Below are 57460 nucleotides of genomic sequence, written 5' to 3' on the forward strand. Positions count from 1 at the left end.
CGGCGCGATCGTCGGCGAGTACATCGGCGCGACCAAGGGCATCGGCCTGCTCGTCGCCCAGTCGCAGGGCACGTTCAACGCGGCCGGTGTGTACGCCGCGATGGTCATCCTCGCCGTCGTCGCACTCCTTGCCGAAGGGCTGCTCACCTTCGCCGAGCGCCGCATCTTCCGCTGGAAGCCGGCGAACTCCGACAGCTGAGGGCCTGCTCGACAGCTGAGGGCCTGCTCGGAAGTAGATGGCCTACTCGGCAGTCGGCGGCCGATCGGTACCTCGCGGCCTTCTCGGCAGCCGACAGCTGCTCGGCACCTTCGTGACTGCCGACAGCTTCTCCGCGCCCGGGTCCTTTCGACCGTCGGCAGCTTCTTCGCGCCCCGGCCCTTTCGACCGTCGACAGCTTCTTCGCGCCCCCGCCCTCTCGACCGCCGACAGCCCCTCGGCGACCTCTCCCCCTCTCACAAGGACGTGAACCCCATGCGCAAGACCGCCAGATACGCCTCCCTGGCCGCCGCCGGCCTGCTCGCCCTCTCCTCGCTCACCGCCTGTGCCAATGACGCCTCCAGTACGGCCTCGGCCGGCTCCGGCAGCAACGGTGACGGCAAGGGGACCAAGGTCAAGATCATGGTCGGTGGGCTCGACAAGGTCATCTACCTGCCCGCGATGCTGACCCAGCGGCTCGGCTACTTCGACTCCGAGGGGCTCGAAGTGGAGCTGCTGAGCGAGCCCGCCGGCGTCCAGGCCGAGACCGCGCTCGTCTCCGGTCAGGTCCAGGGGGCCGTCGGCTTCTACGACCACACCCTCGACCTCCAGGTGAAGGGCAAGGACGTGGAGTCGGTCGTGCAGTTCTCGCACGCGCCCGGCGAAGTGGAGATCGTGTCGACCAAGGCGGCCGGCGACATCACCTCGCCCAAGGACTTCAAGGGCAAGAAGCTCGGCGTCACGGGCCTCGGCTCCTCGACCGACTTCCTCACCAAGTACCTCGCCGTCAAGAACGGTGTGAAGGTCAGCGACTTCACGCCGGTCGCCGTGGGTGCGGGGCCGACGTTCGTCTCGGCGCTCCAGCAGGGCTCGATCGACGGCGGCATGACGACCGACCCGACCGTGGCGACCGTCCTGGACAAGAAGGCCGGCAAGATCCTCCTGGACATGCGCACGCCTCAGGGCTCCGACGAGGCGCTCGGTGGGCCGTATCCCTCGTCAAGCCTGTACATGCAGACGGACTGGGTCAACGGTCACAAGGAGACCGTCCAGAAGTTGGCCAATGCATTCGTCAAGACGCTCAAGTGGATGTCCACCCACAGCGCGACCCAGATCGCCGACAAGATGCCCGCCGACTACTCGCAGGGCAACAAGCTGCTCTACGCGGTGGCCATCAAGAACACGCTGCCTATGTTCACCAAGGACGGCGTGATGCCCGAGAACGGCCCCGAGACCGTCGAGAAGGTCCTCAAGGCGTTCAACCCCACCATCCAGAACGCCGACGTCGACCTGGACAAGACGTACACCACGGAGTTCGTCGAGAAGGCCGGGCAGAACGCCGGCTGAGCGCTAGGCACCTCCTCACGCGCGGGTCGCCCACACATAACGGTGTTCCGGGCGGCCCGCGTCGCCGTACTTGAGGGTCAGCCTGGCCCGCCCCGTGCGCTCCAGGAGCTTCAGATAGCGCTGGGCGGTCTGCCGGCTCACCCCCGTCCGGTCGGCGATCTCCTGGGCCGACAGAGGCCCTTCGGCGTTCATCAAGGACCTGCGGACGAGTTCCGCCGTGGTGGGGGAGTGCCCCTTGGGCAGGTCGGGCTCGGCGGGCGAGGACAGCGCGCCGAAGATGCGGTCGACCTCCGCCTGTTCCGCCTCACCGCCGCCGTCCAGGGTGCGGCGCAGCTCGGCGTATGCCTCCAGTCTGTCCCTGAGGCCCGCGAAGGCGAACGGTTTGACCAGGTACTGCAACGCCCCGTGCCGCATGGCCGCCTGTACGGTCGTCACGTCCCGCGCGGCCGTCACCATGATCACGTCGGTCTGGTGGCCGCGCCGACGCATCTCCTGGACGACCGCCAGGCCCGTCTCGTCGGGCAGGTAGTGGTCCATGAGGACCAGGTCGACGTGGGGCAGGGCCTCCAGCTGGCGCAGCGCGTCGGCGGCGCTGTGCGCCTCGCCGGCCACGCGGAAGCCGGGCACCTTCGCGACGTAGGCGGCGTTGACGCGCGCCACGCGGGTGTCGTCGTCCACGACCAGGACCTCGATCATCACGACTCCTCCTCGCCGGCGGTCCGCCGGACGTGCGGTGCGGTGAGAGCCGGCTGCGGCTCGGCCGGGTCGGTCGGTGCGTCGGGCAGGTCGGCCAGGGCGTCGGGCAGGACGACGGTGAACTCCGCGCCTCCGCCACCCGCCTCGCCTACGGTCGCGCTGCCGCCCTGGCGTTCGGCGAGCTTGCGCACCAGGGAGAGCCCGAGACCGCGGCCCCGGTGTGCCGGGGGCTCCTTGGTCGACCAGCCCTCGGTGAAGACCAGCTCCCGTTGCTCCTCCGGGATGCCGGGCCCGGTGTCGCGCACCGTGAGGACGGCCGTACGTCCTTCGGTGCGCAGCTCGACCTCCACGCGCGCGTGCGGTGCGCCGGCCGCGGCGTCCAGGGCGTTGTCCACGAGGTTGCCGACGATCGTGACCAGCCCGCTGGGATCGACCAGCCGGTCCGGCAGCCGGGTTCGGTCGGAGACCCACAGGGCGACCCCGCGCTCGGCCGCCACGGTCGCCTTGCCCACCAGCAGCGCGGCCAGCCGCGGGTCCTCGATCTTCTCGGTGACCTGTTCCGCGGTGGCCCGGTGGTCGCCGACGACCTCTCCGACGAACTCCACGGCGTCGTCGTACATCTCCAGCTCCAGCAGCCCCAGGAGCGTGTGCATCCGGTTGGCGTGCTCGTGGTCCTGGGCGCGCAGGGCGTCGATCAGACCGTGCGTGGAGTCCAGCTCCCGGCCGAGCTGCTCCAGCTCGGTGCGGTCGCGCAGGGTGGCCACCGCGCCGCCGTCGTCGGTGGGCATGCGATTGGCGACCAGGACCCGCTGGCCGCGCACGGTGACGAGGTCGGTGCCCGTCACCCGGCCGGCCAGTACGTCGGCGGTACGGCCGTCCCCGAGCGCCTCGTCGGGGGAGCGGCCGACGGCCTCGTCGCCGATGCCCAGCAGGCGCCGCGCCTCGTCGTTGAGCAGGCGGACCCGTCCCGCGCGGTCCAGGGCGACCACGCCCTCCCGGATGCCGTGCAGCATCGCCTCCCGTTCCGCGAGGAGCGCCGAGATATCGGAGAAGGCCAGGTCACGGGTCTGCCGCTGGACCCGGCGGGAGATCAGCCAGGCGGCCAGGGCGCCGAGGGCGAGGGCTCCGCCGGCGTACGCGAACAGTCCCGGGATCGCGTGGATCAGACGGGCCCGCACGCTGTCGTAGGCGATACCGACGGAGACCGCGCCGACGATCCTGTGCCGGCTGTCGTACAGCGGCACCTTCCCGCGCGCGGTGCGGCCCAGGGTGCCGCTGTCGATCTGCATGACCTCCTTGCCGGCCAGGGCCAGGCCGGGGTCGGTCGAGACGGTCCTGCCGACCTCGGTGCGGGTCGGGTGCGACCAGCGCACGCCCCGCCAGTCCATCACCACGACGTACTCGGCCCCGGTCGCCCTGCGGACCCGCTCCGCCTCCTGCTGGACGGGGCCACTGGGCAGCGGAGGGGTGTTCTTGACCTGGTCGGCGATCTGCGGACGGGCGGCGACGGTCTCGGCGATGGCGAGCGCCCGGCGCATGGCCTGGTCGTCCAGCTGGTTGCTCAGGGGGGCGAGGAACAGGCCGGTCGCGAGCACCACGACTCCCGCGGCGATCGCCAGCTGCATCAGGAGCACCTGCGAGAACGCCCGTCTGGGCAGTCCGAGGCGCAGACGGCGGGCGGGGGGAGTGCGGCTCATACCCATGACGGTACGTGGACGTGCCTGATCCGCCGCAGGGGGTGTGGCATGGATCTCTTGATCAACAAGTTGATCGGCTTGCCGGACCGGTCAACTCGCGAGCGCCGTCGTGGTCGTCAACTCGTGCACCGCCACCACATCCATGCGTGCGGGCGAGCCCAGCACCGACGCCCCGCAGCTCTCCGGGCGCGGCGGCAGGGACGCGGTCTGGGCCACGAGGACGCGCCAGCGGCGGCCGTCGGTGTGCGCGACGGTCACCTCCCAGTGCGGGGCCGCGCCCTCCGTGCGAACCACGGTCAGGGCCTCGGCCGCGTACTCGCCCGTCCCGGTCCGCACGGCGAGCTCCGCCGCCTGGCCGGGACGCTCCCAGGCGGAGTTCCCCCGGCACCCCTCGACCACGATCCGGCCCTCCTGGACGCTGTGCAGGACCTGCTTGACGGTGTGGGCCTCGGCGCGGCCGTAGGCGTAGCCGTACGGCAGCACGAGCAGCGTGGGGGAGAAGCGGTGACCACCCAGATGGGTGACCTCCCAGACGCCCTCGACCCCCGAGGCGGCCAATTCCGCGGCGAGCGGGCGCCCCAGGAGCGCGCAGCAGCGGTCCCGCTTGCCGTTGGTGCACACGAGCGCCAGCGGATCGCCGGTGTGGGGCCGTCCCCCGAGCACCGAGCCGAAGGAGGCGTGCTCACCCCTGCCGAGCGCGGTGAAGTCCAGGCCGAGCAGGTCCCGAGGGTCGCGGGTGGTCGCGCCGTGCAGCCAGACGTTCCCGGGCACGGTGTGGGCGACGTACACGCGGCGGGCGGTGGGCGTTCCGCTGTCGGCGTGCCGGCCGGGACGGCGGATGAGCGCGACGCGCACGCCCGTGTCCTTCGTGGCGGCTTCCAGGGCGCGGCCCAGGGCGGGGTCCAGGTGGCTCGAAGTGAGCGCCTTGGCGCCCCAGGGACCGGGCTGTTCCAGCAGCAGCCAGGTCCGCGCGGTGGCCGCGGTTCCGGAAACGGGCTCGTCGAGGTCGTGCGAGACCGTTGTACAGGTACTCACAGAGGTGAGCCTAACCTGACTCCGTGCGCGGCGACTTCCGGCCGCGCCCGTGTCAGGGCTCCGGCAGCGGCTGGGGCGGTTTGGGGCCCACGTAGATGCCGCTGGGGCGCATGCGCAGGGGGCGTTCGCCGTACTCCTCCAGGGCGTGGGCGATCCAGCCCGCCGTACGGGCGACGGCGAAGACCGTCTCGCCCGCTGTGGCCGGCATCCCGGAGGAGGCGGTGAGCACGGCGAGGGCCAGGTCCACGTTGGCGTGCAGGGGGGTGTGGCGGGCGGTGGTGGCCACGATGTCGCGGGCCGCGAGGAGGGCGGGCTCGGCGCGCGGGATGTCCTCCAGGAGCGTGAACAGGGCACGCGCGCGTGGGTCCTCGCCGGGGTAGAGCCGGTGTCCGAGGCCTGGGATGCGGCGGCCGGCCCGCAGTTCCTCCGCGATCACGGGGGCCGCGTCGCCCCGGTCGAGCACGTCGAGCAGCAGCTTGTGGGCGAGTCCGCTGGCCGCGCCGTGCAGGGGGCCCTCCAGGACGCCGAGCCCCGCGGAGACGGCCGCGTACGCGTGCGCGCGGGCCGACGCGGCGACACGGACCGCGAGCGTCGAGGCGGCGAGGTCGTGGTCGACGAGCAGGCCGAGCGCGGTGTCCAGGACGCGCAGGGACGTCTCGTCGGGCTTGCGGCCGGTGAGGCGGGTCCACAGCCGGTGGGCCAGGGGGCCGTCGTCGCGGCGGCGGTCGGGCAGCACGGGCGGCAGGGCGGCGACGAGCGTGGGGATGAGGGTGCGCGCGGTGCCGAGCACGGCCTCCTCGGAGAGGTCGAAGCGGAGCGGGTCCGCGGCCGCGGCGGCGATCGCGGCGACCCTCAACCGGTCGGTGGGGCCGGTGTGTTCGGGCAGCGAGTCCACCGCGCGGCGGGCGACGTCCACGGCGGCGTCGGGCGCGGTGAAGGTGACGCCGGGCCGCAGCCGGCCGGTCCAGAGCCACTCCGCGATCTCCTCGTAGGAGTGGCGCGCGGCGAGCTCGGTCGCGTCGACGCCCCGGAAGAAGTAGCGGTCCCGGTCGATGAACGTGACGCGGGTCCGTACGGACAGCTCGCCGCCCGATCCCGGACTCCCGCCGCTCTCGCGCCGGTTGCGCCGGGCGAGGGTCTCCACCTCCTTGGCGTCGAAGGTGCTGCCCCGGCCGCCGGGGACCCGCCTGCTGCTGAGCTGACCGCGGCTCACATAGGCGTAGACGGTCTCGGGCTTCACGCCCAGCAGCTCGGCGGCTTCCTTGGTGCTGAGCCGGTGGTCGGCGGGGCCGGGGAGGGGGGCTTGATCGCGCATAAGACGTCACCGTATCCGCAGTCGGATGGGTTGATCGGTCTATGTTGATTCAATCAATATTGACAGAAAGCGAGTCAACCATGGACAGTCAAATCAAGTCCAGGGAGGAATCATGTCGGTCAACAGGTCCGCAACCACACTCGTCGAGGTACCGCGAGGTCTCGCCGGGGTCGTCGTCACCGACACCGAGATCGGGGACGTCCGGGGGCGCGAGGGGTTCTACCACTACCGTCAGTACTCGGCCGTCGAACTCGCGCAGACCCGCGGCTTCGAGGACGTCTGGCATCTCCTGGTCCACGGTGAACTGCCCGACGCCCGGCGGTCCGTGAGCTTCCGGGCCGAGACAGCGGCGCTGCGGCGACTGCCGGACGAGGTGCGGGCGGCGCTGCCCGCGATAGCGGTGGCGAGCGGACGGTCGGGACCGCTGGCCGGCATGCGCACCGCGCTCTCGCTGCTGGGCGCGGCGCGGGGTTTCCGCCCGGTCTACGACATCGACCCGGACCAGCGCCGACGGGACACCCTCGTGGCGGCCGCGGCCGTACCGACACTGCTCATCGCACTGCACCGGCTGGGGCGCGGGCTGGAGCCGGTGGAGCCGCGCGAGGACCTCTCGTACGCGGCGAACTACCTCTACATGCTGACCGGTTCGGAGCCGGAGCCGCGGCGGGCGCGGGCGGTCGAGCGGTACTTGATCTCAACCATTGATCACGGATTCAATGCATCAACCTTCACAGCCCGGGTCATCGCGTCGACGGGGGCGGACGTGGCGGCGGCTCTCGTGGGGGCCGTGGGCGCGCTGTCCGGACCGCTGCACGGAGGTGCGCCGAGCAGGGCGCTGGACACGCTCGACGCGATCGGCACCCCCGACCGCATCGACGCCTGGATCCGTGAGCGGGTGCTCGCCGGTGAGCGCATCATGGGCTTCGGCCACGCGATCTACCGCACCGAGGACCCGCGTTCCCGGATGCTCCGTGAGGTCGCCCAGAGCTTCGGTGGACCGCGGGTCGACTTCGCCGTCGAGGTCGAGCGACAGGTCGAGACGATCCTCGCCGAACTGAAGCCCGGCCGTGAGCTGCACACCAACGTCGAGTTTTACGCGGGTGTGGTCATGGAACTCTGTGGCCTGCCCCGTGAGATGTTCACCCCGACGTTCGCGGCGGGGCGTGCGGTGGGCTGGAGCGCCAACATCCTTGAACAGGCGGCCGATTCGAAGATCATCAGGCCGGTGGCGCGGTATGTGGGACCGGGGGCGCCGGTGGCGGTGCCGCGGGTGGCCTAAGGCGGGTGGTCTAGGGCCTGTCTCCGGAAGCCCCGGCCCCCGGCCGCCGAAAGGGCCCCGGACACGCATGAGGCCCGGTGCCGTTCTGGCGCCGGGCTCGTGGAGGGCTGAGCAGGGGGCGGGGTCTCGGGCTGCTCGGAGTGGGCCCCGGTGTCGCTCTTCGTGAAGTGCGGTGGGGCGGGTGGGACGGGAAACGGATCGGGGTGGTGCGTCGCCCGTGCGGGAACTCATGCGTCGGGGATGTCGGCCTTCGCGCGGATCAGCGTCTCCCGGCTCACGATGACGATGCGCTCGTAGTCGGCACGAGCCGCGTCGGCGGGCAGTTCGGCGTCCAGCGTCGCTGTGGCCTCGGTGCCGATGACCGCGAAGTTGCCGTCACTGAGCTCGAAGATGTCGGGGCAGGTGTCGCCGGACAGACTGCCACGCTCGCGTGGAGACGCACCGATGCGGCGCACGATTTTCAAGTGGATCCCGGTCCTTGGGGCGTTGGGTGGTAGGAGGGGAGCCAGATTAGCCCCTTGTTGTGGCCGGGATCTGCCGGGTCGGCAGAGACGTGGGATGCCCGTCCGCCGCCGGGCTCGGTTCAACTAGGCGTCCTCCGCGGGCGGTTCACCGACGACCCACCACTCGTCGATATCCGCGTCGTCCAGATCCTGGATGATGCCGTCCACCATTCGGCCCACGCGCGCCTCCTCCGAATCGTCCCGCAGGCTCGCGCGGTGCTCGGTGTGGGCCTTCCAGTAGTCGCGGAAGATGGAGTTCGTGCAGATCACCCGAAGGTGGCCGTGCAGCTCCTCCCAGTTGACCACGCCGGTTCGGTAGGCGAGCAGCGCGTTGGTGTACATCGCGTGGGCGAACAGATACTGGCGGCGCTGGATCGGCGACTCGATCTGGACGGTGCTGTACACGGCCGCGAGGTCGGCGTCGTCCATGGCCTTGCACAGCAGCGAGAACTGGAGCCGCTGCTGCTCGGTCAGGACCGCCTGGCGGTCATCGCGTTCCACCGCGGCGATGCGCAGGAGCAACTCGTCGTAACGGCGCTGCTGGGCGGCGAGTGCCACGAGGGCCCCGGCCGCGAAGGCGAGTCCCGCGACGGCTGCGCGACCGAGCCCGCGCGTTCCATCATTCTGTGTGGCCATGTCAACCCCCGGATCAGGCGGCCGTCCGCCGGTCGTCGGGGTGCGGGTCGGCTTGACGGGGACCGGCGAGCGGTGGGCGGCGCTTGCCGTCTCCCAGGGTGCCGAGCGGCTCTGATCGGCGGGGGAGGCGGAGAGGAGGCGCACGGAGGGAAGCGAGGGTCGCACGAACCGGCGCCTTGCCCAACGTCTGCCCAACGAGCGCTGCTAACAATCGTTCACTTCGCGGAGATTATTCCGGCTCGTATCCTGGTCCGGCATTCAAACCTCCTAGGTGCGCCGGGGCCGCGATCCGGCGCACACGGCAGCGTGAAAGAGGTCGCACGTTGAGTCAGCCGAGCGGGCGCTCCCGGCAGATCCCGGTCGTCGTCCTCGCCGGATTCCTGGGTTCCGGCAAGACCACCCTCCTCAACCATCTCCTCCACCGCAGCGGAGGCAGCCGTATCGGCGCCATCGTCAACGACTTCGGCGCCATCGAGATCGACGCGATGGCCGTCGCCGGTGCCCTCGGCGACTCCACCGTCTCCCTCGGCAACGGCTGCCTGTGCTGCGCCGTCGACGTCACCGAACTGGACGGCTATCTGGCCAGGCTGGCCCAGCCGGACGCCGGAATCGACGTCATCGTCATCGAGGCCAGCGGGCTCGCCGAGCCGCAGGAACTCGTGCGCATGGTGCTCGCCAGCGAGCAGCCGGAGATCGTCTACGGCGGTCTCGTCGAGGTCGTGGACGCCGCCGAGTTCGACGACACCCGCGCCAGGCATCCCGAGCTCGACCGGCATCTCGCCCTCGCCGATCTCGTCGTGGTCAACAAGCTGGACCGGGCCCCCGACGCCGACCGGGTCCAGAAGACCGTCCGGTCCCTCGTCGACGACGCCGCCGTGGTCTCCGCGACCTACGGCCGTGTCGACCCCGAGTTCCTCTTCGACTGCCGCCCCGGCACGGAGCGCATCGGACAGCTCTCCTTCGACGACCTGCACGACCACACCGACGACCACGAGCACACCTACGACCCCGACCACACCCACGGCGACGGCGAGCACGCAGGTCATCTGCACTCCGGCTACGACAGCCTCTCGTACGTCTCCGAAGTCCCCCTCGACCCCCGCCGGTTGATGCGGTTCCTCGACAGCAGGCCCGGGGGCCTGTACCGGATCAAGGGGTACGTCGACTTCGGGCCGTACGACGCCCGCAACCGCTACGCCGTACACGCCGTGGGGCGGTTCCTGCGCTTCTACCCGGAGGCCTGGCCGGCCGGCGCCCCCCGTCTCACCCAGCTCGTCCTCATCGGCTCCGGCATCGACACCGCCGCCCTCGGCAAGGAATTGGAGGAGTGCAGGCTAGAGACGCAGGACGCCCCGCACGCCGACGAGACCGGCATGTGGGGCGTCCTGCGCTACGTACAGGGAACCGAGGAGGAACCGGAGGATCCGGCTTAGACCGGACCCGCCACCACCGACACCGTCCGCGCCAGCGACACGCCCGAACCGTCCCGGCGCGGGTCGATCTCCGGGAGGTCGGCCGGGGTGCCGTTCTTCTGCGCGGCGCGCGCCGGGACGGCACCCGCCCAGGCCAGCGACAGGCAGTCCTCGCCCTTCAGGAACCGCTGGCAGCGGACGCCGCCCGTGGCGCGGCCCTTGCGCGGGTACTGGTCGAACGGGGTCAGCTTGGCCGTCGTCTGGACCGAGTCGTCGAGCGTGCCGCGCGAGCCCGCGACCGTGAAGACGACCGCGTCCACCGCCGGGTCCACCGCGGTGAAGGAGATGACCTTCGCGCCGTCGACGAGCTTGATGCCCGCCATACCGCCCGCCGGACGGCCCTGCGGACGGACCTGCGAGGCCTGGTAGCGCAGCAGTTGCGCGTCGTCCGTAATGAAGACGAGGTCCTCCTCGCCGGTGCGCAGCTCGACCGCGCCGACGATCCGGTCGCCGTCCTTGAGCGTGATGACCTCCAACTCGTCCTTGTTGGACGGGTAGTCGGGCACTACACGCTTCACCACGCCCTGCTCGGTGCCGAGCGCCAGACCGGGGGAGGACTCGTCGAGCGTGGTCAGGCAGACCAGCGTCTCGCCGTCCTCCAGGGACAGGAACTCCGCCAGCGGGGCGCCGCCCGCCAGGTTCGCGGCCGACTCCGGGAGCTGCGGCAGGTCGATGACGTTGATCCGCAGCAGCCGGCCGGAGGACGTGACCGCGCCGATCTCGCCGCGCGCGGTGGCCGGCACCGCCGAGAGGATCACGTCGTGCTTGGCACGCTTGCCGCCGGCCTCCTCCGGGAACGGCTCGCCGTTCGCCGTACGGGCCAGCAGACCCGTCGAGGACAGCAGCACCCGGCACGGGTCGTCCGCCACCTGGAGCGGCACGGCGGCCACCGGGGCGGTCTCACCGACCTCCAGCAGGACCGTACGCCGCTCGATGCCGTACTTCTTGGCCACGGCGGCCAGTTCGGCGGAGACCAGCTTGCGCAGCTCGGTGTCGGACTCGAGGATGCGGGTCAGCTCCGCGATCTCCGCGTTGAGGCGGTCCTTCTCCGACTCCAGCTCGATGCGGTCGAACCGGGTCAGCCGCCGCAGGGGCGTGTCCAGGATGTACTGCGTCTGGATCTCGCTCAGCGAGAAGCGCTCGATCAGGCGTTCCTTCGCCTGCGCGGAGTTGTCGCTGGAGCGGATGATCCGGATGACCTCGTCGATGTCGACCAGGGCGGTGAGCAGACCCTCGACCAGGTGCAGCCGGTCGCGCCGCTTGGTGCGGCGGAACTCGCTGCGTCGGCGCACCACTTCGAAGCGGTGGTCGAGGTAGACCTCCAGGAGCTCCTTGAGGCCGAGCGTGAGGGGCTGTCCGTCCACCAGCGCGACGTTGTTGACGCCGAAGGACTCCTCCATGGGCGTCAGCTTGTAGAGCTGCTCCAGGACGGCCTCCGGCACGAAGCCGTTCTTGATCTCGATGACCAGGCGCAGGCCGTGCGCGCGGTCGGTGAGGTCCTTGACGTCGGCGATGCCCTGGAGCTTCTTCGAGCCGACCAGGTCCTTGATCTTGGCGATCACCTTCTCCGGACCGACCGTGAACGGCAGTTCGGTGACGACGAGGCCCTTGCGGCGCGCCGTCACCGTCTCGACGGCGACCGTGGCGCGGATCTTGAAGGTGCCGCGGCCCGTCTCGTAGGCGTCCCGGATGCCGGAGAGGCCGACGATCCGGCCGCCGGTGGGCAGGTCGGGGCCCGGGATGTGCTTCATCAGGGCGTCCAGATCCGCGTTCGGGTAGCGGATCAGGTGGCGGGCGGCCGAGATGACCTCGTTGAGATTGTGCGGCGCCATGTTGGTGGCCATGCCGACCGCGATGCCCGACGAGCCGTTCACCAGGAGGTTGGGGAAGGCGGCGGGCAGCGCGCCCGGCTCCTGCTCCTGGCCGTCGTAGTTGGGCGCGAAGTCGACGGTGTCCTCGTCGATGGACTCCGTCATCAGGCTCGCGGCCTCGGCGGCGCGGCACTCGGTGTACCGCATGGCGGCCGGCGGGTCGTCGTTGCCCAACGAGCCGAAGTTTCCGTGGCCGTCGACCAGCGGGACGCTCATGGAGAAGGGCTGCGCCATGCGGACCAGGGCGTCGTAGATCGACGCGTCGCCGTGCGGGTGCAGCTTGCCCATGACCTCGCCGACCACGCGCGCGCACTTCACATAGCCGCGGTCGGGGCGCAGGCCCATCTCGTTCATCTGGTAGACGATGCGCCGGTGCACCGGCTTGAGTCCGTCGCGGGCGTCGGGGAGCGCGCGGGAGTAGATGACCGAGTACGCGTACTCGAGGTACGAGCCCTTCATCTCGTCCACGACGTCGATGTCGAGGATCCGCTCCTCGTACGAGTCGTCGGGCGGCGGGGTCTTCGTGCTGCGGCGGGCCATCGCTGCCGGCTCCTCTTTTCTGGTCGCTCGCCTATGGGTCGCTCACGTCGGCCCTTTGGCTCACTCTTGCTGAAGCGTGAACGGGATCTGACGCGGACCATTGTGGACCGCGGCACTGACAGTCCGGGCCAGGACCCGGCTGAGCCGCCCGGCCCGGCGACCACGAAAGCGCCTCCCTCACGGCTGCCCGCAGGCTACGCGATCCGCTGTGGGCGTACGCGCTCCGGGAACTTCGCCGAGGGTCCGCACGCTTGCATACAGTGGCAGGACCGGCAGGAAAACCGCGGTTTCCAGGACCGCGACCGCGATCGAAGGGACGTACATGCCCATGGGTCACACGGCCACAGACCAGGCAGGCACCGGGGGCCTGACAGCGACCGAGCACCGCCTGGCCAACGGGCTGCGGGTGGTGCTCTCCGAGGACCACCTGACCCCGGTCGCGGCGGTGTGCCTCTGGTACGACGTCGGCTCGCGCCACGAGGTCAAGGGACGTACCGGCCTTGCTCACCTCTTCGAGCACCTGATGTTCCAGGGCTCGAAGCAGGTGCACGGCAACGGGCACTTCGAGCTCGTCCAGGGCGCGGGCGGCTCACTCAACGGCACCACCAGCTTCGAGCGCACCAACTACTTCGAGACCATGCCGACCCATCAGCTGGAGCTCGCCCTCTGGCTGGAGGCCGACCGCATGGGCTCCCTGCTGGCCGCCCTCGACGACGAGTCGATGGAGAACCAGCGCGACGTCGTGAAGAACGAACGCCGGCAGCGCTACGACAACGTCCCCTACGGCACCGCGTTCGAGAAGCTGACCGCGCTCGCCTACCCCGAGGGCCACCCTTACCACCACACCCCGATCGGCTCGATGGCCGACCTGGACGCGGCCACCCTGGAGGACGCGCGCGCGTTCTTCCGCACCTACTACGCGCCCAACAACGCCGTCCTGTCGGTCGTCGGCGACATCGACCCGGAGCAGACGCTCGCCTGGATCGAGAAGTACTTCGGCTCCATCCCGGCCCATGACGGCAAGCCCGTGCCCCGCGACGGCTCCCTGCCCGAGACCATGGGCGGGCAGCTGCGCGAGGTCGTCGAGGAGGAGGTCCCCGCGCGCGCGTTGATGGCCGCCTACCGGCTCCCGCACGACGGCACCCGCGAGGCCGACGCCGCCGACCTGGCGCTGACCGTCCTCGGCGGCGGCGAGTCCTCCCGCCTCTACAACCGCCTCGTACGGCGCGACCGTACGGCCGTCGCGGCCGGCTTCGGCCTGCTGCGCCTGGCCGGTGCGCCCTCCCTGGGCTGGCTGGACGTGAAGACCTCCGGTGACGTCGAGGTGCCGGTCATCGAGACCGCCATCGACGAGGAGCTCGCCCGGTTCGCCGAGGAGGGCCCCACGACCGAGGAAATGGAGCGCGCCCAGGCCCAGTTGGAGCGCGAGTGGCTGGACCGGCTCGGCACCGTCGCGGGCCGCGCCGACGAACTGTGCCGCTACGCCGTCCTGTTCGGTGACCCGCAGCTCGCCCTCACCGCCGTCCAGCGCGTCCTCGAGGTCACCGCCGAGGAGGTCCAGGAGGTCGCCAAGGCCACCCTGCGCCCCGACAACCGCGCGGTGCTCGTCTACGAACCCACCGCAGCCGAAGCCCCCGCCGACCAGGACGAGAACGAGGAGGCGGCCCAGTGAGCGAGCTCGCCGCGATGGAATTCCACCCCCAGCCCCAGGCGGGCGACGCCAGGCCCTGGGCCTTCCCGGCCCCCGCGCGCGGGGCGCTCGGCAACGGCCTGACGGTCCTGCGCTGCCACCGTCCGGGCCAGCAGGTCGTCGCCGTCGAGGTGCTCCTGGACGCGCCCCTGGACGCCGAGCCGGCCGGTCTGGACGGCGTCGCCACGATCATGGCGCGCGCCTTCTCCGAGGGCACCGACAAGCACTCCGCCGAGGAGTTCGCCGCCGAGCTGGAGCGCTGCGGCGCCACCCTCGACGCGCACGCCGACCACTCCGGCGTCCGTCTCAGCCTGGAGGTGCCGGCCTCCCGGCTCGCCAAGGCGCTCGGTCTGCTGGCCGACGCCCTCAGGGCACCCGCCTTCGCGGACAGCGAGGTCGAGCGGCTCGTCACCAACCGCCTGGACGAGATCCCGCACGAGCTGGCCAACCCCTCCCGGCGCGCCGCCAAGGAGCTCTCCCGGGAGCTGTTCCCGGCGGACTCGCGCATGTCGCGCCCGCGCCAGGGCACCGAGGAGACGGTCGAGAACATCGACTCCGCGGCCGTACGCGCCTTCTACGAGAAGCACGTCCGGCCCGCCACCGCGACCGCCGTGGTCGTCGGCGACCTCACCGGCATCGATCTGGACGCCCTCCTCGGCGACACCCTCGGCTCCTGGACCGGCTCCACCGCCGAGCCCCGCCCCGTGCCGCCGGTGACTGCCGACGACACCGGCCGGGTCGTCATCGTGGACCGTCCCGGCGCCGTCCAGACGCAGCTGCTGATCGGCCGCGTCGGCGCCGACCGGCACGCACGCGTGTGGCCCGCGCAGGTGCTCGGCACCTACTGCCTCGGCGGCACCCTCACCTCCCGCCTGGACCGCGTCCTGCGCGAGGAGAAGGGCTACACCTACGGCGTGCGTTCGTTCGGGCAGGTCCTCAGGTCCGCCCCGGACGGCTCGGGCGCCGCGATGCTCGCCATCAGCGGCTCCGTCGACACCCCGAACACCGGTCCCGCCCTCGACGACCTGTGGAAGGTGCTGCGCACGCTCGCCGAGGGCGGCCTCACCGACGCCGAGCGCGATGTGGCCGTGCAGAACCTCGTCGGTGTGGCGCCGCTCAAGTACGAGACCGCGGCGGCCGTGGCGAGCACGCTGGCCGACCAGGTCGAGCAGCACCTGCCGGACGACTTCCAGGCGACGCTGTACCAGCAGCTCGCCGCGACCGGCACCGTGGAGGCCACCGCGGCCGTCGTGAGCGCCTTCCCGGTGGACCGCCTGGTGACGATCCTGGTCGGCGACGCGGCCGCCATCAAGGAGCCCGTCGAGGCCCTCGGCATCGGCGAGGTGAAGGTCGTCCCGGCCGAGTAGGGACACGCACCGCGCAGGGGCCCTGGAGACGGAAGCGTCTCCAGGGCCCCTGCGATGCCCGGCTTCCTTAGATGTCCGAATTGGGCAGGAGGTTGCCTGTCTGCCCTGTGGGATGCGCTACAAAAACCGTGATCGGTTTGGGGATCGAAAGTCCGCCCGCATAGCGTCGCCCAGGCTGTCCGTCAGGCACCGCGCCGCGTCCGCGGCACCGGACAGTCATCGCCGAGTCCCCGTATGGCGCGAGCCAGGGGAGCCGGGGACCCAAACTCGTTGTCCCTGGGGTGAATCGGACGCCCGCGCGCTGCGCGAGGGGGTCCGTAGGAGACCTTCCTGCTCCGAACCCGTCAGCTAACCCGGTAGGCGAGAAGGAAGGAAAGGACCAGCCACCACATGGCGTTCACCTGCGCCACCGGGAAGCACCGCCGTCCCAGCCGCATGAAGCGCACCACCGCCCGCGCGGCCGGTGTCGCGGCCCTCGCCACCACCGGCGTCATCGGCGCCGTCGCCGCCCCCGCCATCGCCGCCGAGAACTCCGTCGAGCAGACCGGGCTCATGCCCGTGGTCAGCGCAGGCGACTCGCTCGCCGAACAGATCGACGCCCAGGCCGTCGCCCAGGAGCAGGCCGCCGCGCGCAAGAAGGCCGCCGCCGAGGCCAAGCGCAAGGCCGAGGCACGGGCCGAGGAGATACGCGAGGCCAAGGAGCACGCCGCCCGCGAGGCCGAGCGCAAGCGCCTCAACGCCTTCGTCGCCCCGATCTCCGGCTCCTACATCTCCACCGGCTACAAGTCCGGCGGCTCCCTGTGGTCCTCCGGCAGCCACACCGGTGTCGACTTCCATGCCGCCAGCGGCACCTCCGTGCACGCGGTCGGCCGCGGCACCGTCGTGGAGGCCGGCTGGGGCGGGTCGTATGGCAACAACGTCGTGATCAGGATGGCCGACGGCACGTACACGCAGTACGGCCACCTGTCGTCCATCGGCGTCTCGGTCGGCCAGTCCGTCACCCCGGGCCAGCAGATCGGCCTGTCCGGCGCGACCGGCAACGTCACCGGGCCGCACCTGCACTTCGAGGCCCGCACCACCGCCGAGTACGGCTCGGACATCGACCCCGTGTCCTACCTGCGCTCGCACGGCGTCAGCGTCTGACGGCCCACCGCGCGATCTCCGCGAGACCCCGGCTCCCCGCGAGCCGGGGTTTCGTCGTTTCCACCGCCCCGTTGTCCAAAAAATATCCCTGGATTCCGGTCCGCCGTCGGAAATTCCCGCTCATTGCAATAGAGTCACGGAACACACGTCAATCGGCGACGTTTCACGGGGATTAAGACGGAGGTCGGACATGCGTATTCCGGCGCACTCGGTATGCACGGCGATCCGGGACGACATCGTCGCCGGTGTCCACGAGCGCGGGAGCCGGCTCACCGAGGAACTGCTCGCCCGCCGCTACGGCGTCTCCCGCGTCCCCGTCCGGGAGGCCCTGCGCACCCTGGAGGCCGAGGGCTTCGTGGTGACCCGGCGGCACGCGGGCGCGTGCGTCGCGGAACCGACCGAGCAGGAGGGCGCCGACCTCCTGGAGATGCGGATGCTGCTGGAGCCGCTGGGGGCAGCCCGGGCCGCCCAGCGGCGCACCGAGGCCCACCTCAAGGTGCTGCGCGGCCTGGTCCGGCTGGGCCAGGAGCGGGCCAGGCGGGGCAACAGCGAGGATCTGCGCTCGCTCGGGGGCTGGTTCCACGAGACGCTCGCCCAGTCCTCCGGCAGCCCCGCGCTGTCCTCGATGCTGACCCAGCTGCGGCACAAGATCGCCTGGATGTACGTGGTGGAGGCGCCCGCCGACCCGGTGGAGTCCTGGGCGGAGCACGGCGCGATCGTGGACGCGGTGGCCCGCGGCGACGGCGAGCGCGCGCGGGCGGTGACCGCGCTGCACACCGAGCGCTCCGGCGCCCTGCACCGGCTGCGGCCCACCCCCGGGCCGGGCCGCGCGGACCGTGTGAGGACCTCGCAACATCCTGTAAACGTGACGGGTCCGCGGCATTAACACGGGCACCGTATACAAAGAGGTAAGAATTCGCTGGGGGCTATTTCCGATGCCCTCGAAAGTGAAATGAGAAGGGCCCGCCCGATAATTCGGACGAGCCCTTTCGGTGTGCTGTCACACCATTGCTCAGACGGTCTCGGGAAGTTCCTCGAGTCCCTCGGAAACGAGCTTCGCGAGCCGGTCGAGGGCCGCGTCCGCGCCCTCGGCGTCGGAGGCGAGGACGATCTCCTCGCCGCCCTGGGCGCCCAGGCCCAGTACGGCCAGCATGGAGGCCGCGTTGACGGGGTTGCCGTCGGCCTTGGCGATCGTCACCGGGATACCTGCGGCCGTGGTGGCCCGGACGAAGATGGAAGCGGGGCGGGCGTGGAGGCCCTCGGCCCAGCCGACGTTGACGCGGCGCTCAGCCATGTGATGCTGCCCTTCGGTGTTCAGGGTTGTCTAGACCAGTTTCCCACACGTGAAGCGTCTCCGGAGGGGACCCGAAGTCCCTTCCGGGGTGAGCGGTCGGACCGCGGCCTCGGTCCGACTGCCGTCCTGGCGAGTCCTCGTGCGCTCTCGCCCGTTCTCCACAGACTGCCTCGCGCCGTTGTCCTACGCGAGCCGTACTCTGGGGCCCATGCAGAGCGCGTCGGACCGGCACGAGTACCCCGCCCACTGGGAGGCCGACGTGGTGCTGCGCGACGGCGGCACCGCGCGCATCAGGCCCATCACCGTCGATGACGCCGATCGCCTGGTCAGCTACTACGAGCAGGTCTCGGACGAGTCGAAGTACTACCGCTTCTTCGCGCCCTACCCACGCCTGTCCGCCAAGGACGTCCACCGCTTCACGCACCACGACTTCGTGGACCGGGTGGGGCTCGCCGCCACGGTCGGCGGCGAGTTCATCGCCACCGTACGCTACGACCGCATCGGCGCCGACGGCATGCCCGCCTCCGCCCCCGCCGACGAGGCCGAGGTCGCCTTCCTGGTCCAGGACGCCCACCAGGGGCGCGGTGTCGCCTCCGCCCTCCTCGAACACATCGGGGCCGTCGCACGCGAGCGCGACATCCGGCGCTTCGCCGCCGAGGTGCTGCCCGCCAACGTCAAGATGATCAAGGTGTTCACCGACGCCGGGTACACCCAGAAGCGCAGCTTCGAGGACGGCGTCGTACGCCTGGAGTTCGACCTGGAGCCCACCGACCGCTCGCTCGCCGTGCAGTACGCGCGCGAACAGCGTGCCGAGGCGCGGTCCGTGCAGCGGCTGCTCACCCCCGGGTCCGTCGCCGTCGTCGGCGTCGGGCGCACCCCCGGCGGAGTGGGCCGCAGCGTGCTGGACAACATCCGGGACGCCGGGTTCACCGGCCGCCTGTACGCCGTGAACAAGGCGTTCCCCGAAGGCCGCAAGGAGCTCGACGGGATCCCCGCGCACCGCTCGGTGGGCGACATCGACGGCCCCGTCGACCTCGCCGTCGTCGCCGTACCGGCCGACGAGGTCCCCGAAGTCGTCGCCGAGTGCGGGGCGCACGGCGTGCAGGGACTCGTCGTGCTCTCCGCCGGGTACGCCGAGAGCGGGCCCGAGGGGCGCGAGCGCCAGCGGGAACTCGTACGGCACGCACGCGCGTACGGCATGCGGATCATCGGCCCGAACGCCTTCGGGATCATCAACACCTCCCCGGCCGTCCGGCTCAACGCCTCACTGGCCCCGGAGACCCCCCGCCCCGGCCGGATCGGCCTGTTCGCCCAGTCCGGCGCCATCGGCATCGCCCTGCTCTCCCGGCTGCACCGGCGCGGCGGTGGCGTCACCGGCGTGACCGGCGTCTCCACCTTCGTCTCCTGCGGCAACCGCGCGGACGTCTCCGGCAACGACGTCCTCCAGTACTGGTACGACGACCCGGACACCGACGTCGCCCTCATGTACCTGGAGTCCATCGGCAACCCGCGCAAGTTCACCCGCCTCGCCAGGCGTACGGCGGCGGCGAAGCCCCTGGTCGTCGTGCAGGGCGCGGGAACCCCGCAGGGCCACGCGGTCCGCGCCACGCGGCTGCCGCACGCCACGGTCTCCGCGCTGCTCCGGCAGGCCGGAGTGATCCGCGTCGACACCATCACCGAACTGGTCGACACCGGCCTGCTGCTCGCCCGCCAGCCGCTGCCCGCGGGCCCGAAGGTGGCGATCCTCGGCAACTCCGAGTCGCTCGGCCTGCTGACGTACGACGCCTGCGCGGCCGAGGGACTCCGGCCGACGCCCCCGCTGGACCTGACCACGGCGGCCACCCCCGAGGACTTCCACGTCGCCCTGTCGCGCGCGCTGGCGGACGACGCCTACGACGCGGTGGTCGTGACGGCGATACCGGCGGTCGGCGAGGGATCGGCGGGCGACGCCGCGCTCGCCGAGGCGCTCAGGTCCGCCGCCCAGCAGGTCCCCGGCAAGCCGGTCCTCGTGGTGCACGTCGAGCTCGGCGGCCTCGCGGAGGCCCTCTCCGCCGCGACCAGCACCGCACCCCAGGCCGCCGCGGGACCGCCGGTGATCCGCGCCGACCACCCCTTCCGCGCCCTGGACCGGCTGCGCGCCGCCCCGGCCCCCGCCCAGCCGCCCGCCCCCGAGAACCGCGACCGTCTCATTCCGGCCTACCCCGCGGCCGAGCGCGCGGTGCGGGCCCTCGCCGACGTCGTGCAGTACGCCCAGTGGCGAAGGGAGGCGGCCGAACCCGGCAAGGTCCCCGAGTACGACGACATCGACGAGAAGGGCACCGCCACCCTGATCGACGGCCTCCTCACGCGCGGGCAGGGCCTCACCCTCGGCGCCGAGGAGACCTGCGAACTGCTCGGGAAGTACGGCATCCAGGTGCACCGCGCCCTGCCCGCCCTCACCCCCGACGCGGCCGCCGAAGCCGCCGGCACCCTCGGCTACCCGGTCGCCCTCAAGGCCACCGCCCCGCACCTGCGCCATCGCGCCGACCTCGGCGGCGTACGCCTCGATCTCGCGGACGAGGAGCAGCTGCGGCGGGCGTACACCGAGCTGACCGAGCTGTTCGGCACGCCCGAGGAACTGCGGCCGGTCGTACAGGGGATGGCCCCGCGCGGGGTCGACACCGTGATCCGGGCCGTGATCGACCCGGCCGCCGGTGCCGTGCTCTCCTTCGGGCTCGCCGGGGCCGCCTCGCAGCTGCTCGGCGACCTCGCGCACCGGCTGATTCCGGTCACCGACCGGGAGGCGACCTCTCTCGTCCGCTCGATCCGGACTGCGCCCCTCCTCTTCGGCTGGCGCGGCTCCGCACCGGTCGACACACCCGCCCTGGAAGAGCTGTTGCAGCGGGTGTCCCGGCTGGTCGACGACCATCCCGAGGTCGTCGCGGTCACCCTGGAGCCGGTCGTCGTCGCCCCGCGCGGCCTGAGCGTCCTCGGCGCCTCCGTACGGCTCGCGCCGCCGCCCGCCCGTGACGACCTCGGCCCGCGGACCCTCCCCGCGTACTGAGCTGCGGCGAGCGGTGCCGCGCAGTCAGCGGGCCACCGTAGGATGGACGTCATGGCCAAGACCAGTACGACGACCCAGGGGCTGCGAGCGGCGATCGAGCGCAGCGGCTACTACCCGGCCCTCGTGGCCGAGGCGGTGGAGGCCGCCGTGGGCGGCGACACCATCAGGTCGTACCTGGTCCACCAGGAGACGACGTTCGACCAGAACGAGGTGCGGCGGCACGTGACCGTGCTCGTCCTCACCGGCAACCGCTTCATCGTCAGCCACACCGACGAGCAGGCCGCCGACAGCACCTCCCCGACGCCGTACGCCACCACCTCCACCGAGTCCGTGAAGCTCGGCCGGATCTCGTCGGTCGTGGTCAGCCGCGTCGTCGCCAACCCGGAGCAGTACCAGCCCGGCACCCTGCCGCGCGAGGTCGTGCTGACCATCGGCTGGGGCGCCGTCTCCCGCATCGACCTGGAGCCCGCCGCCTGCGGCGACCCCAACTGCGAGGCGGACCACGGCTACACCGGCAGCTCCACCGCCGACGACCTCAGCCTGCGCGTCAGCGAGGCCGGGGACGGCCCGGACACCGTGCGCCAGGCGCTCGCCTTCGCGCAGTCCATCTCCGAGGCGACCGCGGACGTCACCCGCTGATGGCGCAGCCGGCCGCCTGGGACCACCCGGAACCCCTCGCCCTCGACACCGCGCCCGTCCCCGAGTACGGCACCGGCTCCCTCGCCGACCTGCTGCCCACCCTGGCCGCCGGCATGGCCGTACCCGGCCTGACCGCCGCGATCCCCGAGCTGACGCCCGCCGACCGGAACTGCGTGTTCCTGATCGACGGTCTCGGCTGGGAGCAGCTGAAGGCGCACCCGGACGAGGCGCCCTTCATGACCTCCCTGCTGGCCAGCTCGCGCGGCGGCACCGGCCGCCCCCTGACCACCGGCTACCCGGCGACCACCGCGACCTCCCTCGCCTCCGTCGGCACCGGCCTGCCGCCCGGCGCCCACGGCCTGCCCGGCTACACCGTGCGCAACCCCGACACCGGCGAGCTGATGAACCAGCTGCGCTGGCAGCCCTGGACCAAGCCGCAGGTCTGGCAGCCGTACCCCACCGTCTTCCAACTCGCCGACCAGGCAGGGGTGCACGCCGCCCAGGTCTCCTCGCCCGTCTTCCAGAACACCCCGCTGACCAAGGTCGCGCTCAGCGGCGGGACGTTCCACGGGCGGGCGGCCGGCGAGGAGCGGGTCGACCTCGCCGCCGAGCAACTGGCCGGCGGGGACCGCTCGTTGGTCTACACGTACTACGCCGAGGTCGACGGCGCGGGCCACCGCTACGGCGTCGACTCCGACACCTGGCGCGGTCAACTGATGTACGTGGACCGGCTGGTGCAGCGCCTCGCCGAGCAACTGCCCCCGAACAGCGCGCTCTACGTCACCGCCGACCACGGCATGGTCGACATCTCCTTCGACGAACAGCACCGCATCGACTTCGACGAGGACTGGGAACTGCGCGCCGGGGTCGCCCTGTTGGGCGGCGAAGGCCGGGCCCGCCACGTCTACGCCGTACCGGGTGCCGCGGGCGACGTGCTGACCTGCTGGCGCGAGGTGCTGGGGGAGCAGTTCTGGGTGGCCTCGCGGGACGAGGCGATCGCGGCGGGCTGGTTCGGGCCGCCGGACCGCTTCGACGGGCGAGTGTACGAGCGGCTCGGCGACGTGATCGCCGCCGCCCGCGACGACGTGCTCATCATCGCCTCCGAGCGGGAGCCGAAGGAGTCGGCGATGGTCGGCAACCACGGCTCGATGACCCCCGCCGAGCAACTGGTCCCGCTGCTCGAAGTACGCTCCTGACGCCGACCCGGCCGCATCTCCCCAGAAACCGAAAGGTGCTCGACTCGCCATGCCCGAGCTGGTGTTCTTCTCCGGAACCATGGACTGTGGGAAGTCGACGCTGGCTCTCCAGATCGAGCACAACCGCTCGGCGCGCGGCCTGACGGGCATGATCTTCACCCGGGACGACCGGGCCGGCGAGGGCAAGCTGTCCTCACGGCTCGGCCTGGTCACCGACGCGGTCGAGGTCGAGGACGGCCAGGACCTGTACGCCTACCTCGTCGACCACCTCTCCCGCGGCGGCCGCGCGGACTACGTGATCGCCGACGAGGCGCAGTTCCTCGCCCCGGAGCAGATCGACCAACTGGCCCGCGTGGTCGACGACCTGGACCTCGACGTCTACGCCTTCGGCATCACCACCGACTTCCGCTCCAAGCTGTTCCCCGGCTCCCAGCGGCTGGTCGAACTGGCCGACCGGGTCGAGGTCCTCCAGGTCGAGGCCCTGTGCTGGTGCGGCGCCCGCGCGACCCACAACGCCCGCACGATAAACGGCGAGATGGTCGTCGAGGGCGCCCAGGTCGTCGTCGGCGACGTCAACCAGGCCGCCGACATCGGCTACGAGGTGCTGTGCCGCCGCCACCACAGCCGCCGGATGACCGCCACCACGGCACGAGCGGCGGCACTCTCCCCGGACGTCCTGCCGGTCCCGTCGGCCGGAGCACGATTCTGACCGGACGCCGTCACGGGCACGGTCGGCAGGGACGCCCCCTTCGGCGACCCGAAACCCTCGGCGACCCGAAACCCTCAGCGTGGATCCTCGATCAGCGAGAACCGTGCCCCCTCCGGATCCGCCACCGTGGCCACGCGGCCGTGTGGGCTGTCGTGGGGTGGGTGGAGGACGTGGCCGCCGAGGTCTGTGAGGAGGTGGGTGGAGGCGGTGGTGTCGGCCACCTGGAAGTAGGTCATCCAGTGGGGGCCGCGGTCGCGGGGGAGGGCGTGGCCGATGCCGTGGAGGCCGGCGACCGGGCGGCCGCCGGCGTGGAGGGTGACGTAGTCGAAGTCGGCGGAGACGACCGGCTCCTCGTCGTAGCCGAAGACCGTCTCGTAGAACTTGGCGACGCCCACCGTCTCGATGGTGAGCAGTTCGTGCCAGGCCGGTGTGCCGGGGACGCCCGCGATCGACGTGCCGAGGTGCGCCGCCGTCTGCCACACGCCGAACACCGCGCCGGAGGGGTCGGAGCCGATCACCAGCCGGCCCGCCTCACCGGCGTCCACGGGGCCCACGCCCACCGTGCCGCCGCACAGCCGTACCGTCTCCGCCGTCAGGTCGATGTCGTCCGAGGCGAGATAGGGCGTCCAGGCGACCGGCAGGTGGCGGTCCGGCGGCAGCTGGCCGATCCCGGCGACCTCCTGGCCGTCGAGCAGGGCCCGGACGTACGGCCCGAGCTGCTGCGGCCCCGGCACGAACTCCCAGCCGAACAGGGACCCGTAGAACTCCTGGGTGGCACCCATCCCGTGCACCATCAGACTCACCCAGCAGGGTGTCCCGGGCGTGTGCCGAGCGGGCGGCGCGGCCGACCCCCTTGCCTCGGTCATCGTCACTCTCTCCTCGGCCCCTCACGGTGGCCGTGTCATGTCCGCGGTCCGGACCTCCGTGCCGATGCTCGCACCACCCGCGGTGCCGCGCGCTCCGGGCGCGCCGCCGCACGGCCTCCCGTGCCCGGAGGGTGCCCGCCGCGCACCGCCCGGTCCGTTGCCGCGCGATGGCCGACGGATGGCGATCGGCTGTACAGCATGTGCCCGTTCCCGTACGCCTCGTGATCGGGACTGTCCGGCCGAGCAGAGTAGCCGGACCCGGGCGATGCGGCCACCCCGTGCGCAAGGATGGTGGCCATGAACGCCATCCTCTCCGCATCCGAACTGGCGAGCGAGCTGGCGGGCCCGAACCCGCCCGTCCTGCTCGACGTCCGCTGGCAGCTGACCACACCCGGCGCACCCTCCTTCGACGGCCGTGCCGCCTACACGGCCGGGCACATCCCGGGCGCGGTCTACGTCGACCTGGACCGGGAGCTGGCCGGCGTGTCCGGCGCCGGCGGCCGGCACCCGCTGCCCGACCTCGCGGAGTTCGGCGCCGCGATGCGCCGGGCGGGTGTCTCCTCGGGCACGCCGGTGGTCGTGTACGACGGCGGACAGGGCTGGGCGGCCGCCCGCGCGTGGTGGCTGCTGCGCTGGACGGGTCACCCGGACGTGCGGGTCCTCGACGGCGGGTTGCCGTCCTGGGAGGGAACTTCCGAGACGGCCGTCCCCACCCCCGCCGAGGGCGACTTCCGGCCCGTTCCCGCCGCGACCGGCCTCCTCGACGCCGACGAGGCCGCCGCGCTGGCCCGCGCGGGGGTCCTGCTGGACGCGCGCGCGGGGGAGCGGTACCGGGGCGAGGTGGAGCCGATCGACCGGGTCGGCGGCCACATCCCGGGCGCCCGGTCCGCGCCCACCGCGGACAACGTCGGCCCGGACGGCCGCTTCCTGCCCGCCGAGGACCTGACCGCCCGCTTCAAGTCCCTCGGCGCGACCGACGGCACCGAGGTCGGCGTCTACTGCGGCTCGGGAGTCTCCGGCGCCCACGAGGTGCTGGCCCTGGCCGTCGCGGGCATCCCGGCGGCCCTGTACGTCGGCTCCTGGTCGGAGTGGTCCTCGGACCCGGACCGGCCGGTCGCCGTCGGCCCCGACCCGCAGTGACTCCCGCAAGGCGTACGACGGGAAAGGGCCGCACTCGACGAGCGCGGCCCTGATCCTCGTACGACGGACTACTCCTGCTTCTTCCTGCGCGTACCGAACACGATCTCGTCCCAGCTCGGTACCGCCGCTCTGCGGCCCGGACGGACGCCGTCCGCCTCGGCCTGGCGGTCGGTGGCGCCGATCAGGCGGTCGCGGTGGCTGGCCACCGAACGCGGCATGAGGACATCCGCGTAGGCGGAACCGGCCGAGGCCGCGGGAGCGGGCGGCTCCTCCACCTCGGGCTCCGGCGCGGGCGGTTCCTCGGCGGTCGCCGTCTCGGACGGCCGCTCCGGTACGACCATGTCGCCCCGGAAGCTCGGTACGGCCTCCAACAGGCTGGTCAGCGAGTCGCGTTCGGCGACGGCCTCCTCGGCGGGCTCGGCCGGTGGCAGACTCGGCCGGTCGAGCGCGCGGTCCAGCGGCCGGTCGCGCGGCAGCCGGGCGATACGCGGCACGAACGGAAAGCTGGGCTCCGGCGCCGCGAGGTCCTCGGACTCGCCGATCAGCGAGCGCGCCTCCTCGTCGACGGCCTGGACGAGCCGCCGGGGCGGGTCGTAGGTCCAGCTCGCCGAGTGCGGTTCGCCCGCCACGCGGTAGACGAGCAGGACCTCCCAGGTGCCGTCGTCACGGCGCCACGAGTCCCACTGGACGGTGTCCTTCTCGGCGCCGCGCAGCAGCAGCCGCTCCTGGACGGCCTCGCCGAGCTGCGGTCCGGCGTTCTCGCCGGGCCGGCGGACCGGGGTCTTGCGGGCTCGTTCGGCCATGAAGGCGCGCTCGGCGAGCACGGGGCCCTCGAAGCGCCGTACACGGTCTACGGGGATACCTGCGAGCTGGGCTACCTCTTCCGCGGTGGCACCCGCGCGTATACGCGCCTGGATGTCGCGGGGACGGAGATGGCTTTCGACCTCGATCTCGATCTGACCGAGGCGGGGACGGTCGCCGCGCACAGCCGCGCGCAGTCGCTCGTCGATCGGAAGCGTGTACTCCGTTGAGTCGGCAGCCTTCAGCACCAGCCGTGTGCCGTCATTCGAGACGGCCACGACACGCAGTTCGGGCATGGGGACCTCCCGGGTGGTGCCTGCCGACGTCACGTGCGTCGCTGCTTCCGCTAGTCGAGTGTGGCCTGCCCGGGTGCAGCCTGCCACAACCTTGCCGAGTTGCCCGGCGTGTCGGGCACGGGCCCGGGAACGCCGTTATGGCACGGTTACCTATTCGCAACGCTAAGTGACCAACTCCGTCACCCTGAGCAACTAGCCCCCTCCTGGCGCCCCTTGAAGGCCACGGACGCCCTGGCGGGAGACCGGGCCCAGGGCTCGCAACAGTACTCCATTTGGGCCACGTGCGTGGATTGCCGCGCCACTCAACTTCGTTCAAGAAACGGCGTCCGACCGTCCGTTGAGCGGTTCTCGCGATCTTGGACGTGGCGTACTTCACGGAATCGCCGGAAACGGAACTATCGGCTTCGTACGACCGCCTCCTGGCCGGCTACGCCCCCAACACCCTGCGCAGATAGTCGTTCTGGAAGCGCCGGTCGGGATCGAGCCGGTCCCGCAGCGCGGTGAACTCGCCGAACCGCGGGTAGACCCCGTCGAAGTACTCCGCGTCGCGCGTGTGCACCTTGCCCCAGTGCGGGCGCCCCTCGTGCGCGGTGAAGATCCGCTCGGCGGCCGTGAAGTACGCCTGGTACGGCGTCCCCTTGACCATGTGGACGGCGATGTACGCGGTGTCGCGGCCCGACGCGGTGGAGAGCGTGATGTCGTCGGCGGGCGCGGTGCGCACCTCGACGGGGAAGCTGACCCGCAGGCCGGAGCGTTCGACCGTGCGCTTCAACTCACGCAGTGTCTCGACGACTGCCTCGCGCGGGACGGCGTACTCCATCTCCACGAACCGCACCCGGCGCGGCGATGTGAAGACCTTGTACGGGATGTCGGTGTAGGTCCGCGCGGACAGCGCCTTGCTGGAGATCCGCGCGATCGAGGGGATGGTGCCCGGCGCCGCGCGGCCCACCCACTGTGCCACCTGGAAGACGCCGTTGGAGAGGAACTCGTCCTCGATCCAGCCCTTCACCTGCGGTACCGGCTTCTCGGGGCCCGCGCTGCGGTTGTTGCGCTTGGTGTTGGTGGAGCCGGTGTGCGGGAACCAGTAGAACTCGAAGTGCTCGTTCTCGGCCCAGAGTTCGTCGAACGCGCCGGTGACCTTGTCGAAGCTCATGGGCTCCTCGCGGGCCGTGAGCAGGAAGATCGGCTCCACCGCGAAGGTGATCGCGGTGACGATGCCGAGCGCGCCCAGGCCGATCCGCGCTGCCGCGAAGACCTCGGGGTTCTCCTTCTCGGAGCAGCTGAGCACCGAGCCGTCGGCGGTCACCAGCTCAAGACCCCGGATCTGGGCGGCGATCGAGGCCGACTCGCGGCCCGTGCCGTGGGTGCCGGTGCTGGTGGCCCCGGAGACCGTCTGCTCCATGATGTCGCCCATGTTGGTGAGCGACAGCCCCTCGCGCGCGAGAGCCATGTTGAGCCTCTTGAGCGGGGTGCCCGCCTCCACCGTGACAGTCATGTTGTCCCGGTCAATGTTGCGGATACCGGTCAACAGTTGAGGGCGGATCAACACACCGTCGGTGGCCGCGATGGCCGTGAAGGAGTGCCCGGTGCCGACGGCCTTCACCTTCAGACCGTCCTCGGCGGCCCTCCGTACGGCAGCCGCCAGCTCGTCCACCGAGGCGGGCGTGACCTCCCGCGCGGGACGGGAGGCGACATTGCCGCCCCAGTTACGCCACGTGCCGTTCTTCCCGCTCGCTGTGCTGCTCAACGGTGCCTCCCCGACCCGGCGCCGGTCTGCTGAGCCGGCGGTACCCCAGGAAACCGACCGCGACCGCGACGGCCCCGGACACCGCCGGGACCCCGTACCCGGCCCGCGCACCGGCCGCGTCGATGACCCAGCCGGCGATGGAGGAGCCGAGCGCGACGCCGACCGCGAGCCCGGTGCTGATCCAGGTCATGCCCTCGGTCAGTTGTGCGCGTGGTACGTGCTGCTCGATCAGGGACATCGTCGTGATCATCGTGGGAGCGATGGACAGGCCCGCTACGAACAGCGCCACGGCCAGAAACGGCAAGTTTCCGACCAGTAGGAGGGGGATCATACTCACGGCCATCGCACATATGCCCAGCAGCCAGCGGGACTCGGGTGCTCCCTTGAAGTGCAGCAGCCCGAAGACGAGGCCCGCGACGCAGGAGCCCGCCGCGTAGAGCGCGAGCACCAGGCTCGCCGCGCTCTTGTGCCCCTGCTCGTCGGCGAAGGCCACGGTGACCACGTCGACCGCGCCGAAGATCGCGCCGGTCGCCACGAAGGTGGCCACCAGGACCTGGAGACCGGCGGAGCGCAGCGCGGTACGGCCGCCGTGGTGCTCACGCGGGTGCGGGGCGGGTTCGGTGGCCCGCTGCTCGGTCAGCCAGAAGACCCCGACCGCCAGGAAGCAGGCGGCGAGCAGCGGCCCGGCCTCCGGGAACCAGGCGGTGGACAGCCCGATGGAGATGATCGGCCCGAAGATGAAGCAGACCTCGTCGACGACCGACTCGAAGGAGTACGCGGTGTGCAGCTGCGGGGTGTCCCGGTACAGGGCGGCCCATCGCGCGCGGACCATCGCGCCGAGGCTCGGCACGCACCCGATGCCGGCGCTGAAGACGAACAGCGTCCAGTCCGGCCAGGAGTAGTGCGCGGCGAGCAGCAGTCCGGCCGCCGCCACGAGCGAGGCCAGCGTCGCCGGGCGCAGCACCCGCCGCTGGCCGTGCAGGTCCACCAGCCGGGAGACCTGGGGCCCCGCGACCGCCGCGGCGAGCGCGATGGTGGCGGACAGGGCGCCCGCCAGGCCGTAGCGCCCGGTGAGCTGGGAGACCATCGTCACCACGCCGATGCCCATCATCGACAGCGGCATCCGGCCGAGGAACCCCGCGGCGGAGAAGCCCTTGGAGCCGGGGGCGGCGAACAGGGCGCGGTAGGGGCTGGGCACGGGGTCTCCGGTCGGACGGGGCAGCTTCGGGCAGGGCGACTTCGGGCAGGGGCGGCTTCGAACAGGGGCGGCCGAGGAGGCCGGCGGTGGGGTAAGGCGTGAAGGCAGCTCATACAGCTTACGAGTGACGTGGCCCTGACGCACCCGTCCGGACCAGCCCGGCCGCGGGAAGGACGGGCTGCGGGAAGGGCCCGCCGCGGAGAGCGCGGGCCGCAGCGAGGGCGGCCCGGAACGCCGGACGGAGGAGCAGGGCGACGTGCGGGCGGCGGGCCGCAAGGCCGGAGCGACGGGCCGGGAACCCGCGTGGTCACCCCGCCGTTTCCCGGCTGTCAGTACCGGATGACAGGATCGACCCATGCGAGACGCGCTCGACGCCACCCCCTACGACGCCCTGCTCCTGCTCTCGTTCGGAGGCCCCGAGGGCCCGGACGACGTGGTCCCGTTCCTGGAGAACGTGACGCGCGGGCGCGGCATCCCCAAGGAACGCCTGAAGGAAGTCGGCCAGCACTACTTTCTGTTCGGCGGGGTCAGCCCCATCAACGACCAGAACCGCGCCCTGCTGGACGCCCTGCGCAAGGACTTCGCCGAGCACGGCCTGGACCTGCCGATCTACTGGGGCAACCGCAACTGGGCGCCCTACCTCACGGACACCCTGCGCGAGATGGTCGCCGACGGCCACCGCCGCGTCCTGGTCCTCGCCACCAGCGCTTACGCCTCCTACTCGGGCTGCCGCCAGTACCGCGAGAACCTCGCCGACTCGCTGGCCGCCCTGGAGGCCGAGGGCCTGGAGCTGCCGAGGGTCGACAAGCTGCGGCACTACTTCAACCACCCCGGCTTCCTGGAGCCCATGATCGACGGGGTGCTCGCCTCCCTCGCCGAGCTCCCCGAGGACGTCCGGGACGGCGCCCACATCGCCTTCTCGACCCACTCGATCCCGGACGCGTCCGCGGACACCTCGGGCCCGGTGGAGGGCCACGGCGAGGGCGGGGCGTACGTCGCGCAGCACCTGGAGGTGTCCCGGCTGATCGCCGAGGCCGTCCGCGAGCGCACCGGCGTCGACCACCCCTGGCAGCTCGTCTACCAGTCGCGCTCCGGCGCCCCGCACATCCCCTGGCTGGAGCCCGACATCTGCGACCACCTGGAGGAGCGCCACGAGTCCGGCGTCCCGGCCGTGGTGATCGCGCCCGTCGGCTTCGTCTCCGACCACATGGAGGTCCTCTACGACCTCGACACCGAGGCCAAGGCCAAGGCCGAGGAGCTGGGACTGCCGATGCGCCGCTCCGCGACCGTCGGCGACGACCCGCGGTTCGCCGCCGCGGTCCGCGACCTGGTCCTGGAGCGCGCCTCCGTCGAGCGCGGCCAGGAGGTCACGCCCTGCGCCCTGGGCGCCCTCGGGGCCGACCACGACGTCTGCCCGATCGGCTGCTGCCCGGCCCGCGCCGCCAAGCCCGCCGCCGCGGGCGTCGACAGCCCGTACGCGTGAGGAGCGCCGTGACCGACCCCCTGCACGCGGAACTGCTCCGGCTGGCCCAGGAGGCGGCCCGGCGCGCCGGCACCCTGCTGCGGGACGGCCGCCCGGCCGACCTCGAGGTCGCCAGGACCAAGTCCAGCCCCATCGACGTGGTCACCGAGATGGACATCGCGGCCGAGAAGCTGATCACCGACCTGATCTCCGAGCACCGCCCGGACGACGGCTTCCTCGGCGAGGAGGGCGCCGCCACCGAGGGCACGAGCGGTGTCCGCTGGGTGATCGACCCGCTCGACGGCACCGTCAACTACCTCTACGGACTGCCCACCTGGTCCGTCTCCATCGCCGCCGAGCAGGACGGCGAGACCGTGGTCGGGGTCGTGGCGGCCCCGATGCGCGGCGAGACGTACCACGCGGTCCGCGGCGAGGGCGCCTGGGCCACCGGCGCCTGGGAGGGCGAGCGCCGGCTGACCTGCCGCCCGTCCCCGCCCCTGGACCAGGCCCTGGTCTCCACGGGCTTCAACTACGTCACCAAGGTCCGCACCCACCAGGCCGAGGTCGCCCAGCGGCTGATCCCGCTCCTGCGCGACATCCGCCGGGGCGGCTCGGCGGCGGTCGACCTCTGCGACCTCGCCGCGGGCCGCCTCGACGGCTACTACGAACGCGGCCTCAACGCCTGGGACTACGGCGCGGGCGCGCTGATCGCCCGCGAGTCCGGCGCCCTGACCGGCGGCCGCCCCGGAGAGCCCCCGAACCCGGCCCTCACGGTCGCGGCGACCCCGGGCGTCTTCGGCCCCCTCCAGCGGCTCCTGGAGGACTTCGGGGCCTGGCACGACTGAGACCCCGTACGGCGACGACGAACCCCCGGTGCTGGATTCACCGGGGGTTCGTCGTCGTGCCGAAAAGTCGATCAGACGCTACGCGTTGACCTCCACACCGTGCTCGGCGGCGAGGCGGCGCAGGTCGTCGAGTTCGCCCTGCTCCACCTCGACGAGGAAGTCGTCGCCCTCGTTGCGAGCCCGCGTCAGGTCGGACTCGGTCGTCCTTATGCGCTGCAGAAGTCCTGCGGTGAATGCGTCCATGCTGCGCCCCCTCGTCCTGGGTCGTGGGTCGATGGCACGGGGGTGTGCCGTTCGGAAGGGGCGATCACGTCTCCTGCGGGTGCCCAGCGCTGCCCTGCCGGGCGGCGACGGTGCCGGACACCCACGCCCGCTCCGCACAAACGGATCGTGTCGTGCCGCATGGTGGTACGGCACGTGCAGAGCGTGATCGCGGGGTGTAAAGCCGTCCTCCCCCCGCTCCCTTCGACGGAAACCTCAACCACGAGAGAAAATCCCGCATTCCCGCTCTCATACCTGTCTTTCAGTCGCCCCTCACCCGCCTTACAGCCGACTTATGGCCGAAAAGGGCAGGATGGAGGCCAACACTCACCCACACCCCTGCCCGTGCGTGCCCGAGGTGCGCTACGCGGGTGGACAGCGGAAGGACAAGCGACGTGCGCGTACTCGTCGTCGAGGACGAGCAGCTGCTCGCCGATGCGGTGGCCACCGGACTGCGCCGGGAGGCCATGGCCGTCGACGTCGTGTACGACGGTGCGGCCGCCCTGGAGCGCATCGGCGTCAACGACTACGACGTGGTCGTCCTCGACCGCGACCTCCCCCTCGTCCACGGCGACGACGTCTGCCGCAAGATCGTCGAGCTCGGCATGCCCACGCGCGTGCTGATGCTCACGGCCTCCGGCGACGTCAGCGACCGCGTCGAGGGCCTGGAGATCGGCGCCGACGACTACCTGCCCAAGCCCTTCGCGTTCAGCGAGCTGACGGCACGCGTGCGTGCCCTCGGGCGGCGCACCAGCGTGCCGCTGCCGCCGGTCCTGGAGCGCGCCGGGATCAAGCTCGACCCCAACCGCCGCGAGGTCTTCCGCGACGGCAAGGAGGTCCAGCTCGCCCCGAAGGAGTTCGCCGTCCTGGAGGTGCTGATGCGCTCCGAGGGCGCCGTCGTCTCCGCGGAGCAGCTCCTGGAGAAGGCGTGGGACGAGAACACCGACCCGTTCACCAACGTCGTGCGGGTGACCGTGATGACCCTGCGCCGCAAGCTGGGCGAACCCGCGGTGATCGTGACCGTCCCCGGCTCGGGCTACCGGATCTGATACCCCGTGGCCGCGACTCCCGCTCCGCCCCAGGCGCCCCCGAAGCCCACCTGGGACCCCAGGAGGCCGGCGCCGCAGCTGCCCTGGCTGCGCCCGACCATCCGCATAAGGCTCACGCTGCTCTATGGCGGCATGTTCCTGATCGCGGGCATCCTGCTGCTGTCGATCATCTATCTGATTGCTGCCCAGGCGCTGAACGTCGGCAGTGAACTGCCTTTCAAGATCACAACCGGCAGCGTCACCAGCGACATCTGCAACAACCTGCCCTCGAGCGGCACCTCCGAGGTCATGAACAAGGCGATGGACAGGTGCGTCAACGACCAGCGCCAGCACGCCCTCGACGACCTCCTCAGCCGCTCCCTGCTGGCCCTGCTCGGCCTCGCGATCATCGCCTTCGCCTTCGGCTACGCGATGGCGGGACGCGTCCTGTCGCCGCTCGGCCGGATCCTGCGCACGGCCCGCGCGGTGGCCGGCTCGGACCTCTCCCGCCGTATCGAGCTGGACGGCCCGGACGACGAGCTCAAGGAGCTGGCCGACACCTTCGACGACATGCTGGAGCGCCTGGAGCGCGCCTTCACGGCCCAGCAGCGCTTCGTCGGCAACGCCTCGCACGAACTGCGGACACCGCTGGCGATCAACCGCACGCTCCTTGAGGTGCACTTGTCCGATCCGGGCGCCCCGGTGGAGCTCCAGCAGCTCGGCAGGACCCTGCTGGCCACCAACGAGCGCAGCGAGCAGCTCGTGGAGGGCCTGCTGCTGCTCGCCCGCAGCGACAACCAGATCGTCGAGCGCAAGCCCGTGGACCTCGCCGAGGTCGCCGAGCAGGCGGTCGACCAGGTGCACGGCGAGGCGGAGGCCAAGGGCGTGGCGATCCGCGGCGAGCAGAAGTCCGCGGTCGTCCAGGGCAACGGTGTCCTGCTGGAGCGCATCGCCCTGAACCTGGTGCAGAACGCCGTGCGCTACAACGTGCCCGAGGGCGGCTGGGTCGAGGTGACCACGGACGTCCAGCACGGCCAGGCGGTGCTCACGGTGGCCAACACGGGCCCGGTCGTGCCGGCGTACGAGGTGGACAACCTCTTCGAACCGTTCAAGCGGCTGCGCGGCGCCGACCGCACCGGCAGCGACAAGGGCGTCGGGCTCGGTCTGTCCATCGTGCGGTCCGTGGCGCGGGCGCACGGCGGGCACATCACGGCACAGCCGCGCGAAGGGGGTGGGCTCGTGATGCGAGTCACCCTGCCGGTCTGAGATCATGGCCCCCGCACCGTGACCGACACACGGGGATGTTCGCTTTGCGCGGAATTTTCTGGGCGCTCAGTGGGGCATTCCATGTGTGATCGATCACAAGGGCAATTTTCCGGCCATCTACTCTCAATGATCATGCACCCTGTCGGAAAGCCGGGAAAATCCTGGTTTTCAGGGGTCTTGATCACGGGAAGTACACGGTGAGACGCCTTTGAAGTGCGGGATTCGGACCGTGTACGGTCCCGATCGCCATCCAACCCGATCACTCAAGAGGAGTCCGGTTGGGTGTCGATTGAGTAACAGACCTTGATGTGAGGCAAAATCTCCGCCTCGGGTCGGGCACAAGTCCGGCCTCTCACGCGTTACGTGCGCTGGAGACACCGCAGACACCCAGAGGGGGAGAGCGACATGGCAACGGATTACGACACCCCACGCAAGACCGACGACGACGTCGACTCGGACAGTCTTGAAGAGCTGAAGGCCAGGAGGAACGACAAGTCGACGTCCGCCGTGGACGTCGACGAGTTCGAGGCCGCCGAAGGCCTGGAGCTGCCCGGAGCGGACCTTTCCAATGAGGAACTGGCCGTCCGGGTGCTGCCCAAGCAGCAGGACGAGTTCACCTGCATGAGCTGCTTCCTGGTGCACCACCGCAGCCAGCTGGCCCGGGAGAAGAACGGTCAGCCGATCTGCCGCGACTGCGACTGAGGGCGGGTCGGGCATGACCGGCTCGACCCCTCCTTGGAAGCGCCGCTCCCTGCCGGGAGCGGACCAGGGGCCGCTCGACGGTCCCCACGGCACGCGTGAGAACGGGCGGGGCTCTTCTGATCCGGGAGCCTCGCTCGAACCGGCCGCCGACCGGGCTGACCTCCCGGCGCCGACCGGACAGGCCGGGACGCTCTCGCCCGTCACCAGACGGGGGAGGGTGGCGGCGGTCCGTGACAGGGCCCGGGAAGGGGTCCGCAAGGGCGGCAGCCGGGCCAGGGCGGGCCTGGCGTACCTCGCCGACCGGATCATCGAGAACGCCCCGCGTGTCCCCGTACGGGACCTCGAGACCCTCCGCCGCCAGTTCCCGGGGCTCGGCCCCGAGCAGCTCGCGGACAAGCTCGTCACGGGCGCCGCGAGCGCCACGGCGACGGTCGGAGCGGGGATCGGCGCGGCGGCGATGCTGCCCGTGCCCCCGGCGATGCCGACCGAACTGGCCGCCGAGATCACCGGCGTGGCCGCGATCGAGCTGAAGATGATCGCCGAACTCCACGAGGTCTACGGCGTACGACCGCCGGGGAACCTGAAGGAGCGGTCCACCGCGTATCTGAACTCCTGGTCCGGCGAGCGCGGGATCGACGTGAAGAAGCCGTCGAGTGTGAGCGGCGCGCTCAACAGCCAGATGAAGCAGCAGCTGCGGCAGCAGATCATGAAGCGGATGATCCGCGACCTGCCGAACCTGATGCCGTTCCTGGTCGGCGCGGCGGTGGGCGCGGTCATGAACCGCCGGGACACCAGAAAGCTGGCCGAGCGCATCCGCAAGGACCTGAGAAGGACTCAGGTGCCGTGGGAGGCGCTGCCCGAACTCCCCGGTCTCGAGGCTCCGGCGAACCCGCTGGAGCTGGAGGGGTAAGACTTCCGTGAGACTTCGGGCCGCATCCTCGGGTGAAGCCCTGCACGAACGTTCTAGGCGGCCGTGGTCCGGGCCGCCTTCAGCGCCTCGGCCAGCCGCTCCGGCTCCCGCGTCGACAAGTACAGGTAAGGCGTCGGGTCGGCCGGGTCGGTGACCTCCACCTTCAGCGCGGTGGGGATGTAGGCGCGCAGCAGCAGGAAGGCGCGGGTGTCGGCCTTGTAGGTCCGCCAGGCGCGGGCCTCCTCAGGGTCGAGGACCTCCGTCCCGCCCAGCGCCGACAGCGGGATCTTCGCCTCGCCGGCGATCAGGGAGTCACCCACGATCCGGATGCGCATCGAGCCGTAGGAACTCGCCAGCACCGCTGCCACGGCGGTGCCGCCGACCAGGCCGCCGAGCAGCGGAAGCGTCCCGAAGGGGAGCAGGATCAGCGCGAAGGAGACCCCGACCAGGAAGGAGATCAGCCACCAGGAGCGGGGGGCGGTGAGGCGTTCGTCGTACGGCTGCATGAAACCAAGCTTGGCACGGTGTCCTGATACCTCCGACGCGCGGGTAAGGTCTGCGCCTGTGAGTGGTACTTCCCTGGCTCTCAAGCCTCCCGCCGACGCGGCGCAACCCGTGCGTCACCCGGACGCTCCCGCGCCCGGTGAGCTGCTCGGTGCGCACTACAGCCGGTGTTTCGGCTGTGGCGGCGAGCAGCCCCACGGGCTGCACCTGGAGGCGCGGGCCGGCGAGGGGGTCTCGGTCACCGCCGAGTTCACCGTGCGCCCCGCCCATCAGGGCGCTCCCGGACTCGCGCACGGCGGCGTGCTGGCGACTGCCCTCGACGAGACCCTGGGCTCGCTCAACTGGCTGCTGCGGACCATCGCGGTGACCGGGCGCCTGGAGACCGACTTCGTGCGGCCGGTGCCCGTCGGCACGGTGCTGCACCTGGAGGCCGAGGTGACGGCGGTGGCGGGGCGGAAGATCTACTCGTCCGCGACCGGCCGGATCGGCGGCCCCGAGGGGCCCGTCGCGGTCCGCGCCGACGCCCTGTTCATCGAGGTCAAGGTCGACCACTTCATCGACAACGGCCGCCCCGAGGAGATCAGGGCCGCCATGGACGACCCGGACCAGGTCCGGCGTGCCCGTGCCTTCGAGGTGAACCCGTGAGCCGTGACCCCCTGAACGTGCTGATCCGGCGCGTCGACCCGGACGTACCGCTTCCGGCGTACGCGCACCCGGGCGACGCGGGGGCCGATCTGCGCACCACCGAGAGCCGTGAACTCAAGCCGGGGGAGCGGGCCGTGCTGCCCACGGGGGTGTCCGTGGCGCTCCCGGAGGGGTACGCGGCCTTCGTGCACCCGCGATCCGGTCTCGCCGCCCGCTGCGGTGTCGCTCTCGTGAATGCCCCGGGGACGGTTGATGCCGGGTACCGTGGGGAGATCAAGGTGATCGTGGTGAATCTCGACCCGCATGAGGCAGTGCGGTTCGAGCGCTTCGACCGGATTGCCCAACTCGTCGTCCAGCAGGTCGAGAGGGTCCGCTTCCAGGAGGTCGCGGAGCTTCCCGACTCGGCGCGGGCCGAGGGGGGCTTCGGGTCCACCGGCGGTCACGCCGCCGTGGGCGACGGGGGCGATACAAGCGCTGAGGCCGCCGTGGGCGGCACAACGGGTGGGAATCGATACGCATCGGTCGTATCCGACCGGGAAGGACAGTGACGTGTTCGGACGTCGCAACAAGAAGGGTGCCGCCGAGGACGCGGCCGGCGAGGCCGAGCAGGTCGTCGACAGTGTCGACACTGAGGCGGACGACGTAGAGGGCGAGCGCGAGCGCGTACGGCTGGAGCCGGAGCCGCGCCCCGACGGGCCCTGGGACGACACCGAGGTCCGCGACCCCGCCGAGGGCCGCGTGGACCTGGGCGGTCTGTTCGTACCGGGTGTCGACGGCATGGAGCTGCGGGTCGAGGTCGCGGGCGACGCGATCGTCGCGGCCACCGTGGTACTGCGCGACAGCGCCATCCAGCTCCAGGCCTTCGCCGCTCCCAAGCGCGAGGGCATCTGGGGCGAGGTGCGCGAGGAGATCGGCTCGGGCATCACCCAGCAGGGCGGCATCATCGACGAGGTCGAGGGCCCGCTGGGCTGGGAGCTGCGGGCCCAGGTGCCGGTGCAGCTGCCGGACGGCACGGGCGGCTTCCAGGTCGTGCGGTTCGTGGGTGTGGACGGCCCGCGCTGGTTCCTGCGCGGGGTGATCTCGGGCCAGGGCGCGGTGCAGCCGCAGGCGGCCGGGCTCCTGGAGCAGATCTTCCGGGACACGGTCGTGGTCCGCGGCGAGGGCCCGATGGCGCCCCGCGACCCGATCGTCCTCAAGCTGCCGAACGACGCCCAGATGGTCCCCGAGGGCGTCCAGCAGCAGGAGGAGGGCTCCCGCTTCTCCGGCGGAATGGGCCAGCTCCAGCGTGGACCGGAGATCACCGAGGTCCGGTAGGGCGAACAGCGAGCGCAGGGCCGTACCCCGTCATGGGGTGCGGCCCTTTTTCGTGCGCGGGACCTTGACGGCGTATTGGTCTGTACCTACGGTCATCCGCCAACGCCTGTGTTCATAGGGGCGCCTTACGTTCACATACGAGAACGGAGTCGCTGTGCGTCGTCCAGTACCGATCATGATCGTCACCGCGTTCGTCCTGGGGCTGCTCGTGAGACCCGCCGAGGCCGCACCCGCCACCTTCGTCCATCCCGGAGTCACCGTCTCCCAGGGGCAGTTGGACTTCGTCCGGGGCAAGGTCGGCGCCGGTGCCCAGCCCTGGAAGGGCGCCTTCGACAAGATGCTGGCGAGCAAGTACGCCGACCTGAACCGCACGCCCAAGCCGCGCGCGGTCGTCGAGTGCGGGTCGTACTCGAACCCCAACCACGGCTGCACCGACGAGCGCGAGGACGCGATTGCCGCCTACACCGACGCCCTCGCCTGGTACATCACCCGGGACGAGCGGTACGCCAGGAAGGCCATCCAGCTCATGGACGCCTGGTCGGCGACGATCACGGACCACACCAACAGCAACGCGCCGCTCCAGACCGGCTGGGCGGGCTCCTCCTGGCCCAGGGCCGCCGAGATCATCAAGTACACGTACACCGGGAGTTGGGCGAACTCCGGACGCTTCGCGACCATGCTCCGCAGCGTCTATCTGCCCGAGATCATCAACGGCTCGAACTCCAACGGCAACTGGGAGCTGTCGATGATGGAGGCGGCCGTCGGCATCTCGGTCTTCCTGGAGGACAAGTCGTCGTACGACAAGGCGATGGCGAAGTTCCGCACGCGTACGGCCGCCTATGTGTACCTGGACTCCGACGGCGCCCTCCCGAGGACCGTGCCGAGCCAGAACCTCAACACCCGGGAGAAGGTCGTCAATTACTGGCAGGGACAGTCCACCTTCGCCACCGGGCTCACCCAGGAGACCTGCCGGGACCTCACGCACACCGGGTACGGCATCTCCGCGATCTCGCACGTCGCCGAGACCAGCCGGATCCAGGGGCAGGACCTGTACGGCACCGACGTGGGCGAGCGGCTGCGGCAGGCGCTGGGGTTCCAGGCCAAGTACGAGCTGGGTACGGCGGTGCCGAGCTGGCTGTGCGGCGGGTCGCTGAAGCTCGGGCTCGGACCCGTCACCGAGGTGGGGTACAACGCGCTGCACAACAGGCTTGGCATGGGCATGACTAACACGCAGACGCTGACCGAGCGGAACCGTCCGTCGGGCAGCAACAACCTCTTCGTGGCGTGGGAGACGCTCACGCACGGGGACAACCCGAGCTGAAACCGTTGAAGGCCGGGCGCCCGGCGGTGATACTGGCGCCCGGTTCGACGAGCTTCACGGGGGTGGGCGTATGGCTCAGGTGGTCACCGAGACCATGGTGCGGGTCGAGGACATCCACAGGTCCTTCGGGGAGGGGGCCGCCGCGGTGCACGCGCTGCGCGGGGTCTCCTTCGAGGTGCCGCGCGGTGAACTCGTCGCGCTCAAGGGGCGTTCGGGCTCCGGCAAGACCACGCTCCTCAACATCGTCGGCGGGCTGGACCGGCCCGACCGGGGGCGGGTCGTGCTCGACGGCCTCGACCTCGCCGAACTGGACGAGGACGGGCTGCTGGGGCTGCGCAGGGACCGTATCGGCTTCGTCTTCCAGTCCTTCGGGCTCATCCCGATCCTCACCGCCGCGGAGAACGTCGGCGTCCCCCTGCGCCTGCGTCGCGCCGACGCACGCGCGCGTGAGGAACGCGTCGAACTGCTCCTCTCCCTGGTCGGTCTCGCCGACCACGCGGCCCAGCGCCCCGGCGAACTCTCCGGCGGCCAGCAGCAGCGCGTCGCCATCGCCCGCGCCCTCGCCAACAACCCCTCGGTCCTCATCGCCGACGAACCGACCGGCCAGCTGGACGCGGAGACCGGGCACGCGGTGATGGAGCTGCTGCGGGCGGTCGTACGGAGCGAGAACGTGACGGCGCTGGTGGCCACGCACGACGCCACGCTGCTGGATCTGGCCGACCGGGTGCTGGAACTGGGGGACGGGGAGATCCTGGGGCACTGAGGGGGCGTCCGTGAGGGGCGGGGCGGCCGTCGTCCGGGTCCCTCACGTCCGTCGGTGCCGCCGACCTCGCCGTACCCGCGTCAGAGTTGCGTCAAAGAGCGCCCGCGGCCCGCTTCCGGTCCCCTTCGCCGGGATGGTTGGCCGTAAGGTCGACGCTGCGTAGGCACTGGTCAGCGGAAGACAATGGACTCATGGGACGCGGCAAGCTTCGGATCTACCTCGGTGCGGCACCGGGCGTCGGCAAGACGTACGCGATGCTGTCCGAGGCGCACCGCAGGACCGAGCGGGGGACCGACTGTGCCGTGGGGTTCGTGGAGCACCACGGGCGGCCGCGCACCGAGGTGATGCTGCACGGCCTGGAGGAGGTTCCGCGCCGGGAGATCGAGTACCGGGGCTCGGTGTTCACCGAGATGGACATCGACGCCGTGCTGCGGCGGGCGCCCGCCGTCGCTCTGGTGGACGAACTGGCCCACACCAATGTTCCGGGCTCCCGCAACGCCAAGCGCTGGCAGGACGTGGAGGAGCTGCTGGCGGCCGGGATCGACGTCGTCTCGACCGTGAACATCCAGCACCTGGAGTCGCTCGGCGACGTCGTCGAGTCGATCACCGGAGTACGGCAGCAGGAGACCGTGCCCGACGAGTTCGTCCGGCGGGCCGACCAGATCGAGCTTGTCGACATGTCGCCCCAGGCGCTCAGGCGGCGGATGGCGCACGGCAACGTCTACCAGCCGGACAAGGTCGACGCGGCGCTCTCCAACTACTTCCGGCCCGGCAACCTGACCGCCCTGCGCGAGCTGGCGCTGCTGTGGGTGGCCGACCGGGTCGACGAGTACCTCAAGCAGTACCGCAGCGAGCACCGGGTCTCGAAGATCTGGGGATCCAGGGAGCGGATCGTCGTCGGGCTGACCGGCGGGCCGGAGGGGCGGACCCTCATCCGGCGGGCCGCGCGGCTGGCGGAGAAGGGCGCGGGCGGTGAGGTGCTCGCCGTCTACATAGCCCGCAGCGACGGCCTGACCTCCGCCTCGCCCAAGGAACTCGCCGTGCAGAGAACCCTCGTCGAGGACCTCGGAGGAACCTTTCACCACGTCGTCGGCGACGACATACCGGCTGCGCTGCTCGACTTCGCGCGCGGGGTCAACGCCACCCAGATCGTCCTCGGCTCCTCCCGCCGCAAGACCTGGCAGTACGTCTTCGGACCCGGCGTCGGCGCCACGGTCGCCCGGGAGTCCGGGCCCGACCTGGACGTGCACATCGTCACCCACGACGAGGTCGCCAAGGGCCGCGGACTGCCCGTCGCCCGCAGCGCCCGGCTCGGGCGGGCCCGGATCATCTGGGGCTGGCTGGTCGGCGCGGCGGGACCGGTGCTCCTCGCGGTCCTCCTGAACACCGTCGACCTCGGCCTCGCCAACGACATGCTGCTGTTCCTCGCGGTCGTGGTCGCCGCCGCCCTGCTCGGCGGACTGTTCCCGGCGCTCGCCTCGGCCGCGGTCGGCTCCCTGCTGCTGAACTACTTCTACACACCGCCCCTGCACCGCTGGACCATCGCCGATCCCAAGAACATCGTCGCGATCGTGATCTTCGTGGGCGTCGGCATCTCGGTGGCCTCCGTCGTCGACCTGGCGGCCAGAAGGACCCACCAGGCCGCCCGGCTGCGCGCCGAGTCGGAGATCCTGTCCTTCCTCGCCGGGAACGTACTGCGCGGCGAGACCGGCCTGGAGGAGCTCCTGGAGCGCGTCCGGGAGACCTTCGGCATGGAGTCGGCGGCCCTTCTGGAACGGGCGGGCGACGTCGACCCGTGGACCTGCGCCGGGCGCGTGGGACAGGGGCGGCCGGTGGAGCGGCCCGAGGAGGCGGACGTGGACATGCCGGTGGGGGACCACATGGCGCTCGCGCTCACCGGCCGGGTGCTGCCCGCCGAGGACCGCCGGGTGCTGGCCGCCTTCGCCGCCCAGGCCGCCGTCGTCCTGGACCGCAGCCGCCTCCAGGAGGAGGCCGACCGGGCTCGCGCGCTGGCCGAGGGCAACCGCATCCGTACGGCGCTCCTGGCGGCCGTGTCGCACGATCTGCGGACCCCGCTCGCCGGCATCAAGGCGGCCGTCTCCTCGCTCCGCTCCGACGACGTGGCGTGGTCCGAGGAGGACCAGGCCGAACTCCTGGAGGGCATCGAGGAGGGCGCCGACCGGCTCGACCACCTCGTGGGCAACCTCCTCGACATGTCCCGCCTCCAGACCGGCACGGTCACCCCGATCGTCCGGGAGATCGACCTCGACGAGGTGGTGCCGATGGCGCTCGGCGGGGTGCCCGACGGGAGCGTCGAGCTGGATGTGCCGGAGACGCTGCCGATGGTCGCGGTGGACCCCGGGCTCCTGGAGCGTTCGGTGGCCAACCTGGTCGAGAACGCCGTCAAGTACAGCCCGCCCGACACCACCGTCCGGGTCACCGCCAGCGCCATCGCCGACCGGGTCGAGGTACGGGTCGTGGACCGCGGTCCCGGCGTCCCCGACGAGGCCAAGGAGCGCATCTTCGCGCCCTTCCAGCGCTACGGCGACGCCCCGCGCGGCGCCGGGGTGGGGCTCGGGCTCGCGGTGGCCCGGGGCTTCGCCGAGGCCATGCACGGCACCCTCAACGCCGAGGACACACCCGGCGGAGGCCTCACCATGGTGCTGACGCTCCGCGCGGCACACACGCGCGTGGAGTTCCCCGAAGAACCCTTCGCGGAAGCGGAACCCGACAGCGCGGAAGCGGAACCCGAAAGGCAGGCCACATGACCAGAGTGTTGGTCATCGACGACGAGCCGCAGATCGTGCGCGCCCTCGTGATCAACCTCAAGGCGCGCAAGTACGAGGTCGACGCGGCGCACGACGGCGCCACCGCGCTCCGGCTCGCCGCCGCCCGCCACCCAGACGTGGTCGTCCTCGACCTGGGCCTGCCCGACATGGACGGCGTCGAGGTGATCCGGGGACTGCGCGGCTGGACCCGGGTGCCGATCCTCGTGCTGTCCGCCCGGCACTCCTCCGACGAGAAGGTCGAGGCGCTGGACGCGGGCGCCGACGACTACGTCACCAAGCCCTTCGGCATGGACGAACTGCTCGCCCGCCTGCGGGCCGCCGTGCGCCGCGCCGAGCCCACCGGGGGCGGCGAGGACGACGTCCTGGTGGAGACCGACGAGTTCACCGTCGACCTGGCCGCGAAGAAGGTCCAGCGGCACGGCGGTGACGTACGGCTCACCCCCACCGAGTGGCACCTGCTGGAGGTGCTGGTCCGCAACACCGGCCGGCTGGTCAGCCAGAAACAGCTCCTCCAGGAGGTCTGGGGGCCGTCGTACGGCACGGAGACCAACTACCTGCGGGTCTACATGGCCCAGCTGCGCCGGAAGCTGGAGGCGGACCCGGCGCATCCCAAGCACTTCATCACGGAGCCGGGGATGGGATACCGGTTCGAACGCTAGTGCTGTGGGTACAACGCTGTCGGCGCACCCCGGTACGCTTTCGGATATGAGTGCTGTCCCTCGTTCCGAGAAGCCGGTGGGCCGGTTCCGGCGCATGCTCGACCGGCTCTCCTCGTCGCAGGAGGACCTGGAGTCCGAGGAGCTGCGGGAGGACACCGAGACCGCCGGCTGCGTCAGGATCGGCGACTGCCACGACCGCCAGGTCGTGACCGTTACTGGTACCTTGCGCACGGTCACCCTGCGGCCGCGCGCGGGAGTCCCGGCCCTGGAGGCCGAGCTGTTCGACGGCTCCGCCGCCCTGGATGTGGTGTGGCTCGGCAGACGCTCCATCGTCGGGATAGAACCGGGGCGCAAGCTGATCGCGTCCGGCCGGATCTCGATGAGCCGGGGCCGCCGGGTGCTGTTCAATCCGAAATACGAACTCAGACCCCTCGGACGGGAGTAGCCGGTGACGTCTCTCGACAAGCCGACCGAAGACACTCAGGCCGACGACGCGCGGGCGGTGACCGAGGCAGCCCTGTTCGAGGCGTTCGGCGGCGTCCGGGGCATGGTCGAGACGGTCCTGCCGGGCCTGCTCTTCGTCACGATCTTCACGATCAACAAGGACCTGCACCTGTCGGCGATCGCCGCGCTCGCGGTGTCCCTGCTGCTGGTCGTGGTCCGCCTGGTCATGCGAGACACCGTCAAGCACGCCTTCAGCGGCGTCTTCGGCGTCGCCTTCGGTGTCGTCTTCGCGATGATGACGGGCAACGCCAAGGACTTCTACCTCCCCGGCATGCTCTACACCCTGGGCCTCGGCCTGGCGTACATCATCACGACCCTCGCCGGTGTCCCGCTGATCGGCCTCATCCTCGGCCCGGTCTTCAAGGAGAACCTCTCCTGGCGCACCCGCAACCCCGGCCGCAAGAAGGCGTACGCCAAGGCCAGTTACGCCTGGGGCGCGATCCTGCTCGCCAAGTGCGCGATCCTCTTCCCGCTGTACTGGTGGGCCAACACCGCCCAGCTCGGCTGGGTCCTGGTCGCCCTGAAGATCCCGCCCTTCCTGCTGGCCGTCTGGCTGACCTGGGTCTTCCTCGCGAAGGCACCGGCCCCGATCGACGTGTTCGCGGAGATGGAGGCGGAGGAGAAGGCCGAGGAGGAGCGCAAGGCCGCGCTGGCGGCGGAGCGCGGGGACACCGAGGCCGAGGCCGCGGCCGGGCGGCACCGCCGGGAGGCCTAGATCGCTCTACGACGACGGAGGGCGCCCTGAGGATCTCAGGGCGCCCTCCGTCGTCGTAGAGCCTAGGAAGCTTCCTGCTTGCGGACCGACAGCAGGTCCTCCAGCTGTTCCTCGCGGGCCTGGGCGGCCACGAAGAGGAGTTCGTCGCCGGCCTCCAGGGAGTCGTCCGGGGTCGGGGTGAGGACCCGGGTGCCGCGGATGATGGTGACCAGGGAGGTGTCCTCGGGCCACTCCACGTCGCCGACCTGGGTGCCGGCCAGGGCCGACTCCTCGGGGAGGGTCAGTTCGACGAGGTTCGCGTCGCCGTGGCTGAAGCGGAGCAGACGGACCAGGTCGCCGACGCTCACCGCCTCCTCGACCAGGGCCGACATCAGGCGCGGGGTGGAGACGGCGACGTCCACGCCCCAGGACTCGTTGAACAGCCACTCGTTCTTCGGGTTGTTCACCCGTGCGACGACCCGGGGGACGCCGTACTCCGTCTTCGCCAGCAGGGAGACGACCAGGTTGACCTTGTCGTCGCCGGTCGCGGCGATCACGACGTTGCAGCGCTGGAGCGCGGCCTCGTCCAGGGAGGTGATCTCGCAGGCGTCGGCGAGCAGCCACTCCGCCTGCGGGACGCGCTCGACCGAGATGGCGGTCGGCGCCTTGTCGATGAGAAGGACCTCGTGGCCGTTCTCCAGCAGTTCGCCCGCGATCGAGCGGCCGACCGCGCCGGCACCGGCAATGGCGACCCTCATCAGTGACCGCCCTCCTCTTCGGGGCCCTCGGCGAAGGACGCCTCGACCTTCTCGATGTCGTCCGTACGCATCATCACGTGGACCAGGTCGCCCTCCTGGAGCACCGTCTGCGAGGTGGGCAGAATCGCTTCGCCGAGCCGGGTGAGGAACGCCACGCGGACGCCCGTCTCCTCCTGCATCTTGCTGATCTTGTGGCCGACCCAGGCGGTCGAGGCGTGCACCTCGGCCAGCTGGACCCCACCGGTGGGATCGCGCCACAGCGGCTCCGCTCCGGACGGCAGCAGCCGGCGCAGCATCTGGTCCGCCGTCCAGCGGACCGTGGCCACCGTCGGGATGCCCAGGCGCTGGTAGACCTCGGCGCGCCGAGGGTCGTAGATACGCGCGGCGACGTTCTCGATGCCGAACATCTCGCGGGCCACCCGGGCCGCGATGATGTTGGAGTTGTCGCCGCTGGAGACCGCCGCGAAGGCGCCGGCCTCCTCGATGCCCGCCTCGCGCAGGGTGTCCTGGTCGAAGCCGACGCCGGTGACGCGACGGCCGCCGAAACCGGAGCCCAGTCGTCGGAAGGCGGTGGGGTCCTGGTCGATCACGGCGACCGTGTGCCCCTGTTGCTCCAAGGTCTGGGCGAGAGCGGAACCCACTCTCCCGCAGCCCATGATGACGATGTGCACGACCGTCCTTCCGGTGTCAATAGTTACTGCTCAGCCACATCAGGGTCTCAGACCGACGCCCAAGCTACACACGCGCGGTAGGACGACGGCACCCCTGTGCACGGTTGCCCGTGACTTCCTGTCGGTCAGCGGCGGCTGATGCTGCGGACGCTGGCGAGGGTGAGGATTCCGAGGCCGACGAGGGCGGCCGCGGCGCCGATCAGCTCTGCGGTCGTGTGCATGGGTCCTCCTGGGCGGCAGCGGGCTGGGTCTTGTCATATAGGCATGCCACTCCGGCCACCTGCGGATATCGCTGCCGGAGCGCCGCCGCGTTTCACCCAGTGGGCAGATCGGGGGTGGCGGGTGGTTGGGCACGCGTTCGAACGCCTACGATGCACTGTTGTGTCCAAACTGACCGACGTGCCCAAACGCATCCTGATCGGGCGCGCACTGCGCAGTGACCGGCTCGGGGAAACGCTCCTGCCGAAGCGCATCGCCCTCCCCGTGTTCGCCTCCGACCCGCTGTCCTCCGTGGCGTACGCGCCCGGCGAGGTGCTGCTGGTCCTGTCCATCGCGGGCGTGTCGGCGTACCACTTCAGCCCGTGGATCGCCGTAGCGGTCGTCGTGCTGATGTTCACGGTGGTCGCCTCCTACCGGCAGAACGTGCACGCGTACCCGAGCGGTGGCGGCGACTACGAGGTGGCCAACACCAACCTCGGTCCCAAGGCCGGCCTCACGGTCGCCAGCGCCCTGCTCGTCGACTACGTCCTCACGGTCGCCGTGTCCATCGCCTCCGGCATCGAGAACCTCGGTTCCGCGGTCCCCTTCGTCGTCGAGCACAAGGTGCTCTGCGCGATCGCCGTGATCGTGCTGCTGACGCTGATGAACCTGCGCGGGGTCAAGGAGTCCGGCTCGCTCTTCGCGATCCCGACGTACGTCTTCGTCACGGGCGTCTTCATCATGATCGCGTGGGGCGCCTTCCGCGGACTGGTCCTCGGCGACACCATGCGGGCACCGACCGCCGGGTACGAGATCAAGGCCGAGCACCAGGGACTGGCGGGCTTCGCCCTCGTCTTCCTGATGCTGCGGGCCTTCTCCTCCGGCTGTGCCGCGCTCACCGGCGTCGAGGCGATCTCCAACGGCGTGCCCGCCTTCCGCAAGCCCAAGTCGAAGAACGCGGCGACCACGCTCGCGATGATGGGCCTGCTCGCCGTCACCATGTTCTGCGGGATCATCGCGCTGGCCATGGTCACCAAGGTCCGGATGGCCGAGAACCCGGGCGTGGACCTGCTGAAGAACGGCGTCGCCATCGGCTCCGACTACGTCCAGAACCCGGTGATCTCCCAGGTCGCCGAGGCGGTCTTCGGCAAGGGCAGCTTCCTGTTCATCGTGCTCGCCGCGGCCACCGCCCTGGTGCTGTTCCTCGCCGCGAACACCGCGTACAACGGCTTCCCGCTGCTCGGCTCGATCCTCGCCCAGGACCGCTACCTCCCGCGTCAGCTGCACACCCGCGGCGACCGCCTCGCGTTCTCGAACGGCATCGTGCTGCTCGCGGGTGCGGCGGGACTGCTGGTCTGGATCTACGGCGCCGACTCGACGAGGTTGATCCAGCTCTACATCGTCGGCGTGTTCGTGTCCTTCACGCTCAGCCAGACCGGCATGGTCCGGCACTGGAACCGTCACCTCGCGACCGAGAAGGACCCGGCGAAGCGCAGCCACATGATCCGCTCGCGGGCCATCAACGCCTTCGGTGCCTTCTTCACCGGGCTCGTCCTGGTCGTCGTGCTGGTCACGAAGTTCACGCACGGCGCCTGGGTCGCGCTGCTCGGCATGTGCATCTTCTACGCGACGATGACGGCGATCCGTAAGCACTACGACCGCGTCGCCGAGGAGATCGCCGCGCCGGAGGGCCCGAGCGACGACAGCCTGCGGCCGTCCCGCGTCCACTCCGTCGTCCTGATCTCCAAGATCCACCGCCCGGCCCTGCGCGCCCTCGCCTACGCCAAGCTGATGCGCTCGGACTCGCTGGAGGCGCTGAGCGTCAACGTGGACCCGGCCGAGACCAAGGCGCTGCGCGCGGAGTGGGAACGGCGCGGGATCGACGTACCCCTGAAGGTGCTGGACTCGCCGTACCGCGAGATCACGCGGCCGATCATCGACTACGTCAAGGGGCTGCGGAAGGAGTCGCCGCGGGACGCGGTGTCCGTGATCATCCCGGAGTACGTGGTCGGGCACTGGTACGAGCATCTGCTGCACAACCAGAGCGCGTTGCGGCTCAAGGGGCGGCTGCTGTTCACACCGGGGGTCATGGTGACCTCGGTGCCGTACCAGTTGCAGTCCTCGGAGGCGGCTCGCGACCGTGCCCGAAAGCGGCAGGAGTGGAACGCGCCGGGAGCGGTGCGGCGGGGGCCGGCGGTGGATCGGGCGAAGGAGACTTCGGCGCCGAAGTAGGGGTGGGGGCGGGAGTGGGGCAGGTGTGGTGCCGAAGTAGGTGTGGGTGCGGGGCAGGCGTGGTGTTGAAGTAGGCGTGGGTGCGGGGCGGAGCAGGCGTGGTGCCGACGTAGACTGGTCGGCTGTTGTCTCGACCCGCTTCCCTCACTTCTCTGGAGTCACCCCGCCATGCAGGCAGAACCGAAGAAATCGCTGGTCGGGGAGGAATACGAGGTCGAGGTCGGCCCCGTCGCCCACGGCGGGCACTGCATCGCCCGTACGGCCGACGGCCAGGTGCTGTTCGTCCGGCACACGCTGCCCGGTGAGCGGGTCGTGGCCCGGGTGACGGAGGGCGAGGAGGGGGCGCGGTTCCTGCGCGCCGACGCGGTCTCGGTCCTGGAGGCTTCCAAGGACCGTATCGAGGCGCCCTGCCCCTACGCCGGTCCCGGCCGCTGCGGCGGCTGCGACTGGCAGCACGCCAAGCCGGGGGCGCAGCGGCGGCTCAAGGGCGAGGTGGTCGCCGAGCAGCTGAAGCGGCTCGCGGGCCTCACCCCGGAGGAGGTCGGCTGGGACGGCACGGTGATGCCGGCCGAGGGCGACAAGCTGCCCGCGGGCGAGGTGCCGGCCTGGCGGACGCGGGTGCAGTACGCGGTCTCCGACGACGGCAGGGCGGGCCTGCGCCGGCACCGCTCGCACGAGGTCGAGCCGATCGAGCACTGCATGATCGCGGCGCCGGGCGTGAGCGAGCTGGGCGTCGAGGAGCGTGACTGGTCCGGGATGGCGTCGGTGGAGGCCATCGCGGCGACGGGTTCGCAGGACCGCATGGTCATCCTGGAGCCCCGCCCGGGTGCCCGCCTTCCCCTCGTGGAACTCGACAAGCCGGTCTCCGTGATGCGCGTCGAGGAGAAGGACGGCGGTATCCACCGCGTCCACGGCCGCGCGTTCGTGCGTGAGCGGGCGGACGGCCGTACGCACCGGGTGGGCAGCGGCGGCTTCTGGCAGGTCCACCCCCAGGCGGCCGACACCCTCGTCAAGGCCGTCATGCAGGGCCTGCTGCCGCGCAAGGGCGAGATGGCACTCGACCTCTACTGCGGTGTCGGCCTGTTCGCGGGCGCACTGGCCGACCGCCTCGGCGAGCGCGGCGCGGTACTCGGTATCGAGTCCGGCAAGCGGGCCGTCGAGGACGCCCGCCACAACCTCGCCGACTTCGAACGCGTGCGGATCGAGCAGGGCAAGGTGGAGAGCGTCCTGCCGCGAACCGGGATCACGGAGGTCGACCTGATCGTCCTGGATCCGCCGCGGGCGGGGGCGGGGCGGAAGACGGTGGAGCATCTGGCGTCGCTGGGGGCGCGGCGGATCGCGTATGTGGCGTGCGATCCGGCTGCGTTGGCGCGGGACTTGGGGTACTTCCGGGACGGGGGGTATCGGGTGCGGATGTTGCGGGTTTTTGATCTGTTTCCGATGACTCATCATGTGGAGTGCGTGGCGATTCTGGAGCCGGTGAAGTAACAGGCGTTGACCTGGGGATCTGCAGTCCGGGCATGTCGCTCGACCTGTTTCCCGCTATCCAACAGGTTGAGCGGGCCGTGTGCTTGCCAGAAGCGGCGTGATCTGCACGGTTATGGTGAAGTGGCGCTCCAGCCGGTGGCAGTGTCACCGTGGCTTTGGGAGATCCCGACGCTCAGATGACGCCCTTCCTGAGTGAATGTCAGGTAGCTGGGATCTCCGTTGTGAGACTACGATCCTTCGCTCGAAGACGGTCGTCGTGATGGGCTATGCCGCTTCAGTGAGTCGAGATCGTGTACCTGAGGTTCGTCGAGATGCCTCGCGATCATTGACCGTCCGTTCCTCAAGTAGTCGAGCCTCAGGTTCCTCGACCGCTGGGCACTTACATGGCCAGCCGACAGGTTTTTCCATTCACGCCGGTGCCGGAGTCTCGGGCAGAACCTGCCTGGGCCGGTGGTGCGGCGGAGAGCGGGCGCGGCCTCGCACCGCGGCCAGTAGAGGAAGTGCTCGTTCGCCTGGAGAGAGACTGAAACTACGCGTTTCTCGCCCGAGTGGGTCGGCGCATAGTTACAGTGCCTGCTGTGCGTGGTGAATCGGCGGAGTCATCCGTGAACATGCCAGATGACGGGCTCGTCCGCAGGGTTAAAGCACTGGCCTGCACTGCGCCACTGCAGGCTCTGGAGGACAACAAGGGGAGCCTGGGGCGCGTCGACGCCCGCTCCTACCACATGGTGGAACTCGCCCTGCACACCATCGACCAGGTCGCGATGGCCATGGACTTTGACCGAGGGGCGGAGCACGCCAAGGTGATCGAACAGGTCAGTCACTTTGCTGCGGTCCAGGCGCCGGAGCAGCGGGAGCACGAGCATCGCGCCGTAGCCGAGTGGGTGCTCCACAAACTCATCAACATCGGTACCCTCGACCGAGGGTTCACCTGGACGTACGGGCGGGTGGATGGCGAAGGTGCCTACAGCCGCTACGACTTCGACTTCAAACTGCTCGTAGAGCACTCCACCTCCGACGGGCAGGTGTACTTACGGGTTACAGACGAAGCCATCAACGTTCTGGTGGGTGCGCTTGACACGGATGTGGAGTCAGCGCAGGTAGCCGCCGAGCACAAGCTCGAATACCTCATCACCCGCGGTCGGTTGGAAGACGCGAAACTCGCCGCAGAGCAGGCCAGATACCGGACCGTTCAATACGGGGAGTACCTGCGGCAGTATCTGGATGCCACCCGGCGGGATGTGCGAACAGTTGACTGGGAGCAGCAGGTCCCCACCCTGCTGGAGGAGGCGCTGGAGCACATCGAGGCGCGGTACCGGCACGAGAGTGCCATCCTGACCAACATCACCGAACACCGCGATGGGGCCCTTGACGCGCGGAAGAAGGAGCAAGCAGCAGGGCTTGTTGACATTGTTCGGGACTGCATTCATCGGCACATGCAATTGCAGACCAGATTGCAGGGCGCAGGTGCGCTGTTCCGTGAGGAGCAGGACCGCCAGCAATTCTCCGGGCCGCCCCAACGCGCGGCGGTCGATGTCTTCAACCAGCTACTGGTGCCGCTTCTCGGCTTGTCTGTAGGCCTCGCCGTGGCGCCGGTAACCGACTTCTTCCGGTTCGGGGTGGCGCCCGCACCGCCAGCGGTAATCTCCTTGAACACACTCGTGGGTCGACTGCTGACGGTGCGTTCGGATGGCAGTGTGTACGCCGGAGCCGTGCCCGTACCCGATGTGAGACGAGAAGGGGACGCCCCGCGATTCAGCGAAGCGGACCAGCGCATCGCGGGCAAACTCATCGACGTGGCTGTGGACGAGCCCCGGCCCCTGAGCGCCCTGCTGAGCGAGGCGCGTAGTTACGGACCCATGGTCGAGCGGCTTGTGTTGCACGATGCTGTGCACGCGTTCAGTCCGGCTCTCAGTGAAGCCATGCTGCGCGGTGACAGCACCGTATTGATCGCGGTCCCGGCGGTTGGTGAATTCGACAGTCCTTCGGTGGGTGGCGATGAACTTCTCATCTCCCGGGTGCACTTGAAGGCGCCGGAGGGCGAGTGGGACGACGACTGTTCGCGAGACGAGGAGTTTGACGAGTGACGTCGGCCATCACGATGGATGACGCCGAGGACGCCGCGAAGCTCATCGCCTTCGGCATACGTCCGCGGCAGAGGCCCGCCAAAGACCGCGCCTACCGGGACCTGGTGGTCAGGTACCGAACCGAAAGCGACTTCCAGGGCCTGGTGGAACGTACGGCTCGGGGCCTCGGACTCAAGGTTCTCGGTGCCACCGAGGACATCGGTGTGGCCTTGGCAGCGCTGCCGAACTCGGTCTTTGAGACGAAGATCGAGGACTACGTGCGGGTCGCGAGACAACGCGGCGAGGGCGAGAGACTGTTGCACGGCATCATTCATCTCGCGGTTGCTGCCCTGGCCTTTCCACGCCCCGACGATCTGGCCAACGACGGTTACACGGGGCGTGTCAGTGCCGAAGCTGTGGACACGGCCGTACGCGACACGTGCGACCGGCTGCGTGAGAAGGCTGCTGCCGCGGAGGCTGGAGGGGACACCCCCACCGACTCACCTGAGCTGGAGAAGGTGTGGACTGCGTACGCCCGTCGGCCGGAAGCGGCACTGACCAAGGACGGCAGGCTGGCGATGAACTCGACGAAGGGCATGATCACCAGGGCCCTCAACTTCCTCACCGAGCAGGGATTCCTGGCAGTCGCGGGTGCGGGACAGGACGGCTGGTACCGGACGACCCCGCGCTACCAACTCCAGGTCCGTGAACTGGCGGCGACCAGCGCGTTCGAGGAACTGCTTGCTCTCGGAGTCGTACCGATCTCCTCACATGGCACCTTGCGGACAGCCCCGCAGGACTCCGCGGATCGGAGCACTGACACAACGACACCAGGTGCGGCGGACGGGGGACTGTTCCATGTATGAGCTGTCCCGCGTCCTGCTGCGAGGGGTGGGACCGCAGCCCGCTCGATACGAGAACGTCCTGCTCGACTTCAGCGGGGTCGGCGCGCCAGTGGCCAACAGTCGGCAGGGCGACATCTTCGACGTCGAAGAGCCACCGCGCCGTCCCTCACCGGCGAGTGTGCTTTTCCTGGAGAACGGCGGAGGCAAGTCGGTACTGATCAAGCTCATATTCTCCGTTGTGCTCCCTGGGCGCCGAAACGCCGTGGGCACCCGCAACCCCCAGACATTGGAAGGCTTCGTACGACGCGGAGATGTGGCGCACGTCCTCTTGGAGTGGACCCATGCAGCCAGCGGCAAACGGCTGGTGACCGGAAAGGTGAGCCAATGGAAGGACCGTCGGACATCCGACGAGTCCGATCTGGTCGAGCGCTGGTACCACTTCCGCCCGGGACACACGTTCGACCTGGAGACTCTTCCGGTCGAGGAGAATGGCAACTACCTCGGCCTGGCCGAGTACTGCGAGCGGCTCAGGCTCGCCGACATCGAAGAACCCGCACTCGGCTACCGCAACTTCCAGCTCCACGGAGAGTGGACGGATCGGCTCATGGCCTTGGGCCTCGACCCTGAGCTTTTCCGTTACCAGCGGGCGATGAACAACGACGAGGGTGAGGCGGCCGACGCCTTCTCACTCGGCAGCGACCAGGCGTTCGTCAATTTCCTCCTCAGTGCCGTTTTGCCGCTCCAGCCGGCCCGGGACCTTGCCGAGGTGCTGGGCACGTACGCCGACAAACTGGCGGACCGCGGTGTCATGGAGCTGGAGAAGACGTTCGTCGAGGAAGCCTTGACGGTATTGGCGCCCCTGAGCGAGGCACGCGACAAGCGAACCGCTGCCGACGCGAAACAGAGGGGTACTCGGCTCGCCTTGGACCGCTTCATCCAACAGATCGGGGCGCGTGCCACGCAGGAGAAGCAGGCGCTCGCAGGTCGGGACCAAGGGGTCGTACAGCTGAAGGATGAGGTCCGCAGGGCGCAGAACAGATACCGGCACGCCGTCACTGTCGCCGCCGAACTATCCAGGCTGCTGGCCCAGTTGAAGCTGGAGGCGGCTGAGCGGAACCACAGCGCGGCCGAGCAGGAGTGGGAGAAGGCCGTAGCGATCGAGAAGGGTTGGCAGGCCGTCCCCGCTGCGCTCCGGGACCTGGAAGCCGTCGCCGTCGCCCAGCGGCTACGCACGCGTATCACCGAAACGCAGGTAGCAGCCCGCCCCGCGCTCGATACTCGCAACGAGGCCGCGCGTGTCCTGTCGCAAGCGCTGCGCAGCATGGTGAGCAACCTGACAGATGAGGCGGACGAACTCGGTGAGCGCGCCACCGTGTGCGACGGGGAAGCTCAAAGCGCGCAGACGGAGCACGACTCGGCTGTTGCGGCGGTAGCGGAGAGGGAGGCGAAGGCCGGGTTCCTGGATGGCCGTGTCACCGAGGTGCGGGAGGAGATCGCGGCCGCGGTGCGGGAGGGGTTGGTACCCGATGGGCTGGAGGTAACGGATGCCGCTGCCCAGGCCCAGTCCGAAGCCATCGCTCACCATGAGCGAGTAGTCGAAGGCGAGCGAGCGGTGGAGCGCTTGGAGCGCGAGTACCAGCAGGCAGAAGAAGAATACGAGACAACTCGTCGTGAGCTGGCCGGAGCCGACCACGCCCACGACATCGCGCGCCGCGAGCACAAGGCCGCCGACGACACCATGCGACGGCTCGCCGAAGATCTACAGCACGCCGGTCTCTACAGCGGCGAGGCGGGTGAACTCGACATAGAGGCCGCAGGGCTCGCGGACCGGTTGGCCCGGACGCAGCGGAATGCCGAGACCGCTCGGATCGACGTCCGCATCGCCATGGCGGCCGACGAGCGCGCACTCACCTCATTGGAGACGAACGACCTGCTGCCTTCGTCGCTGGAGGCGGTGCGGATCTGTGATCTGTTGCATGAGCGGCAGGTCCCCGCCTGCACGGGGTGGGAGTACCTCGCCTCAATCCCTGATGTCGAGCGCCGCGCGGAACTCGTCGAGCGTCATCCCCAGTTGGTAACGGGTGTGCTCTGCAACGATGCCGACCAGCTTGAGCTCGCTGCTGAGATCATCGGAGCCGAGGGCGCCACGGTGACCGGCTTCCTCGCCCTGGGAACGACGACCGCACTGCATGGGGAGGGCAGTCCGGCCGCGGAATCCTCCTTTGTCGTACCGTCCCATCCTGCGCTGTACGACGAGCGCGCCGGTGAGTCGGAACGTCTTGAGCTGACAGTCCGGCGGGACGAGCACCACCGGCAACTGATGGAGCTGGACGAGACGCTACGCGCCCATGGGCTCTTTGCGGCCCGACTCGCGCAGTGGCGGGAGACATACCCACCTGGGCGACTCGCCGCGTTGCACGACGCGATGGTGACCGCAGAGGAGAAGGTCCTTGCAGCCCGCGCCATGGCAGTGGCTGCGAAGGACCTCAGGGAGGGAACGGCCGAGCGGCTGCGGGCGGCACGCGAAGAGCTTTCCCACCGGGGGGAAGCTCACTTGCGTCTGGACCGCCGTGTCGCCGAGCTTCAGGCGCTCGTCCGTTCGGCGGCACGCATCGCGGCCTGGCAAGGTGAAGCGCTGCACATGCGTGGTGTGGCCCGTGAGCACCGACAAATCGCGGCCGATGCCCGCGTCAGGGCCGAGACTGCCCGACAGGCCGCGGCCGACGCCCGACGCACGGTCGACGTGCTGCGGGGCACGGTAGCCCGTACCGAGGAGGAACTGGGCGCTCTGCCCATCCGGGAATCCGAATACGGTGCGACCGAGCAGCACACCATGCCGGAACAGCCGCTGGAAGTGCTGCGCCGGCTCTACCATGCGGCCGCCGATGAGTACGACCGAGCGGCAGTGGGCGCGAGTCTCAAGGCTGACCTGGACCAAGCCGAACGGGAGGAAGAGGCTGCCGGGAAAGCGCTGGCTCGCTTCGACGAGCGCGACCGCGTCATGGCGCGGGAGCTGCTCAAGGGCTCCGACGGGGTGGACACCGCCGCCTTGAACGCCGGCCGGTCACGCGCTCAGCGACATATGGCTTCGGCGCGCGCCCAACTGGACGCGCTGTACGAGGTCGTGGTGCGCTGCCGGACCGCGCTGGATGCAATCGGCGAAGCCTCCTCCAACGCGGGTCCCGTCGATCTGGCACCATTCGGGTTACCCCGTGATGCCGCACACGGCGAACGACTTGTTACGGCGGCGGAACAAGCACGGGAGGAGGCCGAGGCGCTTGCCCGTGAGCTGGGGCATCTTTTGGCGAAGCTGGTTCAGGAGCAGACTGATGCCCGCTCGACGGCGCGCGCCTTCAAGATCCTGGTCGATCTCTTCGGGGAGCCGTCCGAGGAGCAGGCCGAACTGCTCGGTACGGTCCCGGCGTATGAAGGTGATGCGGCCGCTGCTCGTGAGCGTTACGACCTGTTCCTCGCTGAGCACAACAAGGCCCAGCGAGTTGCAGCAGAGGCGCAGACGGCCGAGCGGACACTGGCCGATCGTCTCGCTGCACATGCGGCGGACTCCCGGTTCGAGGAACTGCAGTCCCCAAGCCGCCGCGTCATGCTCAGCACGGCGCGGGATGACCTGCCTGTCCATGCCGGGACATGGGCGGCGGACCTACGGCCCCGATTGCGGACGCTGGAAATCGACCTGGATTCAATCGGCCGGCACCATAAGCAGATCGTGCTGCAGTTCGTTCAACAGGTCCGGGACGCGCTCCGTACGCTGAAGCGCGCCCAGCGACTGTCCCAGCTGCCGGAAGGACTCGGCAGCTGGTC

Annotated in this window: 49 protein-coding genes and 1 riboswitch (2 of these 50 running past the window's edge); of the genes, 33 read left to right on the forward strand and 16 right to left on the reverse strand. The window is 70.6% G+C overall.

Annotated elements, in window-relative coordinates:
* Positions 1-199 carry the 3' end of an ABC transporter permease gene (locus tag G3I78_RS00470; RefSeq protein ID WP_164420691.1) on the forward strand. 668 nt of this gene lie to the left of the window's left edge, so 199 of the gene's 867 nt are visible here — the last part of the coding sequence; the start codon falls outside the window, past its left edge; it ends in the stop codon at positions 197-199.
* 273 nt (positions 200-472) lie between these two features.
* Positions 473-1543 carry an ABC transporter substrate-binding protein gene (locus G3I78_RS00475; RefSeq protein WP_164420692.1) on the forward strand — a complete coding sequence of 357 codons (1071 nt, stop codon included), beginning with the start codon at positions 473-475 and terminating at the stop codon, positions 1541-1543.
* 15 nt (positions 1544-1558) lie between these two features.
* Here the strand turns inward: G3I78_RS00475 and G3I78_RS00480 are convergent, their stop codons facing one another.
* The 4 genes from G3I78_RS00480 to G3I78_RS00495 all read right to left on the reverse strand — a co-directional run bounded on the left by G3I78_RS00480 (position 1559) and on the right by G3I78_RS00495 (position 6286).
* Positions 1559-2239, reverse strand: coding sequence for a response regulator (locus G3I78_RS00480; protein ID WP_164420693.1), 681 nt, complete (start codon positions 2237-2239; stop codon positions 1559-1561).
* The gene (locus G3I78_RS00485) at positions 2239-3936 is read right to left on the reverse strand and encodes a sensor histidine kinase (RefSeq protein ID WP_164420694.1); all 1698 of its coding nucleotides are present in this window, start codon (positions 3934-3936) and stop codon (positions 2239-2241) included. Before G3I78_RS00485 ends, G3I78_RS00480 begins: the two co-directional genes overlap by 1 nt.
* A gap of 90 nt (positions 3937-4026) precedes the next feature.
* Positions 4027-4971 carry a sucrase/ferredoxin-like family protein gene (locus G3I78_RS00490; protein ID WP_164420695.1) on the reverse strand — a complete coding sequence of 315 codons (945 nt, stop codon included), beginning with the start codon at positions 4969-4971 and terminating at the stop codon, positions 4027-4029.
* Positions 4972-5023: 52 nt separating this feature from the next.
* Positions 5024-6286, reverse strand: coding sequence for a citrate synthase (locus G3I78_RS00495; protein ID WP_164420696.1), 1263 nt, complete (start codon positions 6284-6286; stop codon positions 5024-5026).
* A 112-nt stretch (positions 6287-6398) separates the two neighbouring features.
* On the opposite strand from G3I78_RS00495, the gene G3I78_RS00500 reads away from it, so the two are divergent.
* A complete protein-coding gene (locus G3I78_RS00500) occupies positions 6399-7565 on the forward strand; it encodes a citrate synthase/methylcitrate synthase (RefSeq protein ID WP_164420697.1) in 1167 nt (388 codons plus the stop codon).
* Between the two features lie 227 nt (positions 7566-7792).
* Here G3I78_RS00500 and G3I78_RS00505 read toward each other — a convergent pair whose 3' ends face one another.
* Together G3I78_RS00505 and G3I78_RS00510 are read right to left on the reverse strand one after the other, a co-directional pair.
* On the reverse strand, positions 7793-8029 hold the full coding sequence (locus G3I78_RS00505; protein WP_164420698.1) for a hypothetical protein: 237 nt from the start codon (positions 8027-8029) through the stop codon (positions 7793-7795).
* A 123-nt stretch (positions 8030-8152) separates the two neighbouring features.
* The gene (locus G3I78_RS00510; RefSeq protein WP_164420699.1) at positions 8153-8704 is read right to left on the reverse strand and encodes a DUF6082 family protein; all 552 of its coding nucleotides are present in this window, start codon (positions 8702-8704) and stop codon (positions 8153-8155) included.
* 323 nt (positions 8705-9027) lie between these two features.
* On the opposite strand from G3I78_RS00510, the gene G3I78_RS00515 reads away from it, so the two are divergent.
* Positions 9028-10137: a GTP-binding protein gene (locus G3I78_RS00515; RefSeq protein ID WP_164420700.1), complete on the forward strand. Its 1110-nt coding sequence runs from the start codon at positions 9028-9030 to the stop codon at positions 10135-10137.
* Here G3I78_RS00515 and G3I78_RS00520 read toward each other — a convergent pair.
* The gene (locus tag G3I78_RS00520) at positions 10134-12587 is read right to left on the reverse strand and encodes a DNA topoisomerase IV subunit A (protein ID WP_164420701.1); all 2454 of its coding nucleotides are present in this window, start codon (positions 12585-12587) and stop codon (positions 10134-10136) included. The two genes, G3I78_RS00515 and G3I78_RS00520, sit on opposite strands and share 4 nt — an antisense overlap.
* A gap of 322 nt (positions 12588-12909) precedes the next feature.
* Between G3I78_RS00520 and G3I78_RS00525 the strand changes: the two genes are divergently transcribed.
* From G3I78_RS00525 to G3I78_RS00540, 4 genes are all read left to right on the forward strand, one after another.
* Positions 12910-14259, forward strand: a complete 1350-nt coding sequence (locus tag G3I78_RS00525) for a pitrilysin family protein (protein WP_164420702.1) — start codon at positions 12910-12912, stop codon at positions 14257-14259.
* Complete coding sequence (locus tag G3I78_RS00530) at positions 14256-15644, forward strand: pitrilysin family protein (RefSeq protein ID WP_164420703.1); 1389 nt, start codon at positions 14256-14258, stop codon at positions 15642-15644. Before G3I78_RS00525 ends, G3I78_RS00530 begins: the two co-directional genes overlap by 4 nt.
* Positions 15645-15854: 210 nt before the next feature.
* Positions 15855-16022, forward strand: a riboswitch (cyclic di-AMP (ydaO/yuaA leader).
* Positions 16023-16034: 12 nt separating this feature from the next.
* Entirely contained in the window at positions 16035-16787 is a 753-nt protein-coding gene (locus G3I78_RS00535) for a M23 family metallopeptidase (RefSeq protein ID WP_164420704.1), read from the forward strand.
* Between the two features lie 190 nt (positions 16788-16977).
* Positions 16978-17673 (forward strand): GntR family transcriptional regulator, encoded by a 696-nt coding sequence (locus G3I78_RS00540; protein ID WP_164420705.1) that lies wholly within the window; start codon positions 16978-16980, stop codon positions 17671-17673.
* Between the two features lie 126 nt (positions 17674-17799).
* On the opposite strand, the gene G3I78_RS00545 is transcribed toward G3I78_RS00540, so the two are convergent.
* The gene (locus G3I78_RS00545) at positions 17800-18081 is read right to left on the reverse strand and encodes an HPr family phosphocarrier protein (protein WP_107907491.1); all 282 of its coding nucleotides are present in this window, start codon (positions 18079-18081) and stop codon (positions 17800-17802) included.
* Between the two features lie 208 nt (positions 18082-18289).
* On the opposite strand from G3I78_RS00545, the gene G3I78_RS00555 reads away from it, so the two are divergent.
* The 4 genes from G3I78_RS00555 to G3I78_RS00570 are packed head-to-tail and all read left to right on the forward strand — an operon-like array spanning position 18290 to position 23668.
* Positions 18290-21124: a bifunctional GNAT family N-acetyltransferase/acetate--CoA ligase family protein gene (locus G3I78_RS00555; RefSeq protein WP_164420706.1), complete on the forward strand. Its 2835-nt coding sequence runs from the start codon at positions 18290-18292 to the stop codon at positions 21122-21124.
* Positions 21125-21166: 42 nt separating this feature from the next.
* Positions 21167-21763: a DUF5998 family protein gene (locus G3I78_RS00560; RefSeq protein ID WP_164420707.1), complete on the forward strand. Its 597-nt coding sequence runs from the start codon at positions 21167-21169 to the stop codon at positions 21761-21763.
* Positions 21763-22959 carry a nucleotide pyrophosphatase/phosphodiesterase family protein gene (locus G3I78_RS00565; RefSeq protein ID WP_164420708.1) on the forward strand — a complete coding sequence of 399 codons (1197 nt, stop codon included), beginning with the start codon at positions 21763-21765 and terminating at the stop codon, positions 22957-22959. The genes G3I78_RS00560 and G3I78_RS00565 overlap by 1 nt, the downstream gene beginning before the upstream one ends.
* A 49-nt stretch (positions 22960-23008) precedes the next feature.
* Positions 23009-23668, forward strand: a complete 660-nt coding sequence (locus tag G3I78_RS00570; RefSeq protein ID WP_164420709.1) for a thymidine kinase — start codon at positions 23009-23011, stop codon at positions 23666-23668.
* A gap of 74 nt (positions 23669-23742) precedes the next feature.
* Here G3I78_RS00570 and G3I78_RS00575 read toward each other — a convergent pair whose 3' ends face one another.
* The gene (locus G3I78_RS00575; protein WP_164420710.1) at positions 23743-24534 is read right to left on the reverse strand and encodes a VOC family protein; all 792 of its coding nucleotides are present in this window, start codon (positions 24532-24534) and stop codon (positions 23743-23745) included.
* Positions 24535-24831: 297 nt separating this feature from the next.
* Between G3I78_RS00575 and G3I78_RS00580 the strand changes: the two genes are divergently transcribed.
* Complete coding sequence (locus G3I78_RS00580; RefSeq protein WP_164420711.1) at positions 24832-25674, forward strand: sulfurtransferase; 843 nt, start codon at positions 24832-24834, stop codon at positions 25672-25674.
* Between the two features lie 68 nt (positions 25675-25742).
* Here G3I78_RS00580 and sepH read toward each other — a convergent pair whose 3' ends face one another.
* From sepH to G3I78_RS00595, 3 genes are all read right to left on the reverse strand, one after another.
* On the reverse strand, positions 25743-26771 hold the full coding sequence (gene sepH / locus G3I78_RS00585) for a septation protein SepH (RefSeq protein ID WP_164420712.1): 1029 nt from the start codon (positions 26769-26771) through the stop codon (positions 25743-25745).
* A gap of 427 nt (positions 26772-27198) precedes the next feature.
* Positions 27199-28518 carry a D-arabinono-1,4-lactone oxidase gene (locus G3I78_RS00590; protein ID WP_164420713.1) on the reverse strand — a complete coding sequence of 440 codons (1320 nt, stop codon included), beginning with the start codon at positions 28516-28518 and terminating at the stop codon, positions 27199-27201.
* A complete protein-coding gene (locus G3I78_RS00595) occupies positions 28478-29716 on the reverse strand; it encodes an MFS transporter (RefSeq protein WP_164420714.1) in 1239 nt (412 codons plus the stop codon). The genes G3I78_RS00590 and G3I78_RS00595 overlap by 41 nt, the downstream gene beginning before the upstream one ends.
* Before the next feature lie 355 nt (positions 29717-30071).
* Between G3I78_RS00595 and G3I78_RS00600 the strand changes: the two genes are divergently transcribed.
* Positions 30072-31199: a ferrochelatase gene (locus G3I78_RS00600; RefSeq protein WP_164420715.1), complete on the forward strand. Its 1128-nt coding sequence runs from the start codon at positions 30072-30074 to the stop codon at positions 31197-31199.
* Between the two features lie 8 nt (positions 31200-31207).
* Complete coding sequence (locus tag G3I78_RS00605; protein WP_164420716.1) at positions 31208-32023, forward strand: inositol monophosphatase family protein; 816 nt, start codon at positions 31208-31210, stop codon at positions 32021-32023.
* 78 nt (positions 32024-32101) lie between these two features.
* Here G3I78_RS00605 and G3I78_RS51015 read toward each other — a convergent pair whose 3' ends face one another.
* Complete coding sequence (locus G3I78_RS51015; protein ID WP_203614038.1) at positions 32102-32266, reverse strand: hypothetical protein; 165 nt, start codon at positions 32264-32266, stop codon at positions 32102-32104.
* A 413-nt stretch (positions 32267-32679) separates the two neighbouring features.
* Here G3I78_RS51015 and G3I78_RS00610 point away from each other — a divergent pair, with 413 nt between their 5' ends.
* The 4 genes from G3I78_RS00610 (at position 32680) to G3I78_RS00625 (ending at position 36190) form a co-directional block, all read left to right on the forward strand.
* Positions 32680-33333, forward strand: a complete 654-nt coding sequence (locus tag G3I78_RS00610) for a response regulator transcription factor (RefSeq protein ID WP_030605557.1) — start codon at positions 32680-32682, stop codon at positions 33331-33333.
* Between the two features lie 6 nt (positions 33334-33339).
* A complete protein-coding gene (locus G3I78_RS00615; protein ID WP_164420717.1) occupies positions 33340-34578 on the forward strand; it encodes a HAMP domain-containing sensor histidine kinase in 1239 nt (412 codons plus the stop codon).
* Between the two features lie 405 nt (positions 34579-34983).
* On the forward strand, positions 34984-35280 hold the full coding sequence (locus tag G3I78_RS00620) for a DUF4193 domain-containing protein (protein ID WP_005481602.1): 297 nt from the start codon (positions 34984-34986) through the stop codon (positions 35278-35280).
* A 13-nt stretch (positions 35281-35293) separates the two neighbouring features.
* Positions 35294-36190, forward strand: coding sequence for a hypothetical protein (locus G3I78_RS00625; RefSeq protein ID WP_164420718.1), 897 nt, complete (start codon positions 35294-35296; stop codon positions 36188-36190).
* Between the two features lie 53 nt (positions 36191-36243).
* On the opposite strand, the gene G3I78_RS00630 is transcribed toward G3I78_RS00625, so the two are convergent.
* Positions 36244-36696 carry a DUF3093 domain-containing protein gene (locus G3I78_RS00630; protein ID WP_164420719.1) on the reverse strand — a complete coding sequence of 151 codons (453 nt, stop codon included), beginning with the start codon at positions 36694-36696 and terminating at the stop codon, positions 36244-36246.
* A gap of 58 nt (positions 36697-36754) precedes the next feature.
* On the opposite strand from G3I78_RS00630, the gene G3I78_RS00635 reads away from it, so the two are divergent.
* The 9 genes from G3I78_RS00635 to G3I78_RS00675 all read left to right on the forward strand — a co-directional run bounded on the left by G3I78_RS00635 (position 36755) and on the right by G3I78_RS00675 (position 45404).
* The gene (locus tag G3I78_RS00635; protein WP_164420720.1) at positions 36755-37339 is read left to right on the forward strand and encodes a PaaI family thioesterase; all 585 of its coding nucleotides are present in this window, start codon (positions 36755-36757) and stop codon (positions 37337-37339) included.
* The gene (gene dut, locus G3I78_RS00640; RefSeq protein ID WP_164420721.1) at positions 37336-37887 is read left to right on the forward strand and encodes a dUTP diphosphatase; all 552 of its coding nucleotides are present in this window, start codon (positions 37336-37338) and stop codon (positions 37885-37887) included. The genes G3I78_RS00635 and dut overlap by 4 nt, the downstream gene beginning before the upstream one ends.
* 1 nt (position 37888) lies before the next feature.
* Positions 37889-38653 (forward strand): DUF3710 domain-containing protein, encoded by a 765-nt coding sequence (locus tag G3I78_RS00645; RefSeq protein WP_164420722.1) that lies wholly within the window; start codon positions 37889-37891, stop codon positions 38651-38653.
* 175 nt (positions 38654-38828) lie between these two features.
* Positions 38829-39974 (forward strand): alginate lyase family protein, encoded by a 1146-nt coding sequence (locus G3I78_RS00650; RefSeq protein ID WP_164420723.1) that lies wholly within the window; start codon positions 38829-38831, stop codon positions 39972-39974.
* A 70-nt stretch (positions 39975-40044) separates the two neighbouring features.
* A complete protein-coding gene (locus G3I78_RS00655) occupies positions 40045-40737 on the forward strand; it encodes an ABC transporter ATP-binding protein (RefSeq protein WP_164420724.1) in 693 nt (230 codons plus the stop codon).
* Between the two features lie 191 nt (positions 40738-40928).
* Positions 40929-43505, forward strand: a complete 2577-nt coding sequence (locus G3I78_RS00660; RefSeq protein WP_164420725.1) for a sensor histidine kinase KdpD — start codon at positions 40929-40931, stop codon at positions 43503-43505.
* A complete protein-coding gene (locus tag G3I78_RS00665; protein WP_164420726.1) occupies positions 43502-44185 on the forward strand; it encodes a response regulator in 684 nt (227 codons plus the stop codon). The genes G3I78_RS00660 and G3I78_RS00665 overlap by 4 nt, the downstream gene beginning before the upstream one ends.
* Positions 44186-44231: 46 nt before the next feature.
* Positions 44232-44630 carry an OB-fold nucleic acid binding domain-containing protein gene (locus G3I78_RS00670; RefSeq protein ID WP_164420727.1) on the forward strand — a complete coding sequence of 133 codons (399 nt, stop codon included), beginning with the start codon at positions 44232-44234 and terminating at the stop codon, positions 44628-44630.
* 3 nt (positions 44631-44633) lie between these two features.
* Positions 44634-45404, forward strand: a complete 771-nt coding sequence (locus G3I78_RS00675) for a DUF3159 domain-containing protein (RefSeq protein ID WP_164420728.1) — start codon at positions 44634-44636, stop codon at positions 45402-45404.
* Positions 45405-45466: 62 nt separating this feature from the next.
* Here G3I78_RS00675 and G3I78_RS00680 read toward each other — a convergent pair whose 3' ends face one another.
* Complete coding sequence (locus G3I78_RS00680) at positions 45467-46141, reverse strand: TrkA family potassium uptake protein (RefSeq protein WP_164420729.1); 675 nt, start codon at positions 46139-46141, stop codon at positions 45467-45469.
* Positions 46141-46812 (reverse strand): TrkA family potassium uptake protein, encoded by a 672-nt coding sequence (locus G3I78_RS00685; protein WP_007385233.1) that lies wholly within the window; start codon positions 46810-46812, stop codon positions 46141-46143. Before G3I78_RS00685 ends, G3I78_RS00680 begins: the two co-directional genes overlap by 1 nt.
* A 381-nt stretch (positions 46813-47193) precedes the next feature.
* On the opposite strand from G3I78_RS00685, the gene G3I78_RS00690 reads away from it, so the two are divergent.
* The 5 genes from G3I78_RS00690 to G3I78_RS00710 form a co-directional block, all read left to right on the forward strand.
* On the forward strand, positions 47194-49242 hold the full coding sequence (locus G3I78_RS00690) for an APC family permease (protein ID WP_164420730.1): 2049 nt from the start codon (positions 47194-47196) through the stop codon (positions 49240-49242).
* Between the two features lie 168 nt (positions 49243-49410).
* Positions 49411-50730 (forward strand): class I SAM-dependent RNA methyltransferase, encoded by a 1320-nt coding sequence (locus G3I78_RS00695; RefSeq protein WP_164420731.1) that lies wholly within the window; start codon positions 49411-49413, stop codon positions 50728-50730.
* Between the two features lie 611 nt (positions 50731-51341).
* Positions 51342-52817 (forward strand): hypothetical protein, encoded by a 1476-nt coding sequence (locus G3I78_RS00700; protein WP_239157591.1) that lies wholly within the window; start codon positions 51342-51344, stop codon positions 52815-52817.
* Positions 52818-52831: 14 nt separating this feature from the next.
* Positions 52832-53662 (forward strand): hypothetical protein, encoded by an 831-nt coding sequence (locus tag G3I78_RS00705; RefSeq protein WP_203614042.1) that lies wholly within the window; start codon positions 52832-52834, stop codon positions 53660-53662.
* Positions 53655-57460: the 5' portion of a hypothetical protein gene (locus G3I78_RS00710; protein WP_164420732.1), read on the forward strand. It continues 661 nt past the right edge of the window; 3806 of the gene's 4467 nt are visible here — the first part of the coding sequence; its start codon is at positions 53655-53657; its stop codon lies beyond the right edge, outside the window. The genes G3I78_RS00705 and G3I78_RS00710 overlap by 8 nt, the downstream gene beginning before the upstream one ends.

This window comes from Streptomyces sp. SID13726, from assembly GCF_010548375.1.
In the GTDB taxonomy this organism is placed as follows: Bacteria; Actinomycetota; Actinomycetes; order Streptomycetales; family Streptomycetaceae; genus Streptomyces.

Coding starts and splice junctions, on each gene's coding strand:
- G3I78_RS00475 (WP_164420692.1), top strand. CDS start 473: ATGCGCAAGACCGCCAGATACGCCTCCCTGGCCGCCGCCGGCCTGCTC.
- G3I78_RS00480 (WP_164420693.1), bottom strand. CDS start 2,239: ATGATCGAGGTCCTGGTCGTGGACGACGACACCCGCGTGGCGCGCGTC.
- G3I78_RS00485 (WP_164420694.1), bottom strand. CDS start 3,936: ATGAGCCGCACTCCCCCCGCCCGCCGTCTGCGCCTCGGACTGCCCAGA.
- G3I78_RS00495 (WP_164420696.1), bottom strand. CDS start 6,286: ATGCGCGATCAAGCCCCCCTCCCCGGCCCCGCCGACCACCGGCTCAGC.
- G3I78_RS00500 (WP_164420697.1), top strand. CDS start 6,399: ATGTCGGTCAACAGGTCCGCAACCACACTCGTCGAGGTACCGCGAGGT.
- G3I78_RS00510 (WP_164420699.1), bottom strand. CDS start 8,704: ATGGCCACACAGAATGATGGAACGCGCGGGCTCGGTCGCGCAGCCGTC.
- G3I78_RS00520 (WP_164420701.1), bottom strand. CDS start 12,587: ATGGCCCGCCGCAGCACGAAGACCCCGCCGCCCGACGACTCGTACGAG.
- G3I78_RS00525 (WP_164420702.1), top strand. CDS start 12,910: ATGCCCATGGGTCACACGGCCACAGACCAGGCAGGCACCGGGGGCCTG.
- G3I78_RS00535 (WP_164420704.1), top strand. CDS start 16,035: ATGGCGTTCACCTGCGCCACCGGGAAGCACCGCCGTCCCAGCCGCATG.
- G3I78_RS00540 (WP_164420705.1), top strand. CDS start 16,978: ATGCGTATTCCGGCGCACTCGGTATGCACGGCGATCCGGGACGACATC.
- G3I78_RS00545 (WP_107907491.1), bottom strand. CDS start 18,081: ATGGCTGAGCGCCGCGTCAACGTCGGCTGGGCCGAGGGCCTCCACGCC.
- G3I78_RS00555 (WP_164420706.1), top strand. CDS start 18,290: ATGCAGAGCGCGTCGGACCGGCACGAGTACCCCGCCCACTGGGAGGCC.
- G3I78_RS00560 (WP_164420707.1), top strand. CDS start 21,167: ATGGACGTCATGGCCAAGACCAGTACGACGACCCAGGGGCTGCGAGCG.
- G3I78_RS00565 (WP_164420708.1), top strand. CDS start 21,763: ATGGCGCAGCCGGCCGCCTGGGACCACCCGGAACCCCTCGCCCTCGAC.
- G3I78_RS00570 (WP_164420709.1), top strand. CDS start 23,009: ATGCCCGAGCTGGTGTTCTTCTCCGGAACCATGGACTGTGGGAAGTCG.
- G3I78_RS00575 (WP_164420710.1), bottom strand. CDS start 24,534: ATGACCGAGGCAAGGGGGTCGGCCGCGCCGCCCGCTCGGCACACGCCC.
- G3I78_RS00580 (WP_164420711.1), top strand. CDS start 24,832: ATGAACGCCATCCTCTCCGCATCCGAACTGGCGAGCGAGCTGGCGGGC.
- sepH (WP_164420712.1), bottom strand. CDS start 26,771: ATGCCCGAACTGCGTGTCGTGGCCGTCTCGAATGACGGCACACGGCTG.
- G3I78_RS00600 (WP_164420715.1), top strand. CDS start 30,072: ATGCGAGACGCGCTCGACGCCACCCCCTACGACGCCCTGCTCCTGCTC.
- G3I78_RS51015 (WP_203614038.1), bottom strand. CDS start 32,266: ATGGACGCATTCACCGCAGGACTTCTGCAGCGCATAAGGACGACCGAG.
- G3I78_RS00620 (WP_005481602.1), top strand. CDS start 34,984: ATGGCAACGGATTACGACACCCCACGCAAGACCGACGACGACGTCGAC.
- G3I78_RS00625 (WP_164420718.1), top strand. CDS start 35,294: ATGACCGGCTCGACCCCTCCTTGGAAGCGCCGCTCCCTGCCGGGAGCG.
- G3I78_RS00630 (WP_164420719.1), bottom strand. CDS start 36,696: ATGCAGCCGTACGACGAACGCCTCACCGCCCCCCGCTCCTGGTGGCTG.
- G3I78_RS00650 (WP_164420723.1), top strand. CDS start 38,829: ATGATCGTCACCGCGTTCGTCCTGGGGCTGCTCGTGAGACCCGCCGAG.
- G3I78_RS00655 (WP_164420724.1), top strand. CDS start 40,045: ATGGCTCAGGTGGTCACCGAGACCATGGTGCGGGTCGAGGACATCCAC.
- G3I78_RS00660 (WP_164420725.1), top strand. CDS start 40,929: ATGGGACGCGGCAAGCTTCGGATCTACCTCGGTGCGGCACCGGGCGTC.
- G3I78_RS00665 (WP_164420726.1), top strand. CDS start 43,502: ATGACCAGAGTGTTGGTCATCGACGACGAGCCGCAGATCGTGCGCGCC.
- G3I78_RS00670 (WP_164420727.1), top strand. CDS start 44,232: ATGAGTGCTGTCCCTCGTTCCGAGAAGCCGGTGGGCCGGTTCCGGCGC.
- G3I78_RS00680 (WP_164420729.1), bottom strand. CDS start 46,141: ATGAGGGTCGCCATTGCCGGTGCCGGCGCGGTCGGCCGCTCGATCGCG.
- G3I78_RS00695 (WP_164420731.1), top strand. CDS start 49,411: ATGCAGGCAGAACCGAAGAAATCGCTGGTCGGGGAGGAATACGAGGTC.
- G3I78_RS00700 (WP_239157591.1), top strand. CDS start 51,342: ATGCCAGATGACGGGCTCGTCCGCAGGGTTAAAGCACTGGCCTGCACT.
- G3I78_RS00705 (WP_203614042.1), top strand. CDS start 52,832: ATGGATGACGCCGAGGACGCCGCGAAGCTCATCGCCTTCGGCATACGT.